This window comes from Hydrogenophaga aquatica (genome assembly GCF_054780915.1).
Map to the genome: position 1 here is coordinate 1 of NZ_BAAGVK010000014.1, position 53,547 is coordinate 53,547.

At 61.6% G+C, this 53,547-nt stretch carries 59 protein-coding genes and 3 tRNA genes (1 of these 62 only partly in view); 40 read left to right on the forward strand and 22 right to left on the reverse strand.

Features of this window, described 5'->3' with window-relative positions:
- Nucleotides 1-323: 323 nt before the first annotated feature.
- The 11 genes from ACYVHH_RS11905 to ACYVHH_RS11955 all read left to right on the forward strand — a co-directional run bounded on the left by ACYVHH_RS11905 (nucleotide 324) and on the right by ACYVHH_RS11955 (nucleotide 6,578).
- Nucleotides 324-584, forward strand: a complete 261-nt coding sequence (locus ACYVHH_RS11905) for a helix-turn-helix transcriptional regulator (RefSeq protein ID WP_460565394.1) — start codon at nucleotides 324-326, stop codon at nucleotides 582-584.
- Nucleotides 584-1,021, forward strand: coding sequence for a helix-turn-helix domain-containing protein (locus tag ACYVHH_RS11910; protein ID WP_460565395.1), 438 nt, complete (start codon nucleotides 584-586; stop codon nucleotides 1,019-1,021). The genes ACYVHH_RS11905 and ACYVHH_RS11910 overlap by 1 nt, the downstream gene beginning before the upstream one ends.
- A 97-nt stretch (nucleotides 1,022-1,118) precedes the next feature.
- Nucleotides 1,119-1,970, forward strand: coding sequence for a hypothetical protein (locus ACYVHH_RS11915; protein ID WP_460565396.1), 852 nt, complete (start codon nucleotides 1,119-1,121; stop codon nucleotides 1,968-1,970).
- An 11-nt stretch (nucleotides 1,971-1,981) separates the two neighbouring features.
- Nucleotides 1,982-2,440, forward strand: a complete 459-nt coding sequence (locus ACYVHH_RS11920; protein WP_460565397.1) for a hypothetical protein — start codon at nucleotides 1,982-1,984, stop codon at nucleotides 2,438-2,440.
- A 144-nt stretch (nucleotides 2,441-2,584) separates the two neighbouring features.
- Nucleotides 2,585-3,007 carry a DUF5681 domain-containing protein gene (locus ACYVHH_RS11925; RefSeq protein WP_460565398.1) on the forward strand — a complete coding sequence of 141 codons (423 nt, stop codon included), beginning with the start codon at nucleotides 2,585-2,587 and terminating at the stop codon, nucleotides 3,005-3,007.
- On the forward strand, nucleotides 2,994-3,221 hold the full coding sequence (locus ACYVHH_RS11930; RefSeq protein ID WP_460565399.1) for a hypothetical protein: 228 nt from the start codon (nucleotides 2,994-2,996) through the stop codon (nucleotides 3,219-3,221). Before ACYVHH_RS11925 ends, ACYVHH_RS11930 begins: the two co-directional genes overlap by 14 nt.
- 2 nt (nucleotides 3,222-3,223) lie before the next feature.
- Nucleotides 3,224-3,448 carry a hypothetical protein gene (locus ACYVHH_RS11935; RefSeq protein WP_460565400.1) on the forward strand — a complete coding sequence of 75 codons (225 nt, stop codon included), beginning with the start codon at nucleotides 3,224-3,226 and terminating at the stop codon, nucleotides 3,446-3,448.
- A 126-nt stretch (nucleotides 3,449-3,574) separates the two neighbouring features.
- Nucleotides 3,575-3,886 carry a hypothetical protein gene (locus tag ACYVHH_RS11940; protein WP_460565401.1) on the forward strand — a complete coding sequence of 104 codons (312 nt, stop codon included), beginning with the start codon at nucleotides 3,575-3,577 and terminating at the stop codon, nucleotides 3,884-3,886.
- A 60-nt stretch (nucleotides 3,887-3,946) separates the two neighbouring features.
- Entirely contained in the window at nucleotides 3,947-4,552 is a 606-nt protein-coding gene (locus tag ACYVHH_RS11945) for a DUF4124 domain-containing protein (protein ID WP_460565402.1), read from the forward strand.
- Nucleotides 4,553-5,224: 672 nt separating this feature from the next.
- Nucleotides 5,225-6,094, forward strand: a complete 870-nt coding sequence (locus ACYVHH_RS11950; protein WP_460565403.1) for a DUF6731 family protein — start codon at nucleotides 5,225-5,227, stop codon at nucleotides 6,092-6,094.
- A gap of 67 nt (nucleotides 6,095-6,161) precedes the next feature.
- Nucleotides 6,162-6,578 carry a hypothetical protein gene (locus ACYVHH_RS11955; RefSeq protein WP_460565404.1) on the forward strand — a complete coding sequence of 139 codons (417 nt, stop codon included), beginning with the start codon at nucleotides 6,162-6,164 and terminating at the stop codon, nucleotides 6,576-6,578.
- Nucleotides 6,579-7,020: 442 nt separating this feature from the next.
- Here the strand turns inward: ACYVHH_RS11955 and ACYVHH_RS11960 are convergent, their stop codons facing one another.
- Nucleotides 7,021-8,103 carry a TRAP transporter substrate-binding protein gene (locus tag ACYVHH_RS11960; RefSeq protein ID WP_460565406.1) on the reverse strand — a complete coding sequence of 361 codons (1,083 nt, stop codon included), beginning with the start codon at nucleotides 8,101-8,103 and terminating at the stop codon, nucleotides 7,021-7,023.
- Nucleotides 8,104-8,307: 204 nt separating this feature from the next.
- Here ACYVHH_RS11960 and def point away from each other — a divergent pair, with 204 nt between their 5' ends.
- Together def and ACYVHH_RS11970 are read left to right on the forward strand one after the other, a co-directional pair.
- Nucleotides 8,308-8,847 (forward strand): peptide deformylase, encoded by a 540-nt coding sequence (def, locus tag ACYVHH_RS11965; RefSeq protein WP_460565407.1) that lies wholly within the window; start codon nucleotides 8,308-8,310, stop codon nucleotides 8,845-8,847.
- A gap of 55 nt (nucleotides 8,848-8,902) precedes the next feature.
- Entirely contained in the window at nucleotides 8,903-9,460 is a 558-nt protein-coding gene (locus tag ACYVHH_RS11970; RefSeq protein WP_460565408.1) for a nucleoside 2-deoxyribosyltransferase, read from the forward strand.
- Between the two features lie 12 nt (nucleotides 9,461-9,472).
- Here the strand turns inward: ACYVHH_RS11970 and ACYVHH_RS11975 are convergent, their stop codons facing one another.
- The gene (locus tag ACYVHH_RS11975) at nucleotides 9,473-9,946 is read right to left on the reverse strand and encodes a hypothetical protein (protein WP_460565409.1); all 474 of its coding nucleotides are present in this window, start codon (nucleotides 9,944-9,946) and stop codon (nucleotides 9,473-9,475) included.
- Between the two features lie 200 nt (nucleotides 9,947-10,146).
- Between ACYVHH_RS11975 and ACYVHH_RS11980 the strand changes: the two genes are divergently transcribed.
- A complete protein-coding gene (locus ACYVHH_RS11980; RefSeq protein ID WP_460565410.1) occupies nucleotides 10,147-10,359 on the forward strand; it encodes a hypothetical protein in 213 nt (70 codons plus the stop codon).
- A 222-nt stretch (nucleotides 10,360-10,581) separates the two neighbouring features.
- Here the strand turns inward: ACYVHH_RS11980 and ACYVHH_RS11985 are convergent, their stop codons facing one another.
- Genes ACYVHH_RS11985 through ACYVHH_RS12025 form a run of 9 tightly spaced genes read right to left on the reverse strand, consistent with a single transcriptional unit; the run spans nucleotide 10,582 to nucleotide 20,664 of the window.
- Nucleotides 10,582-10,863: a hypothetical protein gene (locus ACYVHH_RS11985; RefSeq protein WP_460565411.1), complete on the reverse strand. Its 282-nt coding sequence runs from the start codon at nucleotides 10,861-10,863 to the stop codon at nucleotides 10,582-10,584.
- On the reverse strand, nucleotides 10,860-11,117 hold the full coding sequence (locus ACYVHH_RS11990) for a hypothetical protein (RefSeq protein ID WP_460565412.1): 258 nt from the start codon (nucleotides 11,115-11,117) through the stop codon (nucleotides 10,860-10,862). The genes ACYVHH_RS11985 and ACYVHH_RS11990 overlap by 4 nt, the downstream gene beginning before the upstream one ends.
- Before the next feature lie 25 nt (nucleotides 11,118-11,142).
- Complete coding sequence (locus tag ACYVHH_RS11995; RefSeq protein WP_460565413.1) at nucleotides 11,143-12,495, reverse strand: McrC family protein; 1,353 nt, start codon at nucleotides 12,493-12,495, stop codon at nucleotides 11,143-11,145.
- A 7-nt stretch (nucleotides 12,496-12,502) separates the two neighbouring features.
- Nucleotides 12,503-15,157, reverse strand: coding sequence for an McrB family protein (locus ACYVHH_RS12000; protein WP_460565414.1), 2,655 nt, complete (start codon nucleotides 15,155-15,157; stop codon nucleotides 12,503-12,505).
- Nucleotides 15,158-15,187: 30 nt separating this feature from the next.
- The gene (locus ACYVHH_RS12005) at nucleotides 15,188-17,728 is read right to left on the reverse strand and encodes a DEAD/DEAH box helicase family protein (protein ID WP_460565415.1); all 2,541 of its coding nucleotides are present in this window, start codon (nucleotides 17,726-17,728) and stop codon (nucleotides 15,188-15,190) included.
- Nucleotides 17,721-19,373 carry an Eco57I restriction-modification methylase domain-containing protein gene (locus ACYVHH_RS12010; RefSeq protein ID WP_460565416.1) on the reverse strand — a complete coding sequence of 551 codons (1,653 nt, stop codon included), beginning with the start codon at nucleotides 19,371-19,373 and terminating at the stop codon, nucleotides 17,721-17,723. Before ACYVHH_RS12010 ends, ACYVHH_RS12005 begins: the two co-directional genes overlap by 8 nt.
- Entirely contained in the window at nucleotides 19,370-20,017 is a 648-nt protein-coding gene (locus ACYVHH_RS12015) for a DNA methyltransferase family protein (protein ID WP_427772999.1), read from the reverse strand. The genes ACYVHH_RS12010 and ACYVHH_RS12015 overlap by 4 nt, the downstream gene beginning before the upstream one ends.
- A gap of 9 nt (nucleotides 20,018-20,026) precedes the next feature.
- Nucleotides 20,027-20,425 carry a type II toxin-antitoxin system VapC family toxin gene (locus ACYVHH_RS12020; protein WP_460565418.1) on the reverse strand — a complete coding sequence of 133 codons (399 nt, stop codon included), beginning with the start codon at nucleotides 20,423-20,425 and terminating at the stop codon, nucleotides 20,027-20,029.
- Nucleotides 20,425-20,664, reverse strand: a complete 240-nt coding sequence (locus tag ACYVHH_RS12025; RefSeq protein ID WP_460565419.1) for an AbrB/MazE/SpoVT family DNA-binding domain-containing protein — start codon at nucleotides 20,662-20,664, stop codon at nucleotides 20,425-20,427. Before ACYVHH_RS12025 ends, ACYVHH_RS12020 begins: the two co-directional genes overlap by 1 nt.
- A 278-nt stretch (nucleotides 20,665-20,942) precedes the next feature.
- Here ACYVHH_RS12025 and ACYVHH_RS12030 point away from each other — a divergent pair, with 278 nt between their 5' ends.
- The 11 genes from ACYVHH_RS12030 to ACYVHH_RS12080 all read left to right on the forward strand — a co-directional run bounded on the left by ACYVHH_RS12030 (nucleotide 20,943) and on the right by ACYVHH_RS12080 (nucleotide 28,818).
- On the forward strand, nucleotides 20,943-21,560 hold the full coding sequence (locus ACYVHH_RS12030; RefSeq protein ID WP_460565420.1) for a hypothetical protein: 618 nt from the start codon (nucleotides 20,943-20,945) through the stop codon (nucleotides 21,558-21,560).
- A gap of 105 nt (nucleotides 21,561-21,665) precedes the next feature.
- Complete coding sequence (locus ACYVHH_RS12035) at nucleotides 21,666-21,938, forward strand: hypothetical protein (protein ID WP_460565421.1); 273 nt, start codon at nucleotides 21,666-21,668, stop codon at nucleotides 21,936-21,938.
- 122 nt (nucleotides 21,939-22,060) lie between these two features.
- Complete coding sequence (locus tag ACYVHH_RS12040) at nucleotides 22,061-23,908, forward strand: hypothetical protein (protein ID WP_460565422.1); 1,848 nt, start codon at nucleotides 22,061-22,063, stop codon at nucleotides 23,906-23,908.
- Nucleotides 23,901-24,107, forward strand: a complete 207-nt coding sequence (locus ACYVHH_RS12045) for a hypothetical protein (protein WP_460565423.1) — start codon at nucleotides 23,901-23,903, stop codon at nucleotides 24,105-24,107. The genes ACYVHH_RS12040 and ACYVHH_RS12045 overlap by 8 nt, the downstream gene beginning before the upstream one ends.
- Nucleotides 24,108-24,121: 14 nt before the next feature.
- On the forward strand, nucleotides 24,122-24,964 hold the full coding sequence (locus ACYVHH_RS12050) for a hypothetical protein (RefSeq protein ID WP_460565424.1): 843 nt from the start codon (nucleotides 24,122-24,124) through the stop codon (nucleotides 24,962-24,964).
- Between the two features lie 169 nt (nucleotides 24,965-25,133).
- Nucleotides 25,134-25,643, forward strand: coding sequence for a hypothetical protein (locus ACYVHH_RS12055; protein WP_460565425.1), 510 nt, complete (start codon nucleotides 25,134-25,136; stop codon nucleotides 25,641-25,643).
- 91 nt (nucleotides 25,644-25,734) lie between these two features.
- A complete protein-coding gene (locus tag ACYVHH_RS12060; RefSeq protein WP_460565426.1) occupies nucleotides 25,735-26,151 on the forward strand; it encodes a hypothetical protein in 417 nt (138 codons plus the stop codon).
- 81 nt (nucleotides 26,152-26,232) lie between these two features.
- Nucleotides 26,233-26,478, forward strand: a complete 246-nt coding sequence (locus tag ACYVHH_RS12065; RefSeq protein ID WP_460565427.1) for a hypothetical protein — start codon at nucleotides 26,233-26,235, stop codon at nucleotides 26,476-26,478.
- A gap of 2 nt (nucleotides 26,479-26,480) precedes the next feature.
- Nucleotides 26,481-26,966, forward strand: coding sequence for a DUF2924 domain-containing protein (locus tag ACYVHH_RS12070; protein WP_460565428.1), 486 nt, complete (start codon nucleotides 26,481-26,483; stop codon nucleotides 26,964-26,966).
- Nucleotides 26,963-28,351, forward strand: a complete 1,389-nt coding sequence (locus ACYVHH_RS12075; protein ID WP_460565429.1) for a recombinase family protein — start codon at nucleotides 26,963-26,965, stop codon at nucleotides 28,349-28,351. The genes ACYVHH_RS12070 and ACYVHH_RS12075 overlap by 4 nt, the downstream gene beginning before the upstream one ends.
- Nucleotides 28,352-28,362: 11 nt before the next feature.
- Nucleotides 28,363-28,818: a hypothetical protein gene (locus ACYVHH_RS12080; protein WP_460565430.1), complete on the forward strand. Its 456-nt coding sequence runs from the start codon at nucleotides 28,363-28,365 to the stop codon at nucleotides 28,816-28,818.
- Nucleotides 28,819-29,441: 623 nt separating this feature from the next.
- Here the strand turns inward: ACYVHH_RS12080 and ACYVHH_RS12085 are convergent.
- The 5 genes from ACYVHH_RS12085 to ACYVHH_RS12105 form a co-directional block, all read right to left on the reverse strand.
- Nucleotides 29,442-29,517, reverse strand: a tRNA-Thr gene (locus ACYVHH_RS12085).
- Between the two features lie 59 nt (nucleotides 29,518-29,576).
- On the reverse strand, nucleotides 29,577-30,608 hold the full coding sequence (locus ACYVHH_RS12090) for a class 1 fructose-bisphosphatase (protein WP_460565431.1): 1,032 nt from the start codon (nucleotides 30,606-30,608) through the stop codon (nucleotides 29,577-29,579).
- 32 nt (nucleotides 30,609-30,640) lie between these two features.
- On the reverse strand, nucleotides 30,641-33,349 hold the full coding sequence (gene pepN, locus ACYVHH_RS12095; protein WP_460565432.1) for an aminopeptidase N: 2,709 nt from the start codon (nucleotides 33,347-33,349) through the stop codon (nucleotides 30,641-30,643).
- Between the two features lie 32 nt (nucleotides 33,350-33,381).
- A protein-coding gene (gene prfB, locus ACYVHH_RS12100) for a peptide chain release factor 2 (protein ID WP_460565433.1) occupies nucleotides 33,382-34,486 on the reverse strand; the annotation gives its coding sequence in 2 pieces (ribosomal slippage) (nucleotides 33,382-34,404 and nucleotides 34,406-34,486; 1,104 coding nt in all).
- Nucleotides 34,487-34,530: 44 nt separating this feature from the next.
- Nucleotides 34,531-35,484, reverse strand: a complete 954-nt coding sequence (locus ACYVHH_RS12105) for an alpha/beta fold hydrolase (protein WP_460565434.1) — start codon at nucleotides 35,482-35,484, stop codon at nucleotides 34,531-34,533.
- A gap of 26 nt (nucleotides 35,485-35,510) precedes the next feature.
- Between ACYVHH_RS12105 and ACYVHH_RS12110 the strand changes: the two genes are divergently transcribed.
- From ACYVHH_RS12110 to ACYVHH_RS12130, 5 genes are read left to right on the forward strand one after another with little or no spacing between them, the layout of a single operon-like run.
- Entirely contained in the window at nucleotides 35,511-37,292 is a 1,782-nt protein-coding gene (locus ACYVHH_RS12110) for an acyl-CoA synthetase (RefSeq protein ID WP_460565435.1), read from the forward strand.
- A gap of 37 nt (nucleotides 37,293-37,329) precedes the next feature.
- Nucleotides 37,330-38,391, forward strand: coding sequence for an aldo/keto reductase (locus ACYVHH_RS12115; RefSeq protein ID WP_460565436.1), 1,062 nt, complete (start codon nucleotides 37,330-37,332; stop codon nucleotides 38,389-38,391).
- A gap of 1 nt (nucleotide 38,392) precedes the next feature.
- Entirely contained in the window at nucleotides 38,393-38,884 is a 492-nt protein-coding gene (locus ACYVHH_RS12120; protein WP_460565437.1) for an aminoacyl-tRNA deacylase, read from the forward strand.
- 46 nt (nucleotides 38,885-38,930) lie between these two features.
- Nucleotides 38,931-39,560 carry a glycerol-3-phosphate 1-O-acyltransferase PlsY gene (gene plsY, locus ACYVHH_RS12125; RefSeq protein WP_460565438.1) on the forward strand — a complete coding sequence of 210 codons (630 nt, stop codon included), beginning with the start codon at nucleotides 38,931-38,933 and terminating at the stop codon, nucleotides 39,558-39,560.
- Entirely contained in the window at nucleotides 39,557-39,937 is a 381-nt protein-coding gene (locus ACYVHH_RS12130) for a RidA family protein (RefSeq protein WP_460565439.1), read from the forward strand. The genes plsY and ACYVHH_RS12130 overlap by 4 nt, the downstream gene beginning before the upstream one ends.
- Here ACYVHH_RS12130 and ACYVHH_RS12135 read toward each other — a convergent pair.
- Genes ACYVHH_RS12135 through ACYVHH_RS12145 form a run of 3 tightly spaced genes read right to left on the reverse strand, consistent with a single transcriptional unit; the run spans nucleotide 39,894 to nucleotide 42,001 of the window.
- Nucleotides 39,894-40,841: an HD-GYP domain-containing protein gene (locus ACYVHH_RS12135; protein ID WP_460565440.1), complete on the reverse strand. Its 948-nt coding sequence runs from the start codon at nucleotides 40,839-40,841 to the stop codon at nucleotides 39,894-39,896. The genes ACYVHH_RS12130 and ACYVHH_RS12135 overlap by 44 nt on opposite strands.
- A gap of 10 nt (nucleotides 40,842-40,851) precedes the next feature.
- Nucleotides 40,852-41,511, reverse strand: coding sequence for a retropepsin-like aspartic protease family protein (locus ACYVHH_RS12140; protein ID WP_460565441.1), 660 nt, complete (start codon nucleotides 41,509-41,511; stop codon nucleotides 40,852-40,854).
- A gap of 4 nt (nucleotides 41,512-41,515) precedes the next feature.
- Complete coding sequence (locus ACYVHH_RS12145) at nucleotides 41,516-42,001, reverse strand: YajQ family cyclic di-GMP-binding protein (protein WP_460565442.1); 486 nt, start codon at nucleotides 41,999-42,001, stop codon at nucleotides 41,516-41,518.
- 33 nt (nucleotides 42,002-42,034) lie between these two features.
- Between ACYVHH_RS12145 and murB the strand changes: the two genes are divergently transcribed.
- Together murB and ACYVHH_RS12155 are read left to right on the forward strand one after the other, a co-directional pair.
- Nucleotides 42,035-43,087 carry a UDP-N-acetylmuramate dehydrogenase gene (gene murB / locus ACYVHH_RS12150; protein ID WP_460565443.1) on the forward strand — a complete coding sequence of 351 codons (1,053 nt, stop codon included), beginning with the start codon at nucleotides 42,035-42,037 and terminating at the stop codon, nucleotides 43,085-43,087.
- Nucleotides 43,088-43,091: 4 nt separating this feature from the next.
- The gene (locus ACYVHH_RS12155; RefSeq protein ID WP_460565444.1) at nucleotides 43,092-44,123 is read left to right on the forward strand and encodes an alpha/beta fold hydrolase; all 1,032 of its coding nucleotides are present in this window, start codon (nucleotides 43,092-43,094) and stop codon (nucleotides 44,121-44,123) included.
- Between the two features lie 69 nt (nucleotides 44,124-44,192).
- Here ACYVHH_RS12155 and argG read toward each other — a convergent pair whose 3' ends face one another.
- From argG to ACYVHH_RS12170, 3 genes are all read right to left on the reverse strand, one after another.
- A complete protein-coding gene (gene argG, locus ACYVHH_RS12160; RefSeq protein ID WP_460565445.1) occupies nucleotides 44,193-45,521 on the reverse strand; it encodes an argininosuccinate synthase in 1,329 nt (442 codons plus the stop codon).
- Between the two features lie 7 nt (nucleotides 45,522-45,528).
- The gene (gene ppnP, locus ACYVHH_RS12165) at nucleotides 45,529-45,846 is read right to left on the reverse strand and encodes a pyrimidine/purine nucleoside phosphorylase (RefSeq protein ID WP_460565446.1); all 318 of its coding nucleotides are present in this window, start codon (nucleotides 45,844-45,846) and stop codon (nucleotides 45,529-45,531) included.
- Between the two features lie 165 nt (nucleotides 45,847-46,011).
- The gene (locus tag ACYVHH_RS12170; RefSeq protein ID WP_460565447.1) at nucleotides 46,012-46,359 is read right to left on the reverse strand and encodes an arsenate reductase; all 348 of its coding nucleotides are present in this window, start codon (nucleotides 46,357-46,359) and stop codon (nucleotides 46,012-46,014) included.
- Between the two features lie 56 nt (nucleotides 46,360-46,415).
- On the opposite strand from ACYVHH_RS12170, the gene folC reads away from it, so the two are divergent.
- From folC to ACYVHH_RS12210, 8 genes are all read left to right on the forward strand, one after another.
- Nucleotides 46,416-47,768 (forward strand): bifunctional tetrahydrofolate synthase/dihydrofolate synthase, encoded by a 1,353-nt coding sequence (gene folC / locus ACYVHH_RS12175; RefSeq protein ID WP_460565448.1) that lies wholly within the window; start codon nucleotides 46,416-46,418, stop codon nucleotides 47,766-47,768.
- Nucleotides 47,769-47,825: 57 nt separating this feature from the next.
- Entirely contained in the window at nucleotides 47,826-48,575 is a 750-nt protein-coding gene (locus tag ACYVHH_RS12180) for an SPOR domain-containing protein (protein WP_460565450.1), read from the forward strand.
- Nucleotides 48,575-49,060: a CvpA family protein gene (locus ACYVHH_RS12185; RefSeq protein WP_460565452.1), complete on the forward strand. Its 486-nt coding sequence runs from the start codon at nucleotides 48,575-48,577 to the stop codon at nucleotides 49,058-49,060. Before ACYVHH_RS12180 ends, ACYVHH_RS12185 begins: the two co-directional genes overlap by 1 nt.
- 10 nt (nucleotides 49,061-49,070) lie before the next feature.
- Nucleotides 49,071-50,576 (forward strand): amidophosphoribosyltransferase, encoded by a 1,506-nt coding sequence (gene purF / locus ACYVHH_RS12190; protein WP_460565453.1) that lies wholly within the window; start codon nucleotides 49,071-49,073, stop codon nucleotides 50,574-50,576.
- Between the two features lie 76 nt (nucleotides 50,577-50,652).
- Nucleotides 50,653-51,864: an O-succinylhomoserine sulfhydrylase gene (locus tag ACYVHH_RS12195; protein WP_460565454.1), complete on the forward strand. Its 1,212-nt coding sequence runs from the start codon at nucleotides 50,653-50,655 to the stop codon at nucleotides 51,862-51,864.
- A 6-nt stretch (nucleotides 51,865-51,870) separates the two neighbouring features.
- Nucleotides 51,871-53,259 carry a glutamate--tRNA ligase gene (gene gltX, locus ACYVHH_RS12200; RefSeq protein ID WP_460565455.1) on the forward strand — a complete coding sequence of 463 codons (1,389 nt, stop codon included), beginning with the start codon at nucleotides 51,871-51,873 and terminating at the stop codon, nucleotides 53,257-53,259.
- Between the two features lie 108 nt (nucleotides 53,260-53,367).
- Nucleotides 53,368-53,443: transfer RNA gene (locus ACYVHH_RS12205), tRNA-Ala, on the forward strand.
- A 47-nt stretch (nucleotides 53,444-53,490) separates the two neighbouring features.
- A tRNA-Glu gene (locus ACYVHH_RS12210) sits at nucleotides 53,491-53,547 on the forward strand (it continues 19 nt past the right edge of the window).

Consider the following 53,547-nt stretch of genomic DNA (forward strand, 5'->3'; position numbering starts at 1 on the left):
CATGCCCACCGGGCTCAACAACCAGGGGAGCATTGTGAGTGTTGTGTTCCACACGAAATGACGAAGGACCTAAAAATGGCTTCGGAGTCTATTGAATCTCTCGACCGCCAAGGAAAACGGCGCACACCAGCGCAGGTGCAAGACATCGTTGAAAGCCGATTGGACTCGACCATCAAGATGTACAACCGTTCACGGAAGAAATAGACGGTTCTCACGTCAATGGACAAATGGCAGCGCGATTTGTCCATAGCGCTTACAGGGGAGATTTTTGATCATTCACCTACCGAAACAACGACGGCCAAGGCCGTTTAAGGTAGGAACGAATGGCGATTTGGCGAATTCAAACCTGCAAGGCGGAAGCGGGCTACAAATCCAACGCATCAATTTACAACCTGGTCCGTGAGGGGCTTTGGACCAAACCCGTATCCATAGGGCAACGTTCAGTTGGCTGGCCCGATGATGAAGTCCGGGCGCTGTGTGTGGCGCGAATCGCGGGCAAGGCAGACACCGAAATCCGTGAACTGGTGAACCGGCTGCACGCGAAGCGGGCCGAGGCGGCGGTCGGGCTAATGGGAGGTGTGTGATGGAACTCATCCCAGCGACAGGTGCCCTTCCTGAGCGGAAGAACACGGTCATTGCCGAGGTCCTTGCCCACCTTCTTGACGGGCACCACATCACCGGCCTCGAAGCTGTCTTCGAATCGAACTCCACGCGTCTGGCGCACCACATTCATGCTCTTGGAAAAGGCCATGGCTGGACCATTGACCGTTGCGAGAAGGTGGTGGGTACCGCTGATGGTCGAGTACAGGCTGTCTCAGAGTATTGGCTGGACCCTGACGTGATCGAAGCCGCCATGAAGCTCGGTGCGCGCGAGTGGGTTGCTTTTGTTCGTAAAGCCCGGGCGGCTCGTCGTGCCAAGGCCGCACAGGCCAAGCGCGAGGCAGAGCGTCAGAACGCTGCGCGCAGGCGAACTCTGACCCCGGAGCAAATGGGCTTGTTCGCGGCGGTGCACCATGGTTAAGAGGAAGGATTTCCGCGACCCAAGGGGGCACAGTCTGCGAATCTACTCTGAGGTCTACGACAGTGCCGCTTTTGCCGCATTGTCGCCTCACGATGTGATGGCCTACCTGGCCTTGCTTCGAGAGTTGAAGCAGCACAACAACGGCGATTTGTCCTTGCCGCTGACTCGTGCCAAGGTGTGCGGCATCAAACATCACGTCACATTGGCTCGCAGCCTTCGTGCACTGTGCGCTGTGGGCCTTGTCGCTATCACCCGTAAGGGTGGCAGCAGTAAGGACGGACAACGCCTGCCCAGCCTTTATCGTGTCACCGACCGGGAGTGTTTCGAAATTCCAGCCAAGCATCTGTCGGCAATGCCAGCCACCAACGAGTGGAAGCAAGTCATCAGTGTGGCAGATGGGCTGCGGTTGATTGCCGAAGCGGAGCGCAAAGCAGAGCAGGCTGCGGCACCCAAAAGCACTGCCATTCGCGCTGCCTTAGAAAAAAAATCCCTAGGACACGGCGTGACAGTGACCAAGACACCGCGTGACATGAAAAGCGCCACGACCAAGACACCGCGTGACGTGTGGACTTCACGACCAGGACTCGGCGTGACTATGGCTGAAAAGCCAGAAAAATCAATAGGCACGCGGGTTTGCGCCGGTTTCGAGTCTACGGAGGAAAGCACTGGCCATAGGACACCGCGTGTACCTCCTTTACATATTGCCACCCCAGTAGGGGAAATTGGCAGTGCTTTGGTCGCTGACCACTCCGGCAACCACGAAGGCAACAAGCTGGAAAAGCCAACCGAAACCAAGGGCGAACCCAGCGGAAACCTAATGGTTATTCGTGGCGGCCCCATCGAAACCCTGGACGACCTGTGTGCCGCTGTAGGTTGCCGCTCAACTTGGATTCTGCCCAAGCTCCCAACCGTTCAAAGCCGACTTAATGGCCATCTGATTGCCGCGTGAAGGACAAGACCATGGAAGTACTGAAACACCACGAACTCAAAGCCGAATGGGTTGAAGACAAACACGGTCCGGCTGTGATGCTGACTCAAGAGGACGGCTGGGGTGATGAGCACGAGCACTCTGTAATCGTGCACCCATACCAGTTGCGCCACGTCTGTGAACACTTCGGCATTCTTGCCGCAGATGAGCAATCAGCAAGGGCCATTGCTACCTTGCGGCGCCGCCTGCTGGCCTTGTGCGAGCGAATCGGCGACCTCGAAGGCTGCTTGACCAGGCTCGACGGCGACATGGATGCGGACTGGTCTCGCGAAATGGCCAAGCTTGATGCGCTGGCAGACCTGGCCGCCGAGTGGCGCGAGGACCTTATGCCCCTCGACCAAGAGGCCACACGGCGTGCTGATACGGCCATGCAATGTGCCATCAATGTTCCCGCAGGCGCAGCCCGAACCAAGCAAGCTGATTTGATCTGAGGCTCACTCCATGACTTACCGATTACACCAACCGAGCTCTTTCACCTCCCTAGTGGAGCGCCGGTCGACCGCACTCAAGAGCCAGCATGCCTGGGTCAAATTGGCCCGCGGGTCTGAGCCTGTTTGAGCAGGGGGAAAGCAGGCATGACAACACGCAAACCGACTGTCACGGCTTGGAAGCCCGGGCAAAGCGGAAACCCTCGGGGGCGCAAGCCCGGCACCGGGGAGGTGGCTCAGATTCGCGCGAGCATCGCCCAGCGCATGCCAGAGCTGCTGCAGACCCTGATGGGGCGCGCACTTGATGGGGATTTGGGAGCGGCCCGGTTGCTGCTGGAGCGAACGGTTGCCCCCTTGCGCGCTGTGGACCCAGCCCAGGTGATTCACCTGCCTGGCGGCACCTTGACCGAGCGCGGCCAGGCGGTTCTTGGCGCCGTGTCGGCTGGAGAACTGTCGCCCGGCCAGGGTGCGGCACTGATTGGCGCCATCGGCTCGCTGGCGCGCGTGGCCGAGATGGACGAACTGGCCGCCCGCGTGGCGGCGCTGGAGAGCAAACATGTCAAGACTTGAAGAGCGCGTGCGCAAACTGGAAGCCACCGCCGACCAGGTGGACCTGCAGGCCATGACCGACGAAGAGTTGGATGCCTACGCCGAAGCGCATTGGAAAGAGCCTCCTTGGGGCTCTGATGAAACCGTGGCGGCCATCCTGACCAAGATAGGCCGCAAGCCCAGTGCCTGGCCGGTGGTGCCGGACCACCTGTTACCCCCTGACGATGAGGATTGACCATGAGCCACCTGAACGAACGTATCAAGAAGCTGGAAGAGGTCACGCCCATCGCACGCCCCGGCATCGGTGTTGCCATTCCGCAGGACGGCGAAACAGAAGAGCAGGCCATTGCCAGGGTGAGGGCGTCCAAGCCATGCCGCAAGGTCTATCTGGTGCAGTTTGTGGATGCGCTGCCCCGAAATGAGGACGGAGCAGCGGGTACAGTCACTAGCATCAGCACCTGATCTATTTGGCTTTGACAGCCTCCGAGTCACGAGCTGGGTAGCAGGCTTGACCCAGCGGAGGGCGGTAACCTAGGGTGGTCAAATTTGGCGCTCTTTTTGTGTGCTGTTGCTGTGAGGATCAACGCTATGAGCAAGTGGCCGTCGCTGGAGCAAAACGTGCATTGCGCGCACCCCACGCATTGGTGTGTTTTGATAAACCGCGAAGAGCGCGTGGCCGCGATGCAAAGGCAGTACTTGGACTACGTTGTTCGCTTTGAACGCAGCGACCGGCGCAAGGGTTGGCTGCGCTTCCTGGTGCGAAAGCCCTTGGCGGCATCCTGTGCATTGTTCAAGGGCCAACCTCTGCCCACGGAGTGGCGCCGCGACCCGCTGCGTGAGGACGACTTCTGGGCCGAGCGATATCTGAAATATCTGGGGCGCATGACCCCGAAAGATTGAGCGCGCATCTCGCACCAAGTGGTGCACTCCACTTTGGCCCAGTCGCACAAGGTGCTGGCCATGAGCTTTTGGGCTGGCATTGACACGCCCTGGTTTGGCACAGAAGATGTCGCAAACAGGGGGGAACATCACATGCGCATCAGTCTCTTAGCGCCGGTTCTGGCAATCGCCTTCTTTTCCAGTGGCGCACACGCCCAAATCTTCAAATGCACCGGTCCTGGGGGCACCATGGAGTTGAGCGACCGTCCTTGTGCCAAGGGGAAAAGCTCTGTGATCAACGTAGGGCCCACCAACGTTTTGGATGGTTCTCACAATCGGCGTCTGGCTGCTCAGCAGAGAGAAGAGCGTGCCGCCGAGGCTGTGAGGGAGAGGTTTGACGCAATGGTTGCGGCTGAACAGCGCCAGCAAGAAGAAGTGGCCGACTCAGACCGGACACTTAGACAGAAGCTGTTCAAGGCAAATGTCAAGGCGCAAGCAGGTGCGCGTCGGGCTGAGCGGCAAGAGGCTGCGGCCAGGGCAAACGCTGGGACCATTGACCTGCGTACTGGCCAGCATTTCCCTGGGGTGGCTGGGGGTGTAATTGATCCACGGAACGGCACTTTCTATCACGACACCGGCGCGGGCTATGTGAACACCCGAACGGGACGCTTTACGCCCAAGCACTGAACCTACTCACGACAATCGCAAGCGGCCATTACTTTGCCTGAGGTGGTATCAGCGTGTTGCCCAAGCGTTGCGAGGGTATCTTTGTCAAACAATAGGTAGGTCAAGATGAGACTCCCTCCTTTGCAGATGAGAAGCAGTTTCTAAGTTGCTGGTTTGATGTATCATTCCAAGCAAATACAAAAACAAACAGGTGGGGTTATTCATTGCAGCACGCAGTATGAGTAAATGTGGGATACGTCGATTCCAACTTCCCGAAAGTTGCCTTGAGTATCAGGCTCTTGTCGCTGCAGTTTCATACCTCATATCACAGAAAGAGGGTCTATGAATTCAGAATCGCTGTTCACCTCGGTTAATCCGTTACTTTGCCAGCGGCAGACTAGGAAAGCCGTTGAAATGCTCACGGGTATAGTGAGTGACTGGCATGCTTGCAGATGCACGTCTACATAACAAAGAGAACTCCTTTTCTCGACTTAGTATGCGCCATCTCGCTGCAGTGACTCATCGCTGTATGACTTTTTCCTCTATCAAGTGCGACAGCCGAAGCAGCGAACTGCTGGCCGAGCTTGATTCAGTCAGGCAAGAGTGCCTGGTGTAGGGTGGGTCTAACTAAGTGCGTCACCCAACAATACCGTATTGATCCGAAGTACAACCATCAGCCACAAGGAGGGCCACTTGAGTAAATTCGTAACGGTTAACCTTTTTGATGTCGAGTGGACAAAGAATAAATGTCAAAAGCTCAGTGACACACTGGATGAATTCAAGTCTCTACCTCTTGACAAGCGGTGGCGTCAAGATATCCGGCTTGACACTATCGACAAAGTTCCTGCAGAGCCGCTCCGGTCGCTCCCTGAGAGGTATCACCTTAACTTCACCAAAAGGCGAGATATCGGACCAGGAAAGCTGGGAACAACTGCGCCGATTAGCGACATCCATCTCCAAGTGGGAGAAGACTTCGGGGAGGAGACTGCAGCGATATACGTGCCATCGAAGAAAATCCTGCTCGTATTGCATAACCAGATTGGGATCGGTCCTAGCCGGATGATGGCCTACCTCAATGCTCTAGACCCCGGCACGAACCGATTCTTCGACTATGTAGCAGGGCCTAGGCTGGACAACAAAGTAATGACAAGACTCAATTCCATGCGCAACATCTTGTCAGTTGACATCGCCACTACGGTTGATGCGCTTCAGGCGTCGGCCGACGGAGTGGCTCTTCCGTTAGCCCAAGCAAGCCGCGTGGCTTCAGCCAAGAAAGTTACACTGCGTCTTAGTGCCAACGTGACGAGGAAGAAAACCAACTTCTTGGGCGTGAATACAGTCGTCGAGTTCGTGAAGTCAATGACCAAGCAAGGCGATGATGTCTCGAAGCTCCAGATCAAAGGAGAGGACCCGACTACCGGTGTTAAGGATCAGATGATCGACTTGCTAAGGCACAAGGTCAAGCAGACCTATAAGGCCAGCGAACTGGTAGTGCACAATCACAGATACACAGAGCAGTCCCGCCTGTGGTTGCTTGATCGTGCGCTAAAACTTTGGATTTAATCGTCTCTGACTTGCTGTGGACAAACTCAGAGTTCAGCTTGAAAAGTATGGGCCATGGCTTCTCGCCATGGCTGTCGGCGCAGTCTGGTTCCTTGCGAAATGTGATGTGCCTTCGGAGTTCGCCAAGGAGTTGCTCGGAGCACTTATTTCTGCGTCAGCAATTAGTGCTGGTTTTTTGACGACCGCTTTGTCCATCCTCTTGCCTTTGGGGTCAACCGAAACGGGCAGGCGCTTGCAAAACTCCGGCCACATGTTGAGCCTCCATCGCTTTTTGAGGTCCGGTATTCTGAGTTGTCTGTTTTTGGCAGTGCTCTGTATTGCAGCATTTTTGTTCTTATCACCCGAGTCCAAGTCCATCGGAAAATATTGGTCCACAGCCATCTTGATAAGTGGGACCCACAGCACCGCATCCTTAGTTCGTGTTGCGGAAATATTGCTCAACCTGTTTGAGCGATTAAGCGTTCCTGAAAACCAAGATGGCTGAGTGACCTGCTGACTTCATCAACTTAATCTGAACTGACTCAGTTCCAATATCCAAGCCTCTTGGCAAAGAGTACCTGTGACACTTTGCCGCCGACTCCCCTCCTAGCTAAAACTCGGTACGTTTGTCACCGGTTTGTAAGCTCGGCGTACGCTCCTCCCCGCGAAAAAGAGTCTCAGCATGTCACCTCTTCTTAGACATTCTCAGGGGTATTGCATCTGGTTGCCACGCCGGGTGTCTTTTTCTGCCCAATATTGCCTGAAGACTGTGCAGTGAATCGAAATGTGGGGAACAATGTGGGGCAAATGATGAGAAAATGATTAAAAAACTTATTCAAAATCAAGGACTTGCGTTCTTCGTTCAGTAGACCCCAGCCCCATACAAGCAGAAAAGCCGCCGGGTATTCGTATCCGGCGGCTTTTTCATTGGGCCCAGTAATGGCCGCTCAGATCTTCATCGCGCTGATGTAGCTGTCATAGCGCCACTCGGAGAAGCGGCTCCACAGGATCTGGTCGCGCTGGAAAGCACGCATGTCCTGGTGGATCTTCTTGAACTCGGGGGACTTGGCCTCGTGCTCGGCGAACACCTGCATCGATGCCTTGAACCCGGCGTCCATCACCTCCTTGGTGAAGGGCTTGAGCTTGGTGCCTGCTGCGACCAGGCGCTTGAGGGCCTGCGGGTTCTGGGCGTCGTACTTGGACGTCATGTCGCGGGCGGCCACTGCCCCTGCAGCGCGGACGATGGCCTTGTTCTCGGGAGACAGCGCCTCGAAAGCCTTCTTGTTGATGAAGAATTCCAGTTCCGCGCCACCCTCCCACCAGCCGGGGTAGTAGTAGAAGGGCGCGACCTTGTTGAATCCGAGTTTTTCGTCGTCGAAGGGGCCGACGAATTCGGTGGCGTCGAGCGTGCCCTTTTCAAGGGCTTGAAAAACCTCGCCAGCGGGCATGTTCTGCGCAACGACACCCAGCTTGGCCATGGCCTCGCCGAAAAGGCCGCCACCCAGGCGCATCTTCAGGCCTTTCAGGTCCGCCACGGTCTTGATTTCCTTGCGGTACCAGCCACCCATCTGAGTGCCCGTGTTCCCCGAGCTCATGGAGAGGATGTTGTACTTGCCGTAGAACTCGTCCAGCAGCTTGCGCCCGTTGCCGTGCTCCATCCAGGCGTCCATGTGGCGGGCGGTCAGACCGAAGGGCACGGCGCAGCCGAAGGCGAAGATGGGGTCTTTGCCGGTGAAGTAGTAGGGGGCGGTCTGCGCCATCTCAATGGTGCTGTTCTGGATGGCATCGACCACGCCGAAAGCCGGGACCAGATCGCCAGCGGGATGGACGGACACTTCGAATTTGCCGCCAGACATGGCCTTGACGGTTTCCGAGAATTTTTCGGCAGCGCCGAAGATGGTGGGCAGCGATTTGGGGAAACTCGAAGCCATGCGCCAACGCACAGCGGCTTGCGCGTGCACGGCGGGGGCAACACCTGCGGCCAGAACGCCAGCAATGCCAGCGTTCTTGATCAGGAAACGGCGATCCATGTAAACAGTACTCCTCGGGGACTGGTGAAGGGAGAGAGGGCGGCGGGGGTATCCACCACCCGGCGGGGAAAAGTTGATCTATGCCATCATGCCAGACAGGGTAAACCCTTGGGTGTGACTGGCGTGACAGGGGCTGCAGTTGCAATATCGTTGGGTCAACGGGTTCCAGGGTATGGGGCAGTGTGACACCAAGGCATAAACATCATGAGTGTACGTACTATTTTACGGATGGGCGATCCACGCCTCTTGCAACTGGCCCGGCCGGTGACGGCGTTTGGCACGGACGCCTTGCGGACCTTGCTGGGGGACATGCGTGACACCATGGCTGCAGCCAATGGCGCGGGGCTGGCGGCGCCGCAGATCGGTGAAGACCTGCAGGTGGTGATTTTTGGCACGGGCCAGCCCAACCCCCGTTACCCCAACGCGCCGGTGGTGCCTCCCACGGTGCTGATCAACCCCGTGGTTGAACCCCTGGGCAGTGAAATGGAAGGCGACTGGGAGGGTTGCCTGTCGGTGCCAGGTCTGCGAGGCTGGGTGCCGCGCCACTCGCGTGTGCGTTATTCGGGGTTTGACGAGCAAGGCAACCGCATCGTGCGCGAGGTTGACGGTTTTCACGCACGGGTGGTTCAGCACGAGTGCGACCACCTGATCGGGCGGCTCTACCCGACGCGGATGACGGATTTGATGCGGTTTGGCTACACGGATGTACTGTTTCCAGGACTTTTGGCAGCCGATGACGACTGATCGGCTTCTTGAAGGCCGTTGATGTGAAGGGCCGCGCGCCCGTTATGCTTCACGGATGACGAAGACGATGTTCCCGGGCCGTAGCAGCCCGTCCGAAGGCGGGCGGGTGTGCCGTGTGTATCTGGCTGGCCCCGAAGTGTTTTACCCCGACGCCATGGAGCGGGGACGGCAGATGAAAGCGGTGTGTGCCAGCCTGGGTTTTGAGGGGCTGTTTCCGCTGGATGCCGACGTGGCGGGCTCAAATGAGCCCGCACGAGCGATTTACGAGGCTAATTGCCGCCTGATTGCCTCGGCGGATGCCGTTGTCGCCAATTTGCGCGACTTCAGGGGCTTTGAGCCCGACAGCGGCACCGTGTGGGAGGTGGCGCATGCCCTGGCTTGTGGCAAGCCTGTGGTGGGCTATCTGCCAGACCGGCGCAGTCTGATGGAGCGCATGACCTCTCAGGTTTCCGGCGGTGTGGATGCCGAAGGCTGCGTGGTGGAAGACTTCGGCCTGCCTTTGAATCTGATGCTGGTACACAGCCTGACGGCCGTTGCCTATGGCCAGGAGGACGGTTTTGCGGGCCTTCAGGCTGCGTTGGCGGCGCTGCGCCACCATTGGCCGTCAGCCTGATGGCGCACCCTGTCAGCGGGTTTGAGGGGCGTTCGCGGTGTTCGGGTTGCGCGGCGGCGTGCCTTGCAGCCCCTTCGGGCCAGCGGTGAGAGTCAGGCGTGAGCCACTGGACAGCGTTCCCCCATCGGCAATTTCCACGGTCAGTGTGCGCTCACCTTTCGTGAACACCAGCACACTCGTCTTCGCCTTCACCGATGAAACGCCTGTCCAGCCCTTCGGCGGGAGCTGGTCCCGGTAGAAAGTGAAGATTTCCGTCGGGCCCTGGGTGGCCTGGGCCACGATGCGTCCTGTCCACTCCGGGCCCGCGCCCAGGATGAGCGACTGCTCGTTGTCGATCTTGGCGTCCTGAGGCATGGGCAGGTCGCCCAGCAACTGCGGCTGTATCTGCTCGAAGCTTTCCATGCGTGACGGCGTGAGCGTGGAGCACCCGCTAGCGGCAATGACAGCCCCGGCAACAACGGACAGTGAAGTGATAAAGCGAAGCATGTGATCCTCGAATGTGCAGATGCATCAAGTTTACCGGGGCAGGGGAGTGTCACCGGTTTTCTGTACAGGGACCTTGAAAGGCGATGGGCGGCCTGATGCAAACCCTGATATCCGTGGATGGCTTTTTCTGTAAAAATAGCAGTTTTTGAGGTTCTCTGATTTTCCTGATTGGCAAATCACTCTTGCTGCATGGAGAAAGCATGGCAATCCAAGTACAGCTGGAAGAGCCCAAGTGGCCCGCGGTGGATGAGATCGTCTCTGTCCGTTACCTGGGTGGAGACCCTTACATCAACGACAGTGACGAGCGCATGGCTGACTTGATCTGGTGGAGTCAGTCCAGGCCGGTCCGCCCGAAGAAGCCTCTGGAGCTGGCGGCGTTTGAGTTTGATTTCAAGGGCATGGAGCCGCAGTGACGCTGCGCATGGGGAGAGCGTTCCCGCGAAGCATGAAAAAAGCCCGGACAGTTACCTGTTCGGGCTTTTGCATTTGGTGCTGTGTAGTTTACCCCTATCTGAGTCCGACCTTCCGACCCCTGAGTAATACTGGGTGCGTGTGCGTAGAGACGAGGGCAAAACGGTGAGACCCTTTTGGGGCGGCGTCTCAGGAAGCACCCGGTTGCCTGCCCCTGACGGCGCTCAATCCCGGTTCAAAAATGGACATTCGTCTTTGCCAAACATGTTGTTTGAAGCGAAGTGGTAAACGCGGGTGACGATTTTCCGTCCTGTGAAATACCGGCACACAAGGCTTTCGCCTTGGCCGGCCCCCAAGTCGCCGTAATCTTCTACGATGTAGCTTTGGCCCGGAATTACCAACCGTTCCGAAACTAAGACTCTTAAGCCAAGGCCCATGTAGATCAGCCACCCAGCGAGTAGTAAAACTATCACGGCGACGATCCGATACCAAATTTTTTCTCTCATTCGGCTCTCTGGTGTTGGTCGAGAACTTGGATTATCGACTCTGCTATGTGGTTACGGATTGCTCGTGATTCGTGCGCACCAGGATGTCCACTTATTGCAAGATAAGCCCAAACGAAATCGGCGGCATCAAAGGCAATGGCAGTTTTTTCACCTGACTCGCAAAACTCGCCAACCCCAATTAATCGCTCTTGTTTTAGGCGCTCCACAGCTGCACCATGTCTGGCGATTTTTTCGAGCAGATATTCAGGCGTCATTTGCAAATCCTTTTTGGAGTCTTTTTTACATCAAAGAGTGGACAGATAGGTTCAAATTGCTTGATTTGGCATTCCTGTCTACAAGAGGTAAATCGAGAATTTCGGGAAATATTAGACTTCTGGCATTCAAGCAAAACGGCAATACCCAAAGCTTCAGCCCCGTGGATTTCGGGAACTCAAAAACCGGCAGCGGCTGATCAAATGCTGTGGTCCTGGGGTAGACCAAAGCCAAAACACCAGCGCCGTCCAAGTAGCTCTGGCCGTAGGCCTGCAACTGATAGAAGTCGGCCTGTGACAGGCCATACTTGTCCGATCCGTTGGCTTTCACGCCATCAAGCAACTTCCACTTGGTGTCCAGCACCATTTGGTTGGCATGATCATCATGAATCAGCAAGTCGGGCTTCATCCGGAACCAGTCCTGCTCTTGATGGCGAACCAAGTAGTGGCTGCGGGCTTGTGTCTTGAGCACAAAGCCATGGCTGACCTGCTTTTGCAGATGCTTGGCGACGAAGGCCTCGAACAATGCCTCCATCGGGAACAGCAAGGAAGGGGCAGAGTGATTACCTGTGCCGGTCAGCGGTGACTCATTGCCCAAGACGAGCCGCGCCCACGCCAGGGCACCTTCGTAATGACCCATGCTGCGATCGATGCGCACCTTCTGAAAATCAGCACTCGGCTGGTCAGACACTGGTACATCTGCAAACACGAACGCCAGCTCACGGGCCAATTTCTGGTTTTCCTGGGACGTGGTCAATCGCAGCACATGCTGCAAAGCTGTGTGCAGCAAACGGTTTTCCGGCCGGTCCGTGGTGAACTCATCAAACTGCGTGAAAAATCGATCCGCCCGAAACAGGTTTTGGCGCAGATGTGCAGCCACCATCAACTTGCCACGCAGAGCAAAAATATTGTCCTGCCGGACCGAGTAGTCACTTTGAAGCCCACGCTTGACCACCAGTTCGACTGTCCGCAAGAACTCGGAGATGAAGACTTCCAACAGTGGCATGCGACGGGCCAGCAACTTGGCCTTGTCGGTCTGCACATGCCTAAAGCGCTGCAGACAGCAGAGCATGTCGATCAACAGCTGCCTGGCCTCGACGGCCCCGCCACCGATGGCCCTGCCGACCTTCGGCAGCACCTCAATCTGGAATCCGTTGGGCGCACGCAGGACGCCGACAAAGCTGGTCACCTGAACGGCGCGCATGCCCTTGCGCTGTGACAAACGAATCCATGAACCCTCGTCGAGGTCTGCGATGCGCAGCGCTTCGGCTTCAAGCCATGCGAACACAGTTGGCGGAACGGAATGAACGCCATCTACGTCGACAGCACCGCCCCCGGTGGGCACCAGCGCGTCGAATTCGTAGATGGAGGTGGGCTTCATCGCAGGGTCAATCCGCCACGGCCTCGTAGATCCCGATATAGGCCCTGGGATTGGACAGCGCAGCATCTTGCTTGTGAAACCGTCGCTTGGTCGAGAAGGTGTCCAGCCCGTGGTCATGACCAAAGAGCTCGATCAAGTCGTCTTCGTGGTCTGGGCTCTCAGCAATGAATTGCGCCGAAGTTGGTTTCTGGTTGTCCGCCAGAACCAACCGAATCTTTTGCCAGTCCTCGAAGAAATACTCCTCAAGCAGCGGAATGATCCGGTTGCGAAAGACCTCTTTTAGGGCATCAAACTGAGCCTGTCCGTCGGCAAGCTGCTTCAAGCCGGTGAAATAGGCATGGCCAATGCAGTGGTCACGGTCGTAAAGTGCTTCGATGCGACGGTTGATTGCCGCCAGCATCTTCGGGATGTTGATGACTTCGTCATCAAGCGAGATGCGCAAACCAGCCAGTGGTGCACCTGCCTCATCACTGGCGTTGGGCAGGATGGGCACGAATTCAAAACGGCGGCGCAGTGCAGTGTCCAGCAGCGCCAGCGACCGGTCTGCCGTATTCATCGTGCCGATGATGTCCACGTTGGACGGGACGCTGAATGGCTCACCCGAGTACGGAAGTGTCACCGTCACCGCATGCGCGCCACCTTCACGCTTGTCTGCTTCGATCAGCGTGATCAGCTCACCGAAGATCTTGCTGATGTTGCCCCGATTGATCTCGTCGATGACCATGGCAAATCGCTGGTTTGGCGCCAGACGCGCACGGCGGCAAAGGTCTTTGAACGCCCCGGAGCGGATTTCGTACTGCACATCAGACTCGTCCGCGCCGCTGGTCAGGACCGGGCGTAAGCCCTCCACAAATTCTTCGTAGCCGTAGGATTGGTGAAAAGTGACGAAGCTGTAACGCTGGACGGCACCGGCAGGCTCAGGGCCCTTTTTCAGTTCGTCGACCAACTCCGTGAGGTGCGCGCAGTCATCCTGCCAATCACCGGCAAACTGCCAGAACGACGTCTCGGTTTTGTCGAAGATGGCCGGGGTGATGCGCACCTTCATGTTGACCGTGGTGGACTCATCAACCGTGTGGTTTTGCAGGGTACGCCACAGCGTGTTCTGAATGATGCTCAGTTTGGCACCTTTCTTGGCAGCCACAGCTTGCGTGAAAGGATGCTTGGCAATGTCACTGACCTTGGCCGACGCCGACTTGCCACCCATTTCGTACAGGGCGGCAGCAGCCACCTCCCACCACTTCAGGTGCGAGAAATTGTCGGCAATGAACTGCTGACGCCACTCATCATCCGACACGTCTGCAGTGGCACGCTCGTAATCCCGCTTGAGCAACTGCATCAGCGTGTAGGTCTTGCCAGTACCAGGTGGCCCGTAATAGATGATGTTCTTGCTCATGCCACCTCCTAGGGGTCTGGTGTCTTGATCTATCGTTTCAGTTGTTGTCTTGGCTTCATTCGTATCAGGGTCGAAATTCCATGCCGCCAGTGAGAGGCTTGGGAAATCATGGACGGGGAATCGATTACTGGCGAACTCACCTTCGAGTTGCTCCACCAACTCCAGGTAGCGTTCCGCGCTGCAGGGTGCGCCCTGGCCACGCTTCAATATCTGGATGCCCAGCTTGGATTCCAGATAGTCGCGGGACTGGCCGTCGAGCGTCAGGTAATGCCACGGCAAGATCCAGTACAAGCCTTGGCTCAAGTTCCAGGAAGTGCCTCGCACTTGTATGGCGGCGTTGTAGGCTTCGATGAACTCTTTGCGGGTTGCGCTGTTCTCGTCGTCAACCAGTCTGATGGCGGCTTCAAAGACGCGCCAAAGCTTTTCGATGTCATCCGGCTTGCGGCGGTACGCGTATGAAAAGAACCAGGAATTCTGTGGATTGACGATAGGGATGCCATCGAACGACGTCGGTGGTTCATCAGCAATGCCTATCATCTGCCCCAACTGACCGGCGATCGTGGCCCGATTCTTGGGAGTGACCTTGCCGCGATTGAAACCGCCCATCAACGTGAAGGGGCAGATATCCTCAAGTGCGATGCGATTCTTCGCTGGGTTTTCGTCGTTGGTCAGGTAGGTCAGCAGCGGCTGTGTTTGCGCCAGCGACTGCAGGCCTGAGATCAGCGGTGTGCGGTTGTGCCGGTATTCCAGCAGCTTGCGTGCAAAGGCTTCGTAGAACTCAGTCCATGCGAACTGGTTTTCAATGGAATGGTCGCCATAGCGCTCCTTCCAGTAGGGTGCATTGCGGAACCGATCAATGTCTTGGGCTTGTCCCTTGAAGGTGAAATCGATCAGTCCTTCGGTACACCAGTCCGTGGATTCCACACGCCAGACGGTCAATCGGTTGGTGTAGAAACACCAGATGCGCGGCGGGTCAACCTTTTCCCAGTCGACCTTGACGCGTTTGCCATCTTGCATGTTCTCGGTGATGGTGCCGATGGCCTTGATCGCCATGACCGAGACAGGCTGCCCCTTGGCATCGAAGGGCAGGTTGTGCTTTTGGGTGTAGGTGGACTTGATAGCGATGCGCTGCCCAGGACGCATGGACTTGACTTGATCCAGGTAACGGTCGTCGTAGCCGTTTTCCCAAATGCCATCGGCAAGGAAGCGTGGCGTCTGATCGTTGGTGCGGTCGTAGCTTGCACCGACGAACCAGTAGGTTTCGTTCATAAATCCCCCCTGTGATGGGCATTGATCGGGTTAATCAATTGCCACCACCGTGTCATAAAGTCCGTAATGAGTCAGCCCCTCATGGCTGGGTATACCGGTGTACCGCAGCGAGGCATCTTCATACCGCCGGAACGCAAACACCGCCTGATTCATCTGTTCGGTGTTGAATACCTTGAGGCGGACCAAAAGGTGAAAATCTTGAACCGTCAGGCCGGTGACTGTCAAAAACAGATCTGGCTCAAGCTTGGTGATAACGTCCTGCAGCGTGTTCTCGCGGAAATCGGTGAGGTACATGAAGGCCGGAATGCGGGTAGCGAACTTGATCAGCTTCTCTTGCACCAGCTTGCGTTTGGATTTGTATTCACGCTCTTCGTCGGACAGCTCTTTCTTTTCCTTATTACTCAGGTCGCCTTCTTTGGCCTTGTTTTTAAGCCCCTTGACCTTCTCGCTCTTGTTGATAATGGTCTCGATGATGTTGTCGCCCAAAGAGCGCCATCCTTCAATTCGCTCGACCGCAGCCATGGCATCAGGGTTGTCCAAAATACGACGCAACGTACCGTTGTCTACGTTGACCAGCAAGGCGCTTTCCCACTTGCGGGCCAGCAGCGTGGCCGACGTGCCGGCCATCGCAATATCCAGAATGCCACCCGCATCAATTTGCGTCATGTTTGCGCCGTCGTAGGCCAACACGGGCAGGAAAGCCACCAGATCCTTGACCGCGTTTTCCGGGTTTGATTCATTGGGCGACAGGCCAATGCCATACTCGCACAACTGCCGCAGCGCACGCGTGGGAGCGAAATCGAAAACGAAGCACACGGGCTTCAGAATTTCTTCCTCATTCGGGTTGTCGCCGTTCGGATTTTTGATCGACCACGGCGACTGCACCCGAAATGCCGCCTGAAAATAGGTCTCGGGCGACTTGAGGTTCCGCAGCATCAAAATGGACGACCATTGCGCCACCGTCACACCTGTCGTGAGCTTGCCGCAAGACAGGGTAATGGTTTGGCTCTTGAACCCACTGCCAATGGCGCGACGAACCGGTGGTAACGCCTCTAAGCCAATGCCGGCAGATGTCCCAGCAGCGACAATCACTTCATACCCATGCCAGAAGGTGTTTTGCTTCTCGGCCAGAAGATTGGCCATGGCATGGCAAGCTGCCACGTTGGGCATGAACCAGAAAGAATGCTGCAAGTAAGGCAACAATCGCACATCCGAATAGGGAAACGGCGGCCGCGTACCTGCTTTCAGCAATTCAGTGGAATGTGCTGTATGCCCACCCCGAATGATGTCTAGCCACTTTTGTACGTCACCCTTGTGTTTGAATTTGGCGCTCGGGCCAACCCCTGATGCATCGAAAAAGGCATTCAGGTCAAATTCATCAAACTCACCGCCGCTGGCCACCGCCAACAGTTCATCGGGCATTTGATAGGTCAATAGCCGCATCTGAGGCAACGAGCCGTATGGGTTGCGTTGACCAGGGTACTGATCAGAAAACGCTGCCTTGGCCCGCTGCTCGTCGGTGTACGTCCAGTTGAAAATCTGTTCTTCAATGAATTCGCCTGTGGCCAACGCTTTGAAGGGAGTTCCCGAAAGATAAAGGTATGCACGCGTGGTGATGGGTAAAAACTCTGCCTCTTGGTCGGCCAATACGGTCAAGTCTTCATTGACGCCATCGAGTTCCCCGCCGTATTCGAGCTTGGCCTCCTTCTTGGCTACTGCATCGTCTTCACCTTCAAACAGCTCCTTGGCGGTGTCGCGCCAAGCACCAAAGTGGTATTCATCGAATACCACCAGATCCCAATTCACCGTGTGCAACCATTCGTTGCGGGGCTTGATATTGCCCAATGCGTCGCGGCCGAGCAGGTCTTGAAAAGAACCGAAGTAGACAACGGGCTTGTGCTTGTCGATCTGCGTCGGATCACTGCCCGAATTTCGGGACAGGTATTGCCAACCGTCGAAATCAACATGGCTTTCGAGATCGGTCTGCCATGCGTCTTCCACGGCCGGTTTGAAGGTCAATACCAGCACGCGCTTTGCACCCAGTTGCTTGGCCAGCTGGTAACTGGTGAACGTCTTGCCGAAGCGCATCTTGGCATTCCACAGAAAGCGTGGCGCTGCATTCGCATCTTCGGCCCAGATGGATTGGTAGTAATCCAGCGTCTTGTTCACAGCCTCAGCTTGTTCGGCACGCATGCCAAATGCCTCGTGGTGAGTACCCGTGAGTCGCTGGCCAGTGCGCAGCTCGGTGAGTACGGTCTTCACATCGTCAACCGTGCACCGAACCCATTCCAGCTCAGGGTTTTCCAGCCCCTTTTTGACCAACGCTGCGCGAACCTCATGGTCAGAAAAAATGCTGCCGTCTTCGCGCTCCGCTGCCTCGTCCAGAACGATGGTGTAGTTTTTGATTGCGGCAGTCTTCAACTGCTCTGCTACGCGCAACGCGACGTCACGCGTGGTTTGGCCTACCTTGAGCAATCCAGCGTGGGCATCGTCAGTAATGGAGTAGGCGTATATGCGGGGTCTAGCTGTTGGTTTGGGAGCGAGGATGTCCTCGACGGTGGGCTTATTCATCGTCGACTTCACTCACTTCGACTTCACCCAACAGATCGCTCGACAGATCCATCGGGCGTACGACCTTCTCGATGAAGTCGATTTCTTCTTGTGTGATGCCATACCTGGCGTACAGATCAGCGTCGGACCAGGGCCGACTCCAGTCCTGCTTCGGCACAAATGTGTAAACCTTGCGCGTGGTGTCCTGCGAAGGTTTATGCAACAGGATCAGGAGACGCGTCAGACGGCATGTCAGGTAGGACAGCGCGTTTTCAGCTTCTGCCTTGGTCGCGAAGGGTCCGATGCAGAGGTAGGTTTCTGAACAAACGCTGCCTGGCTCACCAATGAATGGCGTACTCAGAATTCGATGCGGATAGGTATCTCGGTTGCCGGTTCCAGGGGCTGCACGTCCAACGTAAATCTTCCAAGCGTCTACATATTCCAGACCTGCGGAGATCGAATCTCTTGAGACATAGCCCGTACCACCGTTCTGGTAAATCAATAGGTCATCAGCCTTTTTTGTCTTGCGTCCTTTGAACGTGGTTTCCAGTGCGAATGGTTTTCTCGAGCTAACCAGCGCATCGAATTTTTTATTTACTGGTAACTCAACAGAGCCAGATGCGCCAGTTTCGTAATCCGTTACTTTCTTAAGTATTGAAACACCTTCGTTAAAGCGAATAAAGACATCGGCACCTGTCTCCATCAATGGGCGAATTGCTGTGGAAACAGGCCAGTCCTTAAAGTGCGTGCTAACTTGGCAAAGGCCTCGATGGTCACGATTCCAAAGAAAGTAGCAAACACCACCTTTCAGGCCCACGCCAGGGAAAACGTCCGAGGCGCTGAGGTAATCGTCAATCGACCTCAAGCGGTCGTCTGAAAGCATTGATTCACGGAAATCATCCAACCCTTTGCCGCCCGCAAACCAGCGTGCTGGAATGATCATTGACAGATACCGAGGCTCAAGCTGTTTGGCCTGCTCTACAAACATCTGATAGATGGGCGCGGCGCTTGTGCCGTAGCCGCCGTCGCTAAGCTGGTACGGCGGATTACCGATGATGACGTCGAATTGCATTGCCTCTCCAAACAACTCGGCCATGCGAGTTTTGATGTTGTCGGTGTGAATGAAAGCGTAAGCATGGGTTTCCATGTCGCCGCCCCGGTCCAGCGCCTGTTGGCTGGCGCCACAGTAGGTGCATTTGCCGTTGACCCAGGTGTGCTCGGTGCGCTCGAACCAGATGTTGCCAGCCTCGTTGGTGAAGCCCTTGGCCACGGCGTGCGGCCCGTTGGCCCATTTGGAGCAATACAGGCTGCGCCGAGCCAGCAGACTGGTCAGACGGGTGATTCCAATACCAAACACCTGCTTAGTCAGAATGTGGTTCACGCGTTCCTGCAAATCGGGGATTTCACCTGCCAATCCTTTGACCAGGCGGGTCGTGATTTCACGCAGGAAAACACCGGACTTGGTGAACGGATCCAAGAATTTCACCGATGAGTCAGACCACAGGTCTGCTCCATCATGGTCAGTGGCCCACGTCTGGGCCACCATGTCCAACATGCGATTGGCCAACTCAGGCGGCGTGAACACCTCGTCGTTTGACAAATTGGCGATGCAGGTCAGCACATCAGGGTTGCGCCCGCGCAGCGTGAAACTGACTTGTTGATTCATGTGACCTCCCGAGGCACGTTGTTTGCCTCAAGCGCAGCCAGCTCGCGCATAGTCATTGGCGCATAGGTCTGAATGGGCGTGAAAATTTCGTGCTTACCGAACAGTGATCCCTCGGCGCTGAAGTTGGCAGAGCCCGTCAACACATCCAACCGAAAATCCCGGCGCTGAAACTTGCCTTTGCCCAAGTAGCCCCACTCTGCAAACGCGATGGGTTGGCCATCACGTGCACGCATGGTCAGTGCATCGCCGTGAAGAATGTTGGTCTTCAACACGTGCATGGCAGCCAAGTAAAGCTCGTCCTCGTCGCTTGCCTGGGTATATTCAACGAATATTTCCAAGGCGTTCTCGCGACATTCGGCAACGTTGTCTGCCAGCAATTCAATGCCATAGATACACATCAAGGCCAGCAAGGCGTAATGCCGCCGCTCGAAATCTGACTTACCGTATTTCAATTCAACGGCAGCCAGTTTGCGCCTCAAGATACGCGCAATGAAGTTGCCGCTGCCGCAAGCTGGCTCCAAGAACCGAGCGTCAATGCGTTCGCTCTCGGCCTTGACCAGGTCGAGCATGGCCTCGACCATCCATGGAGGCGTAAATACCTCGCCGTGGTCGACAACACGCTGTTTTGATTTAACCAGTGTCACGAATAAACCTCACTCCGGCGCCACTAATCTGACGCTCGGAAAATAATTCTTATAACGCCGAGTATCTCGGGTTAATACCGGCAGGCCGCTGACAGCGGCGTGGGCGCCGATAAAAAAATCCCCGAGCACATTGTTTTTCACGCCCCCGCTGCGGCGGTACTGCACAAAGGCCTTACCCGCCAGGAACAGGGCTGGCTTGGGAATTTCCAGCATGCGCAGCTCCATGTCGTCGAGCACCTGATCCAGTGCCTCGACAGTAGAAAACGTCAGCGACAGCTCGGAGTAGATGATGGGGTTGATGGCCAGCCGGTAGACCTTGGACTGGGCCTGCAACTGTGCGATGGACCAGTCGGCCCAGTCCGGGTCGTTCTCCAGGACATCGACCAAAACGTTGGTGTCGACCAGCATCAAGACTCGCCGCGCAGCAGCGCCATCAGGTCTTGCGTGCGCCACTTGACGTCGGCCTTGCCGCGTGCAGCTTCAAACCGGTCGGGCTTGCGCTTGGCCGAGCCTTCGGCCTTGTGGATCACCACTTCGCCGTCCTGGTTGACGGCAAAGTCCACCGGCATGCCGGGGTGCAGGCCCAGGGCATCTCGGATTTGCTTGGGGATGGTGACTTGCCCCTTGATGGTGAGCGTGGTCGACATGCGGCCTCCTGTGTTTTACAATGGATTCTATAGTAATACCACTGTGTGATGGTGGCAATACATGCGTTTTTGCAAAGCCAAACAAGAGGAAACAACCATCACCACCGTCACGAACGTCACAGACGGGCTCACTGGTGATCTTGGTGACGATTGTGACGGTGCCATCCTCTTGTTTGACCTTGCTGGGACGCGTATGAAGGGTGTGAGTCGAGATCGCTCCCTTATCCCGACGGCCAGCACATCATTTTTAATATACTGATCTTTTATCCAGTATTGCCATGAACAAATCCACCGCCCCCACCAGCTGCCTGCGCTACTGGGACCTGGCCGACCACATCCGCATCGATGACGCCATCGCCCTGTGGTGCGGCGTCGAGCCCGCCCAACTGAACAGTCTGAACTTCGAAACCCAATGCATGAGCGCCAAGCGGGCCGCCCTGGTTGCCGCCCTGCGCGCTGAACGCCTGGAGTACGAGGATCTGGGCATCGTCACCGCCCGTGGCCAAGTGTTCAAGGGTGCGCCCATCGACGAGTTGCTGGAAAAGGATCGCCTGGTCATCAACAAGGCCAGCCTGCGCCGGTGGTTCGAACAATTGCCGTTTGAAGATCAACCGCCGTTCCTGTTCGACGAGGCTCGCCAACCGATATTGCCCGATGGCAGCGACGCGGCCGAAATGAGCAGTATGAAGGCCTTGGCCATGATGGCCATGCTGCTGGCTCAGTCGTCGCAATACCGCATCGGCGATCGGCCCAACTCGGACGCCATCGGCAAGGCCGTGCTTGAAGCAGCCACCGCCTACATGCCTGGCAACACCCGTGGGCTCTATGCACTGCACAAGAAGATCGCCGAGGCCCTCAAAAAGTACGGTCCGGAGATCAAGATCCATCGGGCCTGATGACCAAAAACTGAACTTCAGTTTTGTTTTCTGACTTCAACTGACAGCATGAATTGACCCCGGCAGCATCTCGGCATTCCCAAATAAACCGGAAGGAATGCCGAAATGCCCAAAAGGGTCCGAACACCTGCCAGCGCCGCTGCCCTGCGCGCTGAATTCTGGCAAGCGCCCGCCGAGGCCTTGCTTGACCGTAAAACCGCTGCCGCCGGCATGGGCTACACCGTCGGCTGGCTGGAGTGGTCTGCTACCCACGGCGGTGGCCCTATCCTCACCAAGATCGGACGCACCGTCCGCTACCGCAAGGCCGATGTGCTGGCTTGGCTGGACGCCAACAGCCGCCGCATTGAGCGCACCTCCGAACTCACGGATCGGGGGTGATGGTGAGTCATACCCCTTCCCCCGATACCCAAACAATAGAAGGGCATCGTCACAACCATCACGACCATCACGCCGAGGGACTGTCCGGTGACGGTTGTGATGATGGTGACGGTCGTTCTCTATTGTTAGACATCGGCGAAACGCACATATCGCCTACCGATGCGACCGTCACGGCCGCAGCCACCGGTCACACCGAAGGTTCGGACGCCAACACCGCACCTGCCATCGACCCCGAAACTGATCCCGTCGGTGTGATCGAAGCCGCCTTGGTGCGACTGGTCGATGACGTCGGCGTCCTGGCCGAAGAACCGGTGGTGCGTGCGTTCACGGTGCTCAAGGCCACCGACATGGCCACCTACCTGCGACTGCGCCACGCGGCCAAGATCACCAATCGCGGCTGCTCGGTCACGGTGCTGGACAAACTGGTCAGCAAGGAACTGCCCGACAGCGACAACGATTCTTCGGCCATTGATGACCTGGTGGACATCGGCCGCACCCAGTGCCAACTGCACCACGATGCCGACCGCCTGGCCGTGGCCATCATTCCCATGGCGGAGCGCCAAGAGGTCTGGCGGGTGGTTTCCACCGGCTACGAGTCCTGGTTGCGTGCGGCCTACTGGCGCGCCAAGGAATCCGGTGTGCCCGACATGACCCTGCGCGCGGCGCTGGCCACGCTGTCTGCCGCCGGTGTCAACGATGGTGATGAGGTCGCCGTTCACCTACGTGCCGCCGAAGCCGAACCGGGCTACCTCATCGACCTGTGCGACGAACACTGGCGCGCCGTACATGTCACCGCCCGGGGCTGGCAGGTGCTGAATACCTCACCGCAACTGTTCACCCGCACCCAGTCACAACGCGCATTGCCGGTGCCTCAAGCCGGTGGCGATCTGGGCTTGCTGTGGCAGCACGTGAACATTCCGGCCGACCGGCGCCTGTTGGTGCTGACCTGGCTGTTGGACTGCTTCCGCCCCGACACCCCGTTTCCGATTCTGGAGTTGGTCGGGGAACAGGGCTCGGCCAAGTCCACCACGCAGTCGGTGCTGCGCAGCCTGGTTGACCCCAACAAGGTGATGTTGCGTGGCCGCCCCAAAACAGTGGAGGACATCTTTGTCGCCGCCCAGAACAACTGGCTGGTCTCTTACGAAAACCTCTCCGGCCTGACCGCCGAACAGCAAGACGCCTTTTGCACCCTAGCCACCGGTGGCGGCTTTGCTTCGCGACTGTTGTACTCGAACGGCGAAGAACATGTGATGGAAACCAAGCGGCCGGTGGTCTTGAATGGCATCGCGGTAGTGGCCACTCGTCCCGACCTGATCGACCGGGTCATTCACGTGAGCATGCCGGTGATTCCGGCCACCGCCCGCAAGGACGACGCCGACACCCATGACGCCTGGGAGCGTGACCACCCATTGGTGTTTGGCGCACTGCTGGACCTGTTCGCCGCTGCCCTAGCGATTCTGCCAACGGTTCAGCTCACCCACAAACAGCGCATGGCCGACTACGAGCGGCTGGGCGAAGCCGTTGCACGCGCCCTGGGCTTTGAGGCTGGTCACTTCCAGACGCTGTACGCCGAACTGGTACGGGCCGGCGTTGACCGGGCGCTGGAGAGCAACAGCGTGGCGCAGGTGCTGGACAAGTACATCCAGGAGCGCATCACGCCCTTCAACTGGCAGGGCACCGCCGGTCAGCTCTACGACTTGCTCAACGGTCAAACCCTACTGGACCGCAGTACCGATCGATCCACCTGGCCGAAGTCCCCGAAGGGGCTGGCTGACCAGTTGCGCCGCATTGCCCCGGCCTACCGCGCCAAGGGCGTTGAGATCAGCCACCTCGGCCACAGCCGTGAGGGGGCCATCTGGCGCATTGCCACAACCAGCGCCACACCTGAATCCCGAACGTTCGACGCCACGCCGCCCGGCGTCAAACCCACCCCTGTGGGCGGCACCCGCTATGGAGAACACCGTGGATAAACACGCCACCACCTCGCCCCCGAAGAACCTGCACCCGCTCTGGTACCGCCACTTTGGCATCCAGACGCTGCAACCCACACCACAGGCCAACCGGTCACAACCGCCACGCCATCAACCCAGCCGCGCCGACGGGCAGATCCTGCTGCGCGCTGTGCAAGCCCTGGTCGCCTCACGCGGCCCCGTCAAACACGTTTACTGAAAGGAAATTCCACCATGAAACTGAACCCCTTTGCCAAGAAAACGGGCGCGTATCTCGCCAGCGTCAAGGCCGAACACGACGACCTCAAAACCCGGATCGAGGACATTGAAGATGAATTGATCGACGCCCGTGCGGATTACGAAGCGGCCAGTGAGAAGAACACCCGTCTGCGTGAAAGCGCCGGTCGCCTGTCCATGAATACCCCGCCCGCAGCATCGGCGCACTGGCCGGTGGTCACCGCTGCGTCACAGAAGGTTCAGCAGCTGGAATCGAAATTGAGTGATCTCAAGAGCCGAATTCCGCCACTGGCCCATCTGATTCAAGGCCCTGACGACCACGAGAAAGCACAGGCCCAACTGCAAGCACTGAACAGTCGGCAAGCGGAACTCACCAGCGAAATCGCCAAGGCCGACACCGTCATGGCCAAGTTGGAAAAGCGCATCGCCGATGTGCAGTCGCGCATCGCCGCTGAAAGCCAACTCGCTGCTGAGGCATTGATTGGCGCCGAAGGGGAATTCACGGTGCCGGAGGTGCTGGCCAAGCTCGAAGCCGAACTGCGACTGGCGCAGACGGCGCTGACTGACTTGACGACCAAGAAGGCTGACTGGCGCCAAGAGCAAGACGACAACCGCAAAGCGCTTCGCGATGCGGAACATGCACTGGTCCACACCCGCGCCACCGTCATCGAAATCGAGCTCTTCGAGAAGGTCACACCGCTGATGGAGTTGTTTGCCCGCGCCGCCGTCTCTCGCCGTGCATGCCGCTGGGGCGAGAGCGAACACGAGTATCTGATCAAGATTCCTGATGAGCAGGTGATGGCTGCGCGCAAAGCGCTGGGCATGACAAGCGACGACTGATGGTAGAGGCAGGACATGCGCAGTCGCGGCATATGTATGGCCTGTCGTGGTTGCGCTGCTTAGGCGGCAACCGTTCCTTTCGCCCATGTCGCGTAACGCCTGGCCGGTGCTGACTGTGAACGGCATTGCAGAAAACCGGCCACCCCGAATTCACCCTGAAAGGACCCCCATGGAAATCCACTCCACCCGGCTGGATGCAGGCAACCCGTTTGCCCGGCAACAGCAACTGGCAAGCAGCGTGCGACACGCCCTCAGCCGCCTGCCGCCCAAGACCCGGGCACAGGTGTTGGCGCAAGCCATGCCGGCCATCGAGCCACCACGTCACATGCCCCAGAGCGCGGTGTCGTACCGCGTGCCAGCGCCGGTGGTGCAAGCCACGGCCACCTCGGTGCAGACCGTCTATCCCACGGTGGTCTACCGCCCCCGGCGTGTAGCGCAAGTCGTTCCTTGGCAGTTGGCCCTGCTGATCAACGGCATACGCCTGACCCGTCGGGCCAAGAAGGTCTGGGCGCGTGAGATGAAGGAGGCCAAAAAGGAATGGCGGTGGTTGCAACGACACCTGTTGCGGGCGCTTGCGCGCCGGATGGGGCTGTTTGCCACCCCTGCGGGAAAACGACGGGTCCTTCCTACGCATAAGGCTATACGGGGGGCAACAGCGCAGCGCTTCGCTAGGCGCTGACCTCAAAACCAGGTTACCACCCCGCCGGTTACCACGGCGGTTACCACCCCCGGCATTGGCCGGAGGACATCTACAAACACAAGGAAATGAAATGAACACAACGACCACCACCAACAGCAACGCCACCCAACATCCATACCCCCACTTGCTTGTGCCCATCGGGCGCAACACCCCCAGCATTGAACTGACCGTCATGGGCTGGTTCGCTGCCGGTCATGAATTGATGTGGGTCCCGATCTTTGAAGTTGACGGCAGCCCCGGTGACTTGGCCGAGGCGCAAGCCGATGCCGAAGCGATCACCCGGCGTGGCCCCTACATCGTGCGCCAGCTCACCGACCTGTATTGGCTACCGATGGGCATCCGGGGTTGGTTGATTCCGGCGCACCTGGAAGACACCGATGTGGTTTGCATGCGCGAGGCCAAGGGCGAGATCAGCTTTGGCCAGATTCGACGCAAGGGCATGAACCGCCCCCTGACCTGGCGCGACGACACCGAAAGCGAATTGTGAGAGCCAGTTATGACTTGGCTTCTGGTGCCAGAAGCGCGTTCATGGAGGTCCACAAACCCCTCTCTGGAAAGGAACACTGAAATGACCATCACAACCATCACCGCCCAGGTAACCGACACCAACCACCGGCCCAAAGGGGCCATGCCCGTGCAGGTGACGTTTGACGCCGAAGGTCCCGTGCGTGCGCAGCACGCCGGGCAGGTTTACCGCTACACCGGCAAGTCAGGGTTCAACCGCGCCACAGGCCTGGCAGTGCGTGAAATGGCCACCATCGACGACGCCCGGCTATGGATCACGCTCGACGGCACACAGGTGTGGGAGGACTGAACATGGCCGACAAACGCCAATACAACAGCACCAGCGTCACCGCCCAGTTGAGCGCCTTGGCCGACATGAAAATGGCCGATCTCTGGTTGCTCTGGGACCAGCACTTCAAACGCCGCCCGGGCACCTGGAGCCGCGACTATGTCGTCGGCCGCATCGCCTACAAAATCCAGGAAGCGGCCTACGGTGGGATCGACTCCGACATCCATCGGCAACTGGTGCGCATGGGCCAAAAGCACACCCGCATGGGCCACGCCAACAGCGCCGAAGCCATGTTGCTGCCCGGCGCCACCTTGATCCGCAGCCACGGTGGCAACGAGCACCGGGTGGTGGTCACACCCGATGGCGAATACGAATACAAGGGCCAGGTCTTCAAAAGCCTGTCGATGGTGGCGCGCCACATCACCGGCACCCATTGGTCCGGCCCGGCCTTCTTTGGCTTGAGGAAATCAGCCAAGGGCACGGCCAAGACAGCCGGAGGTGACCGATGAGAGAAACACGCAAACAGCCGTACTTCTCATCGGCAGGCATAGGCTCGCCCAACGTGCCGCCCAAGCGCTGCGCGGTGTATTGCCGGGTGTCGTCCGACGAGGGTCTGGACCAGGCCTTCAACTCCATCGATGCCCAAAAGGAGTCTGGCCACGCCTTCATCAAAAGCCAGGCGCATGAGGGTTGGATCTCGGTGACCGACGACTATGACGATCCGGCCTACTCAGGTGGCAACATGGAACGCCCGGCATTGAAGCGCCTGCTGCGTGACATCGAGGCTGGCAAGGTCGACATCATCGTGGTCTACAAGATTGACCGCCTGTCGCGGTCGTTGGCTGACTTTGCCAAGATGGTCGACATCTTTGACCGCAACGGCGTGAGCTTCAGCGCCGTCACGCAGCAGATCAATTCGGCCACATCAATGGGGCGCTTGATGCTGAACGTCTTGTTGTCCTTCGCCCAGTTCGAACGGGAGGTGACCAGCGAGCGCATCCGCGACAAGTTTGCCGCCAGCGCCGCCAAAGGCATGTGGATGGGTGGGCCGCTGCCGCTGGGCTACCGGGTGGAAAACCGGCGCCTGTTGATCGTGCCAGAGGAAGCGGAACTGGTGCGTCGCATCTTCCGCCAATACGCCGCTGACCCCTACGTCACCGGCATCACCCAGCAGTTGATGGCCGAAGGGATCACCACCCGCAAGGGCAAGTTCTTCTGCAAGCAGACCATCCACAAGATGTTCCACAACCGGATTTATCTGGGCGAGATCGTGCACAAGGGCAAGGTCTTCCCTGGCCAGCATGAGGGCATCCTTACCCAGGCTGAATGGGATGCTGTACATGCGGTACTGGCAACGGACAGCAAAATGCGCTGTGTCAAGTCCCTGACACGGAACTCGCCGCCCGCCTTGTTGCGCGGACTGGTTTACGCCCCCACCGGCAGCCGGATGGTGCCCAGTTACACGGTTAAGACCAAGTCTGGCGGCAAGCGCTACCGCTATTACGCCGACCTGAAGTACGTGCGCTTTGGCACCAGCGCGGAGACCTACGGCTCCATCAATGCCGACCAGCTCGAGGGCATTGTGGTGCAGCAGGTCTTGCAGGCATTGCAATCACCTGCGTCCATCCAGGCGGTGTGGGATGCCGTCAAGGCTGCTACTAAGGAACTGGATGAACCGCATGTAGTGCTGGCCATGCGCAACCTGGGCGCGGTCTGGGCATCACTGTTTCCGGAGGAGCAGCGGCGCATCGTCAATTTGATGATCCGCCGGGTGCAGATCACCGAGGACGCCATTGAGATTCAGTGGCACACCCCGGGCTGGCAATCGCTGGTCGGGGAATTCCAGCCCAACACCATCGGGGCCGAGTTGGCCGAACTGGCCGAGCGCGCATGAAGGAGAAGACCGTGCCAAAAGTCAAAAACACCGTGATGCAAACCGGATCGCCGGAGGTCAGGAAGCTTCGGGATGGCGCCGACGTCCAGCTGACCACGGTGATCCCCGTCAAGATCACCCGCCACAAATTCACCCGGGTGATTGTTCAACCCGGCCAGGCTGCCCCCAACAACTGGCAGGCGCAGATGGACGCCAAGCTGATGAAGGCCTTGTGCATGGCCCTGTACTGGCAGGAGCAACTCGACAGCGGCGGCGTCGAGAGCATGGCCGCCATCGCCAAACGCGAGGGCATGGAGAAGATGCGGGTGCACAAGATCATGAAGCTGGCCCGGCTGGCGCCCCACTATGTGGAAGCCATTGCCCGGGGCCAGGGGCCGATCGGCTTGTCCTTCGAGTTCTTCGTGCGCAAGATCTTGCCGCACGACTGGAGGCAGCAGGAAGTTGTTATCGAGGCGTTGGCGGGTTAGCCGTCAAGACGCAGCAGGCCTTCGGCGATAAACCAAAATCCTCGCAGCAACAACAAGTAGGAAGGACAACACTGGCAAGGACAAAAAGAGCAAGGCAATCTGCTTTGCAGTCAATTTGAAGTCTCCCCACATGATCCCCTCTTCGAAGCTGGGGTCTTGTCTCGCTTTGTATATCGAATCAGCGTTCAAGAGATCTACCGGACCTGAGGCGGTAAATGCATAGTCCTCGCCTAGCCCAACGAAGTACATAAAGATTACAAATGTGATTAACGCAGCGGCGAGCCCCATCAAAAAAGTTTTGGTTCCATTACTCATATTCGCCTCCGGACATTCGACTTTTTCAGGCTAACACGACTGCCAGATTCTAAAAAATTTCGATCTGCACCTTTTGGGTACCGTGGTTACGCAGCAAACCGGAATCGCGCAAACCCGCATGGTTGCTGGGTTCGTGGCCGATGACGATCAACGCATTCACAGAGAACAGAGAGCGTTTCGGCGTCGGAAAAGGGCTTCAGTGGCATAAAACCGCGAGGGCCAGCACACGCACCGTGGCGCAAACCCTTGTGTTTATTTGGGAAACGACGGGCAAAAAAAATGACCTGAGGGGTTCAGGTCATGGGATGTGGTGCCGGAAAGAGGAATCGAACCCCCGACCTTCTCATTACGAATGAGCTGCTCTACCGACTGAGCTATTCCGGCTTCCTTGGGGCCATGGGCCTGCGGGAAAGCCCCGCATTATAGCGTGACTTGGTGGGCCTTCAGCGGGATGCGTCGGCTTCCAGGTGGTAGGCGGTGACCCGTTCCACTTCGTTCTTCGAGCCCAGGATCACGCTGACGCGCTGGTGCAGCTCGGTCGGCTGGATGTCGAGGATGCGCTGGCGGCCGTTGGTGGCGGCGCCCCCGGCCTGCTCGACGATCCAGCCCATGGGGTTGGCTTCGTACATCAGGCGCAGCTTGCCGGCCTTGTGCGGCTCACGTTTGTCCCAGGGGTACATGAAGATGCCGCCGCGGCTGAGGATGCGGTGCACATCGGCCACCATGGAGGCGATCCAGCGCATGTTGAAGTCCTTGCCGCGCGGGCCTTCCTTGCCAGCCAGACATTCGTCGATGTAGCGGCGCACCGGGGCATCCCAGTGGCGCATGTTGCTCATGTTGATGGCGAATTCCTTGGTGTCCTCGGGGATCTTCACCTCGTCCTGCGTGAGCACCCAGGAACCCTGCTCGCGGTCCAGCGTGAACATGGCCACGCCGTTGCCCACGGTGAGCACCAGCGTGGTTTGCGGGCCGTAAATGCAGTAACCGGCAGCCACCTGCTGGCTGCCTGCCTGCAGGAAATCGGCTTCGCTCACCGGGTCGATCAGCTGCGGGTCGTCGTTGTGTTTGCGCAGAACGGAGAAGATGGTGCCGATGGACACGTTGACGTCGATGTTGCTGGAGCCGTCCAGCGGGTCGAACATCAGCAGGTATTCACCCTGGGGGTAGCGGTTGGGCACCACGTAGATGCCTTCCATCTCTTCCGAGGCCATGGCCGCCAGGTGGCCGCCCCACTCGTTGGCGTCGATGAGCACTTCATTGGCGATGATGTCGAGTTTTTTCTGCACCTCGCCTTGCACGTTTTCGCTGCCAGCGGTGCCCAGCACCTCGCCAAGCGCGCCCTTGTTGACGCTGATGGCGATGCGTTTGCAGGCGCGCGCGACGACCTCGATGAGCAGGCGCAGCTCGGGCGGGATGCTGCCGTGCACGCGCTGCTGTTCGACCAGATAGCGGGTCAGGGAAATCTTGCCGGACATGGGGACTCCTTGGTTTTCCTAGGGCGGTGCGTTCAGTCGGCGAGCGCGCGGGTCACCACCTCGCGCACGTCGTTGCTCAGCTCGGGCTTGGCCGCCACACGGGCGATGGCTTCGCGCGCGGCGGTGCGGTAGGGTTCGGCGAGCTTTTTCCAGCGGTCCAGCGCACGCGCCAGGCGGGCGGCGACCTGCGGGTTGAAGGTGTCGATTTCCAGCACACGTTCGCTCCAGAACACGTAGCCAGCGGCGTCGGCACGGTGGAACGCGCCCGGGTTGGCGTGGCAGAAGGTGCTGACCACGCTGCGTGCCCGGTTGGGGTTGCGCAGGTGGAAGTCGGGGTGCAGCAGCAACTGCTTGACCAGGGGCAGGATGTTGCCGCTACGGTCGGGCGCGCCCGCCTGCAGGGCGAACCACTTGTCGATGACGAGGTCTTCGTGGCGGAACAGGGTGTGGAAACGCTGCAGCGCCTGCTGGGCCAGGGCGTGGCCGCTGCTGACCAGGGCGCTGAGCGCCTGGAAGCGGTCGGTCATGTTGCCCGCGTCCTTGAAGCGCTGGTAGGCCTTGCCAGGCCAGACGGGGTTGCCGTTGTCGCGCGCGGCCAGGCACAGCATGTGCAGGGCCAGGCCCGCCAGGGCACGGCGGCCGCTGGAGACAGGGTCGGGCCGGTAGGCGCCGTTGTCCTGGTTGGCGTCGAAGGCGTGGACCCAGTCATCGTGCAAGGCATGGGCTAGCTGCTGGCGCATGGCTTCGCGCACGGCGTGCACGCGCTGCGGGTCCACCACGTCGAGCTGCTCGGAGATGTAGGTCTCGGCGGGCAGGGTGAGCACAAGCTCCTTGAATGCGGCGTCCAGCGCTGGGTGGCGCAGCACGGCGCGCATGGCGTCAAGGTAGGCTGCGTCCAGTGCGTCGTGCGGCACCGGGCCCTCGGCCTGGATGGCTCGCAGCGCACGGCGCAGGGCCAGCCGCTGGCCAGCTTCCCAGCGGTTGAAGGCGTCGCTGTCGTGGGCCAGCAGCGTGAGCAGCTGTGCATCGGTGTAGTCGTACTCGAGCACCACCGGGGCGCTGAAGCCGCGCAGCAGCGAGGGCACGGGTTCGCTGTCCACGTTCACGAAGGTGAAGGTTTCGCTGGGTTCGGTCAACACCAGGGTGCGGGTGCCGTGTTCCGGGTGGCTCCAGTGGGACAGCTGCAAAGGCAGTTCCCGGCCTTGTGCGTCCAGCAGGCCCAGCGCCACGGGGATAACGAAGGGCTCCTTGACCGGCTGCCCAGGGGTGGCCGGGCAGCTTTGCGACAGGGTGAGGGTGTAGGTGCGGGCTGCAGCGTCGTACTGGCCCTGTGCCTGCACGCGAGGTGTGCCGGCCTGGCTGTACCAGCGCTTGAATTGCGGCAGCAGGCGGGCCAGGTCGCTACCGGGGTTGGCGTCGGCAATTGAACTGGCGAAGTCGTCGCAGGTCACGGCCTGGCCGTCGTGGCGTTCGAAGTAGAGCTTCATGCCATTGGCGAAGCCTTCGCGTCCGACCAGGGTCTGCTGCATGCGCACCACCTCGGCGCCCTTTTCGTAGACGGTGACGGTGTAGAAGTTGTTGATCTCGGCGTAGCTGTCGGGGCGCACCGGGTGGGCCATGGGGCCGGCGTCCTCGGGGAACTGGGCGGTGCGCAGCACGCGCACGTCCTCGATGCGCTTGACGGCGCGCGCCGAGGGGCTCCCAGCCATGTCCATGCTGAATTCCTGGTCGCGGAAGACGGTCAGGCCTTCTTTCAGGCTCAGCTGGAACCAGTCGCGGCAGGTGACGCGGTTGCCTGTCCAGTTGTGGAAGTACTCGTGGCCGACCACGCTTTCGATGTTGGCGAAATCGGCGTCGGTGGCGGTGGCGGGGCTGGCCAGCACGTACTTCGTGTTGAAGATGTTGAGGCCCTTGTTCTCCATCGCGCCCATGTTGAAGTCGCTGGTGGCGACGATCATGAAGCGTTCCAGATCAAGCGGCAGGCCGAAGCGGGCTTCGTCCCAGGCCACGCTGGCCATGAGGGAGTTCATGGCGTGCTCGGTCTTGTCCAGGTCGCCGGGGCGCACGTAGACCTGCAGGGTGTGTTCGGTGCCGCTGCGGCTGATGATCTTCTGCTCGCGGTGCACCAGCTTGCCCGCCACCAGGGCGAACAGGTAGCAGGGCTTCTTGTGCGGGTCCACCCACTTGGCGTAATGCCGCGGGCCGTTGGGGCCGTCTTCCAGATCGCCTTGGTCCACCAGGTTGCCGTTGCTCAGCAGCACCGGGTAGGCAGCCTTGTCGGCGCGCAGCGTCACGGTGTAGCTGGCCATCACATCCGGGCGGTCCAGGAAGTAGGTGATGCGTCTAAAGCCTTCGGCCTCGCATTGCGTGAAGAAGGTGCCATGGCTGACGTACAGCCCCATCAGCTTGGTGTTCTTGGCGGGGGCGCAGGTGGTGAAGATTTCCAGGTCGAAGGCGTCGGGGCCTTCAGGCAGGTTCTCCAGCACCAGCCGTTGGCCGTCCATCTTGAAGCTGGTGCCCGCGCCGTTGACCAGCACGCGGGCGAGGTTGAGTTCCTCGCCGTCCAGGCGCAGCGGCTGCGGCGCCACCTCCGGGTTGCGGCGCAACCGCATCTTGTTCAGCACGCGGGTCTTGGCCGGATCCAGGTCGAAGGTCAGGTCGACCGTGTCGATCAGGTAGGCGGGGGCGGCGTAGTCTTCGCGTTTCACCACGGTGGTGGGGCCTTCACGCAGGGAGCTCATGGGTGGTTCCGTTCAGGGGGCAGTGTTGTGGCTCAGACGCCTTGCTTGAGCGAGGCTTCGATGAAGGCGTCGAGGTCCCCGTCCAGCACTTTCTGGGTGGCGGAGATTTCGACGTTGGTGCGCAGGTCCTTGATGCGGCTGTTGTCCAGCACGTAGGAACGGATCTGGTGGCCCCAGCCCACGTCGGTCTTGGTGTCTTCCAGCTTCTGCTGCGCCTCCATGCGCTTGCGCATTTCGTAGTCGTACAGCTTGGAGCGCAGGCGGCCCCAGGCCAGGTCGCGGTTGCTGTGCTGGCTGCGGCTGTCCTGGCTTTGCACCACGATGCCGGTGGGGATGTGCGTCAGGCGCACGGCCGAGTCGGTCTTGTTGATGTGCTGACCACCCGCACCGCTGGCGCGGTAGGTGTCCACGCGCACGTCGGCGGGGTTGATGTTGATTTCAACCGAGTCGTCGATCTCGGGGTAGACGAACACCGAGGCGAACGAGGTGTGGCGGCCACCCGACGAGTCGAAGGGGCTTTTGCGCACCAGGCGGTGCACGCCGGTTTCGGTGCGCAGCAGGCCGTAGGCGTACTCGCCTTCGATCTTGATGGTGGCGCTCTTGATGCCGGCGGTGTCGCCGTCGGTGACGTCTTCCACCGTGACCTTGAAACCCTTGCGCTCGCCGTAGCGGGTGTACTGGCGCAGCAGCATGCTGGCCCAGTCGCAGGCTTCGGTGCCACCAGCGCCCGCCTGGATGTCCAGGAAGCAGTTCAGCGGGTCGGCTTCCTGGTTGAACATGCGGCGGAATTCGAGTTTTTCGACATCGGCGGCCAGTTTGTCGGCTTCGCCTTCGATGGTCTCCAGGCCGGCGTCATCGCCTTCTTCCTTGGACATCTCGAACAGCTCGCTGTTGTCTGCCAGCTCGGTGCTCAGGCGGTCGAGCACCAGCACCACGTCCTCCAGGGACTTCTTTTCCTTGCCCAGATCCTGGGCGCGCTTGGGGTTGTCCCAGACGGTGGGCTCTTCCAGTGCGCTGTTGACTTCGGTGAGCTTCAGTGCCTTGGCATCGTAGTCAAAGATACCTCCGTAGCTCGACCACGCGTTCGCTGAGGTCGGCCAGGCGGGAGGAAATGGCGTTGATGCGTTCTGCTTCCATGATGCGTGTCTTTTCTGTGCGTGTCGGTGAAACACGCAATTTTCTCACGTCAGGAAGTTTTCGAGGAGGTGTGCGACTTCGGCGGGCTGGTCGTGGTGCAGCATGTGGCCCGCATCGGCCACCACGGCGACGCGGCAGTCGGGTACGGCCTGCAGCCTTTCATGGTACTGCGCCAGGGTGTATTCCCCCTTGAACCACGCGCCCAGGCTGTCGTCAGACGCCTCCACGGCCAGCACCGGGGCGGTGATGCGCTTGAACACTTCCAGCACTTCGTCCACCCGGTAGAGCTGCGGGTTGACGATCTTGTGCGCAGCGTCGCCCAGCACTTCCCAGCGGCCGGCGGCGTTCTTGGCCGCCCAGTGGCTGGCCAGCCAGCGGGCCTGCGCCTCGGGCAGGCGGCGGTTGGTTTTCATGAGGCGCCTGGCCACGCCGTCCAGGCTGTCGTAGGTCTTCAGGTCGATGGTGCCTTGGCGCAACCCGCGCAGCTCGTCCAGCCAGCGGGCGTAGCGGCCGGGGGCCTGCGCCGCCCGGGTGGCTGGCATGCCGAAGCCCTCCAGGTTGACCAGGCGGCGCACGCGCTGCGGGCGCACACCGCCGTAGAGCATGACGACGTTGCCGCCCATGCTGTGCCCCACCAGGTCGATGGGGGCGTCGGGTTGGCCCAGTTGGGCGTTGACATGGTCGACCAGGGCGTCCAGGTCGGCCAGGTAGTCGGGGAAGAAGTAGTGGTCGCCGTGCGAATAGGTGGTGGGGGAGTCGCTGTCCACATGGCTGAGCGCGCGCGTCAGGCCGAAGCCGCGCCAGTCAGGGGCGACGATGAAACGGTCCTGCGACAGGGCGTCCACCACGAACTGCCAGGAGGCGGAAACGTCCATCCAACCATGGACGAGGAAGAGCGGCGTCTCGCCGGGCCGGGGGGTGCCCCACAGGCGGACGTGGTAGCGCTGGTCGCGAATGTGAACGAACTCGCTGCGGGAGGGGCGTCGGACTTGGTACATTCGCAGGATTATTCAGGAGACCCGCCATGGCCGGCAGTCAAGGCAGAGACAAAGTCCATTCCTCCCACAACACCGTGCAAGACCATTACGCAGCCCTGCATGCGGGCTTTCACTGGAAAGTGCCCAAGCGGTTCAACATGGCCGAGGCCTGTTCGCGCCGGTGGGCGGCGCAGGCGGGCAGCTCACGCGCCACGGCTGTCATTGCCGACGGGCCGGGCCGCGCGCCCACCCTGCACAGCTACGCCGAGCTGCAGGACGCGGCCAACCGCCTGTCCAACGTGCTGCGCATTCTGGGCGTGAAGGCGGGTGACCGCGTGGCCATCGTGCTGCCGCAGCGTTTCGAGACGGCCGTTGCCTACATGGCAGTGCTGCAGATGGGCGCAGTTGCCATGCCCCTGTCGCAACTGTTCGGGCCTGAGGCGCTGGAGTACCGCCTGCAGGACAGCGCTGCCGTGGCGGCCCTGTGCGATGGTGTCACCGGCCCGGCCGTTGCGTCGGTCCGCGAGCGTTGCCCCGCGTTGCGCCATGTGATCGGCCTGGATGGCGCCTTCGACACCGACGTGCTCGACGGCCCGCTGGCCCTGGCCAGTGCGCGCAAGCGCTTCGATCTGGTGGAAACGCTGGCCGACGACCCGGCCGTGCTGATATACACCAGCGGCACCACGGGCAACCCCAAGGGGGCGCTGATTCCGCACCGCGCGCTGATCGGCAACCTCACCGGATTCGTTTGCAGCCAGAACTGGTTCGGCTTCGACCCGTGGAACGCCAGCAAGCCTTCGAAGGCCGTTTTCTGGAGCCCGGCGGACTGGGCCTGGACCGGCGGGTTGATGGACGCGCTGTTGCCCACGCTGTACTTCGGGCGGCCCATCGTGGCCTACAACGGCCGTTTCGCACCTGAAGCGGCCTTTGAACTGCTGCAGCGCCACCGCGTGACCCACACCTTCCTCTTCCCCACGGCGCTCAAGGCCATGATGAAGGCCTTCCCCGAGCCGCGCAAGCTGTTCAACCTGCGCCTGCAGGCCATCATGAGCGCGGGCGAGGCGGTGGGCGACGCTGTGTTCGCCTACTGCCAGCAGGAGCTGGGGGTGACGGTGAACGAGATGTTCGGCCAGACCGAGATCAACTACATCGTCGGCAACTGTGCCCGGCTGTGGCCCGCGCGGCCTGGCAGCATGGGCAAGGGCTACCCGGGCCACCGCGTGGCCGTGATTGACGAAGAGGGCCAGGAGTGCCCCGTGGGCGTGCCCGGCGACGTGGCCGTGCACCGGCTGGACGTGCATGGCCAGCCCGACCCCATCTTCTTCCTGGGGTACTGGAACAACGAGGCGGCCACGCAGGCCAAGTTCACGGGCGATACGGCCAACAGCTGGTGCCGCACCGGCGATCTGGCCGTGCGCGATGCCGATGGCTACCTCTGGTACCAGGGCCGCGCCGACGACGTGTTCAAGGCGGCGGGCTACCGCATCGGGCCCAGCGAGATCGAGAACTGCCTGGTCAAGCACCCCGCCGTGGCCAATGCTGCCGTGGTGCCCAAGCCCGACGCCGAGCGTGGCGCCGTGGTGAAGGCCTATGTGGTGCTGGCACCCGACTTTGCCACCCGGCGCGCCACCAGCGCGGCACCTTCCGCGGAGTTCGACGAGCCGCTGGTCGCCGAGCTGCAGACTCATGTGAAGGGCCGCCTCGCGCCCTACGAATACCCGAAGGAGATCGAGTTCATCGACACCCTTCCCATGACCACCACCGGCAAGGTGCAGCGCCGTGTGCTGCGCCTGCAGGAGGAAGAGCGCTTCCGCGCGCGCTCCGCCTGACAACCGGATTCTTGTGAACCTTGAGAGAGAGTCAACCGTGCAAAACGTCACCCTTGGACAAAGTGGACTGAACGTCACCCCCATCTGCCTGGGCACCATGACCTTTGGCGAACAGGTGAAGGAGGCTGATGCCCACGCCATTCTTGACCGCTCGCTGGAGCGGGGCGTCAACTTCCTGGACACGGCCGAGATGTACGCCGTGCCCGCCCGCGCCGAGACCTGCGGCGCCACCGAAACCATCATCGGCAACTGGTTTGCCAGCCGCCCTGGCGCGCGCGACAAGGTGGTGCTGGCCACCAAGGTGGCCGGGCCCTCACGCGGCATGCCGTGGATCCGTGGCGACCAGGCTGGCCTGACCAAGGCCGAAATCCTGGCGGCTTGCGACGGCAGCCTGCGCCGCCTGAAGACTGATGTGATCGACCTCTACCAGATCCACTGGCCTGCGCGCAACGTGCCGGCCTTCGGCGCCATGTACTTCGACCCGTCCAAGGACAAGCCTTGTGCGTCCATCCACGAGCAGCTGGAGGCCATGGGCGAGCTGGTCAAGGCGGGCAAGGTGCGCGCCATCGGCTTGTCGAACGAGTCTTCGTACGGTGTGCACGAGTTCGTGCGCCTGGCCGAGCAGCACGGGCTGCCGCGCGTGGCCACGGTGCAGAACCCGTACTGCCTGATCAACCGTTCCCTGGAAAACGGGTTGGACGAAACCATGCGCCGCCTGGGCGTTTCGCTGCTGGCGTATTCGCCGCTGGGTTTCGGCTTGCTCACCGGCAAGTACGACGCCACGGGCATCCACTCGCCCGACGCGCCTGCGGGCCGCATGTCGTTGTTCGATTCCATGAAGAAGCAGCGCTGGGGCCGCGACGAGGCCCTGGCCGCCTCGCGACGCTACAACGCGCTGGCACGGGAACACGGCTTGACGCCCACGCAAATGGCGCTGGCCTTCTGCTACACCAAGTGGCAGGTGGCCAGCACCATCATCGGTGTGACGTCGCTGGCCCAGCTCGACGAGTGCCTGGACGCCTGGGGCACGCAGCTCGCGCCCGAGGTGCTCCAGGCGATCGACCAGATCCGCTGGGAAAACCGCGACCCTGCCGTGTGACATGGCCAAGAAGGGACATGTATCGGAGACCCCTGCCACCGCACTGTTGCGTGCGCAGGGGGTGGCTTTCACCGAGCACCCCTACGAGTACGTGGAGCATGGCGGTGCCCAGCACAGTGCGGCCGTGCTGGGGCTGGACCCGTTCGCGGTGGTCAAGACGCTGATCATGCAGGACCAGTCGGCGGCGCCGCTGGTGGTGCTGATGCACGGCAACCGCACGGTGTCGACCAAGAACCTGGCGCGGCAAATTGGCGCCAAGTCGGTGGAGCCGTGCAAGCCCGAGGTGGCCAACCGGCACAGCGGCTATCTGGTCGGCGGCACGTCGCCGTTCGGCACGCGCAAGGCCATGCCGGTCTACATCGAAAGCACCATCCTCGAGTTGCCGCGCATCTGGCTCAACGGCGGGCGGCGGGGCTACCTGGTTGGCATAGCCCCCCAGGTGTGCGTGCAGCTGCTGGGCGCCACGCCGGTGCAATGCGCCATTGAGGAATAGGGTGGGTTAAGCTCGCACTTTCAAAACACGAATCTGGAGAAGGTCGATGGGTGAATGGACGGTGGTCGTGGCGGTGCTGGCGGCCTACCTGGTGGGGTCTCTGTCTTTCGCGGTCGTGGTCAGCCGCCTCATGGGGCTGAGCGACCCGCGCACCTACGGCAGCAAGAACCCCGGCGCGACCAACGTGCTGCGTTCGGGCAACAAGAAGGCGGCGGCCGTGACCCTGTTGCTGGACGCCGCCAAGGGCTGGCTGCCGGTGTGGGTGGTGGGCCACTGGGGGCAGGCCTGGGGCCTGGCCGAAGGTACGCTGGCGATGGTGGGCCTGGCGGCCTTCCTGGGGCACCTGTTCCCGGTGTTCTTCGGCTTCAAGGGCGGCAAGGGCGTGGCCACGGCGGCGGGCGTGCTGCTGGGCCTGGAACCCTGGCTGGGCCTGGCGGTGCTGCTGAGCTGGCTGCTGACGGCCGTGTTCTTCCGCTATTCGTCCCTTTCCGCCATTGTGGCGGCGGTGTTCGCGCCGTTCTTCTACCTGTTCGGCGACGGTGTGGCCTGGGACGCGGTGGCGCCCGTGGCGCTGTCCATCGCGGTGATGGGGCTGCTGCTGCTGTGGCGCCACGCCGAGAACATCCAGCGCCTCATCGCAGGCAAGGAATCCAAGATCGGAGCGAAGAAGAAATGACGGCAGACATCCAGCGCTGGGGCGTGGCCCAGCGCTACAGTGAGGCGAGTTCCTTCAACGGCGTGGTGTACCTGGCGGGCATGGTGCCCGAGTGCGCCGAGACAGACATCCGCAGCCAGACGCGCGACGTGCTGGCGCAGATCGACCGCCAGCTGCAGGCCTGTGGCAGCGACAAGACGCGCCTGCTGCGCGTGCAGATCTACCTGACGGACATCCGCGACATTGCCGCCATGAACGAGGTGTGGGACACCTGGGTGGCGCCAGGCAGCGCGCCTCCGCGCGCCACGGTGCAGGCCCCGCTGGCAGACCCCAGCTGGCGCATAGAAGTGGTGGTCACTGCCGCGCAGCGGCCATCCGCGACAGCTGCAACAGCCTAGGGTGGTTCAGGCGCACGCGCACCGTCTGTGTGACCAGTGCGGCTTCGATGCCGCAGCCCTCGGCACCGGTGTCGATGAGTTCCGGCTCCACCACGGGGTGGTTGTCACCTTCCAGCACCGACGCTACCCACGGCTCCCCTGGGCGGCCTGAACGGCGCAGCACCACCGCCACGCGGCCATCCTGCAGGCGCACAAACGTGCCTGGCGGGCAGATGCCCATGGTCTTGAGCAGCGCGTGCCCCACGTCGTCAATCACCTTGCCCTGGGTGACGACGGCATGGCGGCCGGCATCCGTCACGCAGCGGCCGGGCCGGGTCTCACGCGGACTGATGAGCGCGGCGTAACGGTCCGTGGCCATCAGGATGCGGGTGGGCAGGTCGGTGGCGTTGCCGTGCTCGTGGTGCTGCTCCACGATGTGCAGCCAGAGCTTGTCTTGCACGCCCAGTTCGCGCAGCCATTGGGCCCCGCGTGCCGGGTGGGTGTCGATCAGGGCGCGCTGTTCGGCCGTTGGCTGGGCCATCTGGGCAGCCAGTTCGTCCTGCAGACGCGTCATTGCGATGTTCATCGTCAGCGCGGCCAGCACCAGGCTGTGCCGCTGGGGTGTGGTCAACCCGAGTTCGGAGGCCAGCAGCTCGCTCAGGGTGGCGCACACCATGGCATGCGATGCGCTGTACCCCACCGTGGTGCTGGCGGCCAGCTGGAAGAGCCAGTAAAGCGTGCTGTCGGGGTCGAGCGCGAGCAGGGCGTTCATGCGCTGGTGCAGGGCCTGCATCTGGCCGGGGAAGTCCGGCTGCTGTTGCGGCGCCAGCAGCACCACCGACAGGCGGGTTTCCAGATCGGACCATTGCTGCATCCAGTCCTGCATGGAGGCATAGGCCGGATCGGGTTGGCTCGAAAAATTCATGAACGGCGCCTCAGTATCTCGGGTTCAGGATCATGCGGTCATTCTCGCGGCGCATGTCGAAGCGCGACAGGAAGCTGTTGCCCAGCAGCACGAAGGGCATGCTGGCTGGCAACACCACCGCCGCCACGCCGTGGCTGGTGTGCGGGCCGACGCTGACCGAGTTCAGCCGCACCTGGTGGCCGACGATGTCGCCATTGGCGGTCTTGATCCGCACCGGGTTGCTCTGCTTGTAGGGCAGGCCGATGCGTTGTGCCTCCGTCTCGCTCATGGCCAGCAGTGTGGCCCCGGTGTCCACCAGGAAGCGGACCTGGCGGCCATTGATCAGCCCGCTGGCGGTGAAGTGGCCGCCCATGTCTGCCATCAGCACGATGTCCGGCCGTTCGGCCCGGGCGGGTGCGGCTGCCATGGGGCCGTCGCCGAGCCGCAAGGTGCGCCGTTCGCCCTGCACCTCCACAATCGCGCGGTCGCCCTCGACACCGACGACGCGCACGCCATCGCGGCTCTGCCCAGGGGCCAGGAAGCGTGGTGCACCACCGTTGATCACCAGCAGGGCTCTGTCGCCCGCCGTGCCCGTGAGGTCCACCGTCTGCGCCGCGCAGGGCAGCGCCAGCGCCGCAGCCAGCACCCCGGCCAGCCTTGCAGGCAGTGGCGAGCGGGGCAGCGCGGTCATGGGGTCAGTCGCGGAAGTTGTCGAAGGACAGCGGCAGGTCCTTCATCTCGGTGCGGATCAGCGCCATGGCGGCCTGCAGGTCGTCGCGCTTGGCGCCGGTCACGCGCACGGCATCGCCCTGGATGGCGGCCTGCACCTTCATCTTGCTGCCTTTGATGACCTGCTGGATCTTCTTGGCGTCTTCGCTGCTGATGCCGTTGCGCACCTTCACGACCTGCTTGACCTTGTCGCCGCCCATCTTTTCGACCTTGCCCACTTCCAGGAAGCGCACGTCAACGTTGCGCTTGGTGAGCTTGTTGCGCAGGATGTCTTCCACCTGCTGGAGCTGGAAATCGGCATCGCCGAAAAGGGTGATTTCCTTGTCCTTGAGTTCGACGGCGGCACTGGTGCCCTTGAAGTCGAAACGGGTGCCGATTTCCTTGGCGGTGTTCTCGACGGCGTTCTTGACTTCAACGAAGTCGGCTTCGAGTTTGGTATCGAAAGAAGGCATGGGTGGCTGGGGTTCCAATGAGACAATCCTTGCATGTTAGTCGAGAAAAACGTGGCGCTCCAGCGCCTCAACACTTTTGGCATTGCCGCGCGCGCGCACCGGCTGGCGCGGGTGCGTGCCGAGACCGATGCGCAAGCGCTGATCCGCCACCCCGACTGGCGTGCCGACGACGTGTTCGTGCTGGGCGGGGGCAGCAACATCGTGCTGACCGGCGACGTGCGCAAACTGGTGCTGAAGGTGGAGATTCCCGGGCGGCGCGTGCTGCAGGAGACCGAGCGCGGCTGGTTGGTGGAAGCTGGCGCGGGTGAGGTCTGGCACGATTTCGTGGCCTGGACGCTGGAACAGGGTTGCGCGGGGCTGGAAAACCTGGCGCTCATCCCTGGCACCGTGGGCGCTTCGCCCGTGCAGAACATCGGTGCCTACGGCGTCGAGCTGCAGGACCGTTTCCACTCGCTCGACGCCATCGACCTGGAAACCGGCCAGACCTTCACGCTAGACGCCGCGCAGTGTGGCTTCGGTTACCGCGATTCGGTGTTCAAGCACGAACGCGCCGGTGAGCGCGGCTTCGGTCTGGCTGGCCGCGCGCTGATCCTGCGCGTGCGCTTCTGGCTGCCCAAGCCCTGGAAGCCGGTGTTGGGCTACCTGGACCTGGAGCGCAAGATGGTGGAGACCGGCGTGGCCGAGCCGAGCGCGCAGCAGGTGTTCGACTGGATCTGCGAGATCCGCCGCGCCAAGCTGCCGGACCCGGTGCAGATTGGCAACGCGGGCAGCTTCTTCAAGAACCCCACGGTTACGCCGGAACAATGCGCCGACATCATCGGGCGCGACCCCAAGGTGGTGCACTACCCCATGCCCGACGGCAGCATCAAGCTGGCCGCTGGCTGGCTGATAGACGCCTGCGGCTGGAAGGGCAAGACCGTGGGCCATGCGGGTGTGTACGAGAAGCAGGCGCTGGTGCTGGTGAACCGGGGCGACGCCGAGCACCCTTGCACGGGGGGTGAGGTGATGACCCTGGCGCGTGCCATCCAGACCAGTGTGTACGAGCGTTTTGGCATCCGGCTGGAGCCGGAGCCAGTGGTGGTGTGAACAGATGACGAACCGCGGTTCTCTTCAGGCAGGGCATGGCCGCCCGCCGCATGGGCGGCACAGCCCCCGGTTTCGGGCGGTGCTGTTTGGTGTTGTGCTGGCGCTGGCGGTTTTTTTCATGGGGCCGCGCAACGCGTTCGGGCCCGATGAGCCCGCCGCGCGTGCCCAACCGCCAGCGGAGCTGTCCCAGCTTGACGACTGGCTGCGCGACAGCGAGGCGGCGTACCCCGACCTGCGCCCCGGTGTGGCCAAAGGGGTGGTGTGGCACGCAACGCCAGGCCAGCGCACTGGCTGGGCCGTGGTGAACCTGCATGGCTTCAGCGCCAGCCGTCTGGAGACGGCGCCGCTGGCCGAAACGGTGGCACAGCACCTGGGCGCCAACCTGTACCAGAGCCGCCTGTCTGGCCATGGCCGCAGCAGCGAAGCCATGGGTGAATTCACCGTGCAGGACTGGCTGGCCGATGCCGTGGAGGCGGTGCGCATAGGCGGCATGCTGGGTGACAAGGTGCTGGTGATGGGGGTGTCCAGCGGTGCCACGCTGGCCACCTGGCTGGCCATGCGGCCCGAGGGCCGTGACGTGGCAGCCTATGCTTTCGTTTCCCCCAACTATGGCCCCAAGGACAAGCGTTCGGAGATGATCAACAACCCCTGGGGGCAGCAGCTGGCCGTGCTGCTGGAGGGAGACATGCGCGGCCACGCCAGTGACGATCCGCACGAGGTGCAGGCCTGGACGCACCGCCACCCCACGCGCGCCTTGTTTCCCATGATGGCGCTGGTCAAGCATGTGCGCGAAAGCGATCTGTCACGCTTCACCCAGCCGGTGCTGGTGCTCTATTCCGAGGGCGACCAGACGGTCGACCCGGTCGAAACCCGGCAGGTCTTTGCACGCCTGGGCAGCCAGGCCAAGACGCTGGAAGCGGTGACCTACAGCGAATCCGCTGGGCAGCACGTGCTGGCGGGGGACATCCGCGCTCCGCGTGCCACCGCGCCCATGGCCCGGCGTATTGCGGACTGGGTGCAGGCCCCGCCCAACTGAGGGCCGGAGGGCGCACCAAGCAAAAAGGGCCGCGTGTGCGGCCCTTTGGGTCTCTGGCCAGGAGCGGTCTTACTCGCCCAGCTTGAGAAAGTCGTCACCCTTGCCCAGCGACAGCAGGCCGGTCTGGGAGTAGATGCCCAGCTTGGCGCGCGTGTCGGTGATGTCCAGGTTGCGCATCGTCAGCTGGCCGATGCGGTCCATCGGGGTGAACGGCGCGTCTTCCACCTTCTCCATGCTCAGGCGCTCGGGCGCGTAGGTCAGGTTCGGGCTGTCGGTGTTCAGGATGGAGTAGTCGTTGCCGCGGCGCAGCTCCAGCGTCACTTCGCCGGTCACGGCGCGCGCCACCCAGCGCTGGGCGGTTTCGCGCAGCATGATGGCCTGCGGGTCGAACCAGCGGCCCTGGTACAGCAGGCGGCCCAGTCGCAGGCCGTTGATGCGGTACTGCTCGATGGTGTCCTCGTTGTGGATGCCGGTGACCAGGCGCTCGTAGGCAATGTGCAGCAGCGCCATGCCCGGGGCTTCGTAGATGCCGCGGCTCTTGGCTTCGATGATGCGGTTCTCGATCTGGTCGCTCATGCCCAGGCCGTGGCGGCCGCCGATTTCGTTGGCCTTGAGGAACAGGTCCACCGGCGATTCGAAGGTCTGGCCGTTCAGGGCGACGGGCTGGCCTTCCTCGAAACGGACGGTGACTTCTTCAGCCTTCACCTCGACCTCGGGCTTCCAGAACGCCACGCCCATGATGGGGTTGACGATGCGGATGCCGCTGTTGAGGTGCTCCAGATCCTTGGCCTCGTGGGTGGCGCCCAGCATGTTGCTGTCGGTGCTGTAGGCCTTTTCCACGCTCATCTTGTAGTCGAAGCCGTTGGCGATGAGGAATTCGCTCATCTCCTTGCGGCCGCCCAGCTCGTCGATGAAGGTCTGGTCCAGCCAGGGCTTGTAGATCTTCAGGCTCGGGTTGGTCAACAGGCCGTAGCGGTAGAAGCGCTCGATGTCGTTACCCTTGAAGGTGGAACCGTCACCCCAGATGTGGACGTCGTCTTCCTTCATGGCGGCCACCAGCATGGTGCCGGTCACGGCGCGGCCCAGCGGGGTGGTGTTGAAGTAGGTGATGCCACCGGTGCTGATGTGGAAGGCACCGCACTGGATGGCGGCGATGCCTTCGTGAGCCAGCTGCAGGCGGCAGTCCACCAGGCGGGCCTTCTCGGCGCCGTAGGCCATGGCCTTGCGCGGGATCTCGTCGTAGTCGGACTCGTCGGGCTGGCCCAGGTTGGCGGTGTAGGCGTAGGGCAGGGCGCCCTTCTTCTTCATCCACAGCAGCGCGGCGGAGGTGTCCAGACCGCCCGAAAAGGCGATGCCGACTTTCTGTTGCAGAGGCAGGTGTTGGAGGATGGTGGCCATGGTGCGATTAACCGAAGTGGCAGATGTAGTGGTAGGGCTCGGTGACGCGGATGTCGAAGCTGGAGTTGCCGGGCACGCTGAACTTGTCGCCAGGGCCGGACTTCTTCCACTCGTCGGAACCCTTGAGCTTGTACTCGCAGGAACCGGCCACGCATTCCATGATTTCCGGCGCACCGGTGTTGAAGGTGAGGGTGGCGGGCAGCACCACGCCAACGGACTTCTTGGTGCCGTCGGCGAAGGTGATGCCGTGGCTCACGCACTTGCCGTCGAAGTACACGCTGGCCTGGGTGTTGACGGTCACGCCGTCGAATTGGGTGGTGGTCATGTGGGGTCCGCTGGAGGATGCGTCAAATGAACAAGGCGCCACCCGGGGCAGCGCCAGCTTTCGGTATTTTAGAGGAGGGCGTTCTGATCCGGTGAGTCATCGAGCCCCCACGCTTCGCTGCCCCCCGAGGGGGCTTTCGTCGCCTTGGGGCGGCCCGGCGGTGACTCAACCCCGCTCAGCCCAGTCGGCGGGGTCGAAGCCCACGGTCACGCTGCCGTTGCTCCATTCCACCACCGGGCGCTTGATGACGCTGGCGTGCTGCTGCATCAGGGCGTGGGCGCTGGCCTCGTCGGTCAGGCTGGCCTGGGTGGCCGGGTCCAGCTGGCGCCAGGTTGTGCCCTTGCGGTTGACCAGCTTCTCCCAGCCTGCCTGTGCGCTCCAGTGGGGCAGGCGGTCGGCAGGAACGCCCTGCTTCTTGAAGTCGTGGAATTCGTGAGCCACGCCGCGCTCGTTGAGCCAGGTGCGCGCCTTTTTCACGGTGTCGCAGTTGGGGATGCCGTAAACCTTGATCATGGTCTGGATTGTGCCCCACGGCGCCCGGGGCATGTGGGCGCTGCGACAATACGGGGATGTCTTCCCACGCGCACGATCTGCCCCTGCCCACCACCCTGCTGCAATGGCTGGAACATTGCGAACGCCTGCACCCCCAGACCATAGAAATGGGGCTGGACCGGGTGCGCACTGTGGCCCAGCGCCTCAATCAAGGCCAGGGTCTGCAGCCGGCATGCCCGGTGATCACCGTGGCTGGCACCAATGGCAAGGGCTCCACCTGCGCCATGCTGGAAGCCATTTATCAGCAGGCGGGCTACCGCACGGGCGTCTACACCTCGCCGCACCTCGTGCACTTCGAGGAGCGCTGCCGCATTCGGGGCGAGGTGGCCCCTGCCGAGGCGCTGCTGCCCGCCTTTGCCGAGGTGGAGGCCGCACGCCGGGGTGACGGCGCGGCGCAGCCCGAGGTGTCGCTGACGTATTTCGAGTTCACCACCCTGGCCATCGTGCTGACGCTGGCGCGCGCCGGGCTGGATGTGATCATTCTTGAAGTGGGCCTGGGCGGGCGGCTGGACGCCGTGAACGTGCTGGATGCCGATTGCTCCATCATCACCAGCATCGACCTGGACCACATGGAATTCCTGGGGCCCGACCGCGAGGCCATAGGCTATGAGAAGGCCGGCATCATGCGCACTGGGCGCCCGGTGGTGGTGAGCGACCCGGTGCCGCCGCAGAGCGTGCTGGACCGCGCAATGGAGGTGGGTGCCGACCTGTGGCGCCTGGGGCGCGACTTCCACTTTGCCGGGGACAAGCAGCAATGGGGTTGGACGGGGCGCAGCCGCCGCTACAGCGGGCTGGCCTACCCAGCGCTGCGCGGGGCCAACCAGCTGGTCAACGCGTCGGGCGTGCTGGCGGCGCTGGAAGCCCTGCACCAGCGCCTGCCGGTGACAGCGCAGGCCGTGCGCAATGGCCTGGCCATGGTGGAGTTGCCCGGGCGCTTCCAGATCGTGCCTGGCCAGCCCACGCTGGTGCTGGACGTGGCGCACAACCCCCATTCCGTGGCCGCCCTGGCCGAAAACCTGGACGCCATGGGTTTCTACCCCACCACGCACGCGGTTTTTGGGGCCATGGCCGATAAGGACCTGCGTGTGATGTTCGAGCGGGTGGGCCCGCTGATCGACCGCTGGTACTTCACCGACCTGCCGCTGGCGCGTGCCGCCAGGGCGATGGACCTGTCCGCCATCTGGCAGGGCACCAACCAGCGGCCCGATGTGCGCAGCAGCCAGCACGCCGACCCCCAGCAGGCGCTGGACGCGGCGGTCGCCCAGGCAGACCCGGCTGATAGAATCGTGGTTTTTGGTTCCTTCTTCACCGTGGGCGGCGTTTTGCGCAACGGGGTGCCCCGCCTGGCGGCCAGGCATTTGCAGCCCTGACGCCTCGAACCGACCGTTCGTGACGCTGCGCGGTCTTCCCAAGAGCGAAACCGGCGAATGTTCAAACTCCGTCCTGGCGGGCAGGGCAATGCCAGCCCGTCGCAGCCACCCACCATCGAGGCGGTGCGCCGTCGTGCCCGGCATCGCCTCATCGGCGCGAGTGTGCTCGTGCTGGCTGGCGTGATCGGTCTGCCCCTGCTGTTCGACACCCAGCCGCGCCCCATCCCGGTGGACATCTCCATCGATATTCCGGCCAAGAACGGCGTGAAGCCGTTGAGCCTGCCCGCCGAGAAACCCCAGGCGTCTGCCGCGAAGGTGGATGGCCTGGCGGATGGCGAGGAGGCCGTGGCCAAGGCGCCTGCGAAAGCGGAGCCCCCCGCGCCTCAGGCTCCGGCCAAGGTGGAAGTTGCAGCCAAACCGGCTGCAGAGCCTGCCAGCAAACCGGCGGAGCCTGCACCTGCGCCCGCGCCAAAACCGGCCCCCGCGCCTGCCCCCGAGGCCGCCAAACCCGCCGCAGCGCCCGCGCCTGTGGATGCCGCGCGTGCCCAGGCCCTGCTGGACGGCAAGACCGCTCCGGCAGCCCGCGTGGTGGTGCAGGTGGGCGCGTTCGCCGATCAGGCGCGTGCCAGCGAGGTGCGCCAGCGCCTGGAGCGTGCCGGCCTCAAGACATACACCCACGTGGCGGACACGCCCGAGGGCAAGCGCATCCGTGTGCGCCTGGGGCCCTTCGATTCCCGGGCCGAGGCCGAAAAGGCCGCGAACAAGGTCAAGAGCCTTGGTCTGCCCGCTGCCATCCTCACACTCTGATGGCCGCTGTCGACATCTTCCTGCTGCTGGTGTTGCTGGCGTCGGTGTTCATCGGCGTCTGGCGCGGCCTCGTGTTCGAGGTCCTGTCGGTGGCGGGGTGGGTGGCGGCCTTCTTCCTGGCGCAGTGGTATGCCGACGAGGCGGCCGTGCTGCTGCCCCTGGGCGACACCGCCGAGCCCCTGCGCTACGCGGCCGGTTTTGCCGTGGTGTTCGTGGGGGTGGCCTTCGCGTCCGGCCTGCTGGCCTGGCTCATCAAGAAGGGAATCGAATCCGTAGGGCTGCGCCCGGTCGACCGGACGCTGGGGGCGGCCTTTGGTCTGCTGCGCGGCGTGGTGATCCTGCTGGCGGTGGCCCTGGTGGTGCACATGACACCGCTCAAAGACAACAATGACTGGCGTGCATCGGTGGGGGCGGCCTGGCTGGAAGCCGGACTGCATGCCGTCAAGGGCACCATGCCCGACAACCTAGCTCCCTATTTTCCCTGAGGACAATGCCATGTGTGGAATCGTCGCTGCGGTCAGCAGCTCTCCCGTCAATCAGCTGATCTACGATGCGCTGTTGCTGTTGCAGCACCGCGGGCAGGATGCTGCTGGCATCGTCACCCAGCTGGACCGCAAGTTCTTCATGCACAAGGCCAAGGGCATGGTGCGTGATGTCTTCCGTACCCGCAACATGCGTGCGCTGCCGGGCAACTGCGGCCTGGGCCAGGTGCGCTACCCCACGGCAGGCAATGCCTTCAGCGAGGAAGAGGCGCAGCCCTTCTACGTGAACGCACCGTTCGGCATTGTGATGGCGCACAACGGCAACCTCACCAACGCCCACGCGCTGAAGAACGAGCTGTTCCAGCTGGACCACCGCCACATCAACACCGAGAGCGACTCCGAGGTGCTGCTCAACGTGATCGCCCACGAGTTGGAGAAGTCCACCCGTGGCGTGCCGCTGCAGGCCGATGACGTGTTTGCCGCCGTGCGCGAGGTGCACAAGCGCATCAAGGGCTCCTACGCCGTGGTGGCGCTGATCGCCGGGCATGGTCTGCTGGCCTTCCGCGACCCCTACGGCATCCGCCCCCTGTGCATGGGCCGCAGCAAGGATGGCACCGTGATGGTGGCCAGCGAGTCCGTGGCGCTGGAAGGCACCGGCCACGAGTTCGAGCGCGACATCGCCCCGGGCGAGGCCGTCTTCATCAGCCTGGACGGCAAGGTGAGCAGTCAGCAGTGCGCCGCGAACCCGCAGCTCTACCCCTGCATTTTCGAATTCGTCTACCTGGCGCGGCCCGACTCCACCATGGATGGCATCTCGGTCTACCAGGCGCGCCTGAACATGGGCGAGACGCTGGCCAAGCGTGTGGTGTCCACCGTGCCGCCCGACCAGATCGATGTGGTCATTCCCATTCCCGAGTCCAGCCGCCCCAGTGCCACCGAACTGGCGCACCTGCTGGGCAAGCCTTACCGCGAAGGCTTCGTGAAGAACCGTTACGTGGGCCGCACCTTCATCATGCCCGGCCAGGCCGTGCGCAAGAAGTCCGTGCGCCAGAAGCTCAACGTGATTGCCAGCGAATTCAAGGGCCGCAACGTGCTGCTGGTGGACGACTCCATCGTGCGCGGCACCACGTCCAAGGAGATCGTGCAGATGGCGCGCGACGCCGGTGCCAACAAGGTCTACATGGCCAGCGCCGCGCCGCCGGTGCGCTACCCCAACGTGTATGGCATTGACATGCCCACGAAGGACGAGCTGGTGGCCCATGGCCGCACGGTGGAAGAGATCCGCCAGATCATTGGCTGCGACGCGCTGATCTACCAGGACGTGGACGCGATGAAGAAGGCCGTGGGCGCGCTGAACACCAGCCTGTGCGGTTTCGAAGCTTCGTGCTTCGACGGCGTGTACGTGACTGGCGACGTGACGTCTGACGACGTGGTGCGCCTGAACGAGAAGCGTGTGGGCGGCGAGGAGGACGATGGCGTCACCTCGCGCCTGACGCTGCCGAATTCGCAGGAGGCATGATGACGCCCCCACGCTCACTTCATTCGCTGCCCCCCGAGGGGGCGCATGCCTCCCTTGAGGCGGCTCGACGGGAGGCATGACCATGAAGGACCCCCTGAAGGGCCTGCACCGCGAGACCTTGGCGGTTCGTGCCGCCGTGGCGCGCACGCAGTACGGTGAGAACTCCGAAGCGCTGTTCCTGACCAGTGGCTTCGTGCAGCCCAGCGCCGAGGTGTCAGCGCGCCGCTTTGCGGGCGAGGAAGAGGGCTACACCTACGGCCGCTCCAGCAACCCCACGGTGACCAGCTTCGAACAGCGCCTGGCCGCGCTGGAGGGCAGCGAGGCGGCGATGGCCACGGCGTCCGGTATGGCTGCCGTGATGCTGATGTGCTTCAGCCTGCTCAAGGCTGGTGACCACGTGATCATCTCGCAGTCGATGTTCGGCTCCACGCTCAAGCTGATCGGCTCGGAGTTCGCGCGCTTTGGCGTGGAGACTTCGGTGGTGCCGCAGACCGATCTGCAGGCCTGGAAGGCGGCCATTCGGCCCAGCACCCGGCTGATGTTTGCCGAGACGCCGACCAACCCGCTCACCGAGGTCTGCGACATTGCCGCGCTGGCCGACCTGGCGCACAACGCCGGTGCCCTGCTGGCGGTGGACAATTGCTTTGCCACCCCGGCCCTGCAGCGACCGCTGGAGCTGGGGGCGGACATCGTCATGCATTCCGGCACCAAGTACCTGGACGGGCAGGGCCGCGTGATGGCGGGCGCCCTGTGCGCCAGCGAGAAGATGGTGGTGGAGAAATTCCTGCCTGTGCAGAAAAACAGCGGCATGGTGTTGTCGCCGTTCAACGCGTGGGTGGTGCTCAAGGGGCTGGAGACGCTGGACATCCGCATGCGTGCCCAGAGCGCCCTGGCAATGGAGCTGGCGCAGTGGCTGCAGGCGCACCCCGCCGTGGCCCGCGTGTACTACCCCGCGCTGGAGAGCCACCCGCAGCACGCGCTGGCCATGAAGCAGATGTCTGGCGTGGGCGGCGCGGTGCTGTCCTTCGAGGTAAAGGCGGAGGGCCCCGAGCAGGCGCGCCAGCGTGCCTTCCACGTGCTTGATGCTCTGCAGACCCTCTCGCTGTGCACCAACCTGGGCGACACCAAGACACTGCTGTCCCACCCCGCCAGCACCTCGCACGGCAAGCTGTCCGAGGCGCAGCGCCAGTCTGCTGGCATCGGCCAGGGGCTGATCCGCGTGGCTGTGGGGTTGGAACACCCCGAAGACGTGCGCAACGATATCGCCCGTGGCCTGAACACCCTGTAAATTTTTATGACACAACGCGTCCGCACCCGTTTCGCTCCGTCGCCCACCGGCTTCATCCACCTGGGCAACATCCGCTCGGCCCTGTACCCCTGGGCCTTTGCCCGTGCCAACGGCGGCGACTTCATCCTGCGCATCGAAGACACCGACCAGGAGCGTTCCACCCAGGCATCGGTGGACGTCATTCTTGAAGGCATGGAGTGGCTGCGGCTGGGCCACGACGAAGGTCCGTTCTACCAGATGCAGCGCATGGACCGCTACAAGGAAGTGCTGGCCCAGCTGCAGGCGGCGGGGCACGTGTACCCCTGCTACATGAGCGTGGAAGAGCTGGACGCCTTGCGCGAGCGCCAGATGGCCAACAAGGAAAAACCGCGCTACGACGGCACCTGGCGCCCCGAGCCGGGCAAGGTGCTGCCGCCCGTGCCCCAGGGCGTGAAGCCGGTGCTGCGTTTCAAGACCCCCCAGGAAGGCGTGGTGGGCTGGGACGACAAGTGCAAGGGCCGCATCGAATTCCAGAACAGTGAGCTGGACGACCTGGTGATTGCGCGCCCGGACGGCACGCCGACCTACAACTTCTGCGTTTGCGTGGACGACATGGACATGCGCATCACCCATGTGATCCGCGGTGACGACCACGTGAACAACACGCCGCGCCAGATCCACATCTTCGAGGCCCTGGGTGCCGAGGTGCCCGTGTTTGCCCACCTGCCCACCGTGCTGAACGAGCAGGGCGAGAAGATGAGCAAGCGCCACGGCGCCAAGCCCGTGACCTGGTACCGCGACGAAGGCTACCTGCCCGATGCCATGGTGAACTACCTGGCGCGCCTGGGCTGGAGCCACGGCGATGACGAAATCTTCAGCCGCGAGCAGTTCCTGCAGTGGTTCGATCTGGACCACCTGGGCCGCAGCGCCGCGCAGTTTGACGAGGCCAAGCTGCGCTGGGTGAACAGCCAGCACATGAAGCTGACGGCGGACGACGAGCTGGCGGGCCTGGTGGCCAAGCACCTGGCCAAGGAAGGCATTGCCGCCGACGACCGGCTGGCCGCCATCTGCGGCCTGTTCAAGGACCGTTGCGACACCACGGTGGCGCTGGCTGGCTGGGCGCGCGCCTTCTACGTGGACGCGGTGCCCAGCGCCGAGGACCTGGCCCAGCACGTGACCGACGCGGTGAGGCCCGCACTCGCCACCCTGGCCGACAAGTTGGCCGCGTGCGAGTGGGAGAAGGCAGCGATTGCCACCGCATTGAAGGAAGCGCTGGCCGCCCACGGCCTGAAGATGCCGCAGCTGGCCATGCCGGTGCGCGTGCTCGTGATGGGCACGCCGCAGACGCCGTCGCTGGATGCGGTGCTGGCTTTGCAGTCCCGCGAAAAAATTCTGGGCAAGTTGAAAAACGCTTGAAAATGTGTCTATAATTCGAGTCTTGCTGATGCACAACAACAAAAGCAAAACGCTCCAAGGCAACAAGGGGTGATTCGCAGAAGTTGATGTGCATGTTGAAGCAGCCATGGGGGTATAGCTCAGCTGGGAGAGCGCTTGCATGGCATGCAAGAGGTCAGCGGTTCGATCCCGCTTACCTCCACCATCAAAAATGGTTTGGCTGGTTCAACAAGCAGAAAGTTTTCTAGGTTTGACCCTATCGTCTAGAGGCCTAGGACATCACCCTTTCACGGTGAGTACCGGGGTTCG

Excerpts from the sequence above, each read along its gene's own strand:
- ACYVHH_RS11975 (WP_460565409.1), bottom strand. The coding sequence starts at position 9,946 with ATGCTTCGCTTTATCACTTCACTGTCCGTTGTTGCCGGGGCTGTCATT.
- gltX (WP_460565455.1), top strand. The coding sequence starts at position 51,871 with ATGACACAACGCGTCCGCACCCGTTTCGCTCCGTCGCCCACCGGCTTC.
- ACYVHH_RS11915 (WP_460565396.1), top strand. The coding sequence starts at position 1,119 with ATGGCCTACCTGGCCTTGCTTCGAGAGTTGAAGCAGCACAACAACGGC.
- ACYVHH_RS12155 (WP_460565444.1), top strand. The coding sequence starts at position 43,092 with ATGACGAACCGCGGTTCTCTTCAGGCAGGGCATGGCCGCCCGCCGCAT.
- murB (WP_460565443.1), top strand. The coding sequence starts at position 42,035 with ATGTTAGTCGAGAAAAACGTGGCGCTCCAGCGCCTCAACACTTTTGGC.
- ACYVHH_RS11940 (WP_460565401.1), top strand. The coding sequence starts at position 3,575 with ATGAGCAAGTGGCCGTCGCTGGAGCAAAACGTGCATTGCGCGCACCCC.
- ACYVHH_RS12090 (WP_460565431.1), bottom strand. The coding sequence starts at position 30,608 with ATGTCCGGCAAGATTTCCCTGACCCGCTATCTGGTCGAACAGCAGCGC.
- folC (WP_460565448.1), top strand. The coding sequence starts at position 46,416 with ATGTCTTCCCACGCGCACGATCTGCCCCTGCCCACCACCCTGCTGCAA.
- ACYVHH_RS11995 (WP_460565413.1), bottom strand. The coding sequence starts at position 12,495 with ATGAAGCCCACCTCCATCTACGAATTCGACGCGCTGGTGCCCACCGGG.
- ACYVHH_RS12030 (WP_460565420.1), top strand. The coding sequence starts at position 20,943 with ATGAACAAATCCACCGCCCCCACCAGCTGCCTGCGCTACTGGGACCTG.
- ACYVHH_RS12000 (WP_460565414.1), bottom strand. The coding sequence starts at position 15,157 with ATGAACGAAACCTACTGGTTCGTCGGTGCAAGCTACGACCGCACCAAC.
- ACYVHH_RS12140 (WP_460565441.1), bottom strand. The coding sequence starts at position 41,511 with ATGACCGCGCTGCCCCGCTCGCCACTGCCTGCAAGGCTGGCCGGGGTG.
- ACYVHH_RS11970 (WP_460565408.1), top strand. The coding sequence starts at position 8,903 with ATGACGAAGACGATGTTCCCGGGCCGTAGCAGCCCGTCCGAAGGCGGG.
- ACYVHH_RS11910 (WP_460565395.1), top strand. The coding sequence starts at position 584 with ATGGAACTCATCCCAGCGACAGGTGCCCTTCCTGAGCGGAAGAACACG.
- ACYVHH_RS11955 (WP_460565404.1), top strand. The coding sequence starts at position 6,162 with ATGGCTGTCGGCGCAGTCTGGTTCCTTGCGAAATGTGATGTGCCTTCG.
- ACYVHH_RS12170 (WP_460565447.1), bottom strand. The coding sequence starts at position 46,359 with ATGATCAAGGTTTACGGCATCCCCAACTGCGACACCGTGAAAAAGGCG.
- pepN (WP_460565432.1), bottom strand. The coding sequence starts at position 33,349 with ATGAGCTCCCTGCGTGAAGGCCCCACCACCGTGGTGAAACGCGAAGAC.
- ACYVHH_RS12105 (WP_460565434.1), bottom strand. The coding sequence starts at position 35,484 with ATGTACCAAGTCCGACGCCCCTCCCGCAGCGAGTTCGTTCACATTCGC.
- ACYVHH_RS12010 (WP_460565416.1), bottom strand. The coding sequence starts at position 19,373 with ATGAATCAACAAGTCAGTTTCACGCTGCGCGGGCGCAACCCTGATGTG.
- ACYVHH_RS12005 (WP_460565415.1), bottom strand. The coding sequence starts at position 17,728 with ATGAATAAGCCCACCGTCGAGGACATCCTCGCTCCCAAACCAACAGCT.
- ACYVHH_RS11920 (WP_460565397.1), top strand. The coding sequence starts at position 1,982 with ATGGAAGTACTGAAACACCACGAACTCAAAGCCGAATGGGTTGAAGAC.
- ACYVHH_RS12180 (WP_460565450.1), top strand. The coding sequence starts at position 47,826 with ATGTTCAAACTCCGTCCTGGCGGGCAGGGCAATGCCAGCCCGTCGCAG.
- ACYVHH_RS11990 (WP_460565412.1), bottom strand. The coding sequence starts at position 11,117 with ATGACGCCTGAATATCTGCTCGAAAAAATCGCCAGACATGGTGCAGCT.
- plsY (WP_460565438.1), top strand. The coding sequence starts at position 38,931 with ATGGGTGAATGGACGGTGGTCGTGGCGGTGCTGGCGGCCTACCTGGTG.
- ACYVHH_RS12065 (WP_460565427.1), top strand. The coding sequence starts at position 26,233 with ATGACCATCACAACCATCACCGCCCAGGTAACCGACACCAACCACCGG.
- ACYVHH_RS11945 (WP_460565402.1), top strand. The coding sequence starts at position 3,947 with ATGAGCTTTTGGGCTGGCATTGACACGCCCTGGTTTGGCACAGAAGAT.
- ACYVHH_RS12025 (WP_460565419.1), bottom strand. The coding sequence starts at position 20,664 with ATGTCGACCACGCTCACCATCAAGGGGCAAGTCACCATCCCCAAGCAA.
- ACYVHH_RS11925 (WP_460565398.1), top strand. The coding sequence starts at position 2,585 with ATGACAACACGCAAACCGACTGTCACGGCTTGGAAGCCCGGGCAAAGC.
- ACYVHH_RS11930 (WP_460565399.1), top strand. The coding sequence starts at position 2,994 with ATGTCAAGACTTGAAGAGCGCGTGCGCAAACTGGAAGCCACCGCCGAC.
- ACYVHH_RS11935 (WP_460565400.1), top strand. The coding sequence starts at position 3,224 with ATGAGCCACCTGAACGAACGTATCAAGAAGCTGGAAGAGGTCACGCCC.
- ACYVHH_RS12185 (WP_460565452.1), top strand. The coding sequence starts at position 48,575 with ATGGCCGCTGTCGACATCTTCCTGCTGCTGGTGTTGCTGGCGTCGGTG.
- ACYVHH_RS12135 (WP_460565440.1), bottom strand. The coding sequence starts at position 40,841 with ATGAATTTTTCGAGCCAACCCGATCCGGCCTATGCCTCCATGCAGGAC.
- ACYVHH_RS11960 (WP_460565406.1), bottom strand. The coding sequence starts at position 8,103 with ATGGATCGCCGTTTCCTGATCAAGAACGCTGGCATTGCTGGCGTTCTG.
- ACYVHH_RS12050 (WP_460565424.1), top strand. The coding sequence starts at position 24,122 with ATGAAACTGAACCCCTTTGCCAAGAAAACGGGCGCGTATCTCGCCAGC.
- ACYVHH_RS12055 (WP_460565425.1), top strand. The coding sequence starts at position 25,134 with ATGGAAATCCACTCCACCCGGCTGGATGCAGGCAACCCGTTTGCCCGG.
- ACYVHH_RS12020 (WP_460565418.1), bottom strand. The coding sequence starts at position 20,425 with ATGCTGGTCGACACCAACGTTTTGGTCGATGTCCTGGAGAACGACCCG.
- def (WP_460565407.1), top strand. The coding sequence starts at position 8,308 with ATGAGTGTACGTACTATTTTACGGATGGGCGATCCACGCCTCTTGCAA.
- ACYVHH_RS12110 (WP_460565435.1), top strand. The coding sequence starts at position 35,511 with ATGGCCGGCAGTCAAGGCAGAGACAAAGTCCATTCCTCCCACAACACC.
- ACYVHH_RS12070 (WP_460565428.1), top strand. The coding sequence starts at position 26,481 with ATGGCCGACAAACGCCAATACAACAGCACCAGCGTCACCGCCCAGTTG.
- ACYVHH_RS12145 (WP_460565442.1), bottom strand. The coding sequence starts at position 42,001 with ATGCCTTCTTTCGATACCAAACTCGAAGCCGACTTCGTTGAAGTCAAG.
- ACYVHH_RS12060 (WP_460565426.1), top strand. The coding sequence starts at position 25,735 with ATGAACACAACGACCACCACCAACAGCAACGCCACCCAACATCCATAC.
- purF (WP_460565453.1), top strand. The coding sequence starts at position 49,071 with ATGTGTGGAATCGTCGCTGCGGTCAGCAGCTCTCCCGTCAATCAGCTG.
- ACYVHH_RS12035 (WP_460565421.1), top strand. The coding sequence starts at position 21,666 with ATGCCCAAAAGGGTCCGAACACCTGCCAGCGCCGCTGCCCTGCGCGCT.
- argG (WP_460565445.1), bottom strand. The coding sequence starts at position 45,521 with ATGGCCACCATCCTCCAACACCTGCCTCTGCAACAGAAAGTCGGCATC.
- ACYVHH_RS12075 (WP_460565429.1), top strand. The coding sequence starts at position 26,963 with ATGAGAGAAACACGCAAACAGCCGTACTTCTCATCGGCAGGCATAGGC.
- ACYVHH_RS11980 (WP_460565410.1), top strand. The coding sequence starts at position 10,147 with ATGGCAATCCAAGTACAGCTGGAAGAGCCCAAGTGGCCCGCGGTGGAT.
- ACYVHH_RS12195 (WP_460565454.1), top strand. The coding sequence starts at position 50,653 with ATGACCATGAAGGACCCCCTGAAGGGCCTGCACCGCGAGACCTTGGCG.
- ACYVHH_RS12120 (WP_460565437.1), top strand. The coding sequence starts at position 38,393 with ATGGCCAAGAAGGGACATGTATCGGAGACCCCTGCCACCGCACTGTTG.
- ACYVHH_RS11905 (WP_460565394.1), top strand. The coding sequence starts at position 324 with ATGGCGATTTGGCGAATTCAAACCTGCAAGGCGGAAGCGGGCTACAAA.
- ACYVHH_RS11985 (WP_460565411.1), bottom strand. The coding sequence starts at position 10,863 with ATGAGAGAAAAAATTTGGTATCGGATCGTCGCCGTGATAGTTTTACTA.
- ACYVHH_RS12130 (WP_460565439.1), top strand. The coding sequence starts at position 39,557 with ATGACGGCAGACATCCAGCGCTGGGGCGTGGCCCAGCGCTACAGTGAG.
- ppnP (WP_460565446.1), bottom strand. The coding sequence starts at position 45,846 with ATGACCACCACCCAATTCGACGGCGTGACCGTCAACACCCAGGCCAGC.